We start from the raw sequence: 57,671 nt of genomic DNA, 5'->3' as shown, positions 1-57,671 counted from the left end.
GGCCAATCCGCTGCACCTGGATTTCACCCTGGCGACGATGAATGCCATCCGCGCCTGGTGCGCCCTGATGGTCGCCGGCCTGATCTGGATCGAAACCGGTTGGGACGGGGCGCGGGGCGGGATGGTGGTGACGGGGATCCTGTGCTCGCTAATGGCGACGTTTCCCCGGCCGTTGCTGGCTGTGCAGAGCTATGCCCGGGGGCTGGGCCTGGCGCTGGTGGTGTCGTCGGTGCTGCAGTTCGCGCTGGTGCCGATGATCAGCAGTTTCGAACTGCTGGCCCTGCTGCTGGTGCCGTTGCTCTATGCCGTCGCGGTGGGGTTGTCCAGCCCGCCGACCACGGGCACGGGGATTGGCCTGGGGTTGACGACTTTCCTGTTGCTGGGCCCGGCAAACACCGGTCTGGGGCAAAACACCGCGATCCAGTGGTTCGAGTTTGCCGGTGCCTACACCTGCGCCGCCGCGCTGGCATTGAGTGTGTATGCCTTGATCTTTCCGTTCCGGCCGGTCCTGCGCCTGCGCCGGTTGCATCAGGAGAATTGCGAGCAGGTCTACGCGTTGTTGAAATCCCCGCCCACCGATAAAAACCAGTTCGCCTTCGAAAGCCGCATCGTCGACCGCCTGACCACGATGCTCGGCCTGCTGCCGGCCATCCAGGACAAGCCAACGAAGGACCTGTTCGAAGTCAGTCTCGGTTGCATGGCGTTGGGCATCGCCTTGAACCAGCTCCGGCAGCAGGGGCAGGGCAACGCGCTGCTGAGTCCCGAGACGCAGAATCGACTGTCCGCCACCGTGCGCGAAACCGGTCGGCTGGTCGCCGGGCGGCCCGGCATCGAAGTCGATCGCGTGCTCGACAGCCTGCACGGCCTGGGCGATGAACTGGACGCGCTGCACTGCAGTGTCCATGAACAGCTGTGGTCAGTGTTTCGCATGCGCGTGGCGCTGTTGATCGTGGTGTCGTTCCTGGAACGCCACCGTGCTCACTTTGAGCCCGAACCCTCGCCAGGAGTACCTGAACTTGCCCATTGATGTGGAAATAGGCGGCGTCTACCTGCCGCCGATCGCCCAGGCGCTATTGCTGGGGCTGCCGATTTTCCTGGTGCTGGACTGGCTGCTGCGGCGCTTCGGTGTGTTGCAGTTCGTCTGGCATGAAGCCTTGTTCGAAGGCGCGTTGTACGCCTGCGTGTGCGCGACGCTGATCCTGGTGATGGGAGCCTGATGCCGTGAAGAAGATCCTTGCCCATCTCACCACGCTGGCGGTGGTACTGCTGGCCTTCGTGCTCGGCTGGTTTGCCTGGGAGCATTACACCCGCGCCCCCTGGACCCGCGACGCACGGGTGCGGGCTGATGTGGTGACCCTGTCCGCCGATGTCGCCGGACGCATCGTCAACCTTGCCGTGCACGATAACCAGCATGTGGAGAAGGGCCAGTTGCTGCTGGAAATCGATCCCTCGCGTTATGCCCTGGCGGTGGAACACGGCAAGCGCGCGGTGGAAGTGTCGAAGGCCTCGTTGGGGCAGTCGCAGGCGACCATCGTCGCCAGCCAGGCGTTGCTCAGGCAGCGGCAAAGCGAGGAGCGTCGCCGGCGGACGCTCAAGGAGCGTTCGGCGATTTCCGGCGAAGAGTGGGAAAAAGCCAGTACCGATGTGGCGGTGGCCGAGGCTGATCTGCTGCGCAACCAGGCCAACCTGGGGTTTGCCCAGGCCAATGTGCAACTGGCGAGCGCCGCATTGGCCGAAGCCGAACACGACCTGGAACGCACCCGGGTCGAATCGCCCATCAGCGGCTACGTCACCAACCTGCTGACCCGCCAGGGCGACTACGCCACCGCAGGCGGTCCCTTGGTGGCATTGGTGGACAGCGATTCGTTTTATGTCAGCGGCTACTTCGAGGAAACCAAACTGCCGCGCATCGAGGAGGGTGATCGGGTCGACATCGAGTTGATGAGTGGCGAACGTTTCGGTGGCACCGTGCAAAGCATCGCCTTCGCCATCGCCGACCGGGAAAACCTGCCGGGTGGACGCTTGCTGGCGAACATCAACCCCAGCTACACCTGGGTCAAGCTGGCGCAACGGGTGCCGGTAAGGATCAGGATCGACGATGACTATGCCGGTAAAGCGAAATTACGGGCGGGAACAACAGCGACCGTCACCGTCCAGGAAAAACACTAACCCTGTAGGAGCTGGCTTGCCAGCGAATGCGGTGGTTCAGTCACCTCAATGGTGAATGTGCCTCCGTCTTCGCTGGCAAGCCAGCTCCTACAGGGGGTGTTGTGGATTCAATACCGCGCAGGCAAAAAAAAGCCCCGCGACCGAATGAGACGCGGGGCCAAAAAATTGGTTGGTTGCGGCCAACCAAAGGAGCTCTGTAGAAAGTCGTGTTACTTGCTGGCGACCGTCTCCGGCTGCCAGCCACCGCCAAGGGCCTTGTAGATCGCGACAATGCCGCGGTACAGGTCGACTTCAGCCTGGGCCTGGGTGTCTTCCGCGGCCAGGCGCTCACGCTGGGCATCGAGCAGCACGAGGAAGTCGGCGGTGCCTTCGCGGTAGCGGATCTCGGCGAGGTCGGCAGCCGAGCGGCTCGATTCGCTTTGACGGATCAGCGAAATCAGCCGCTGCTGACGTTTACCGTAATCGCTGAAGGCGTTCTCCGATTCTTCCAGGGCCAGCAACACTTGCTGCTCGTAAGTCGCCAGGGCGCCTTCGGCATCGGCATCGGCGCCGCGCAAACGGGCGCGCACGCTGCCCAGGTCAAAGGCCGCCCAGGTGATGCTCGGGCCCAGTGCCCAGGCATTGGCCGCCGAAGAACCGATCTGCGAGCCACGCCCGGCGGTAAAACCAAGGAAACCACTGAGGCTGACGCGCGGGAACAGATCCGCCTTGGCCACACCGATCCGCGCCGTGGCCGATGCGAGTTGGCGTTCGGCACTGCGAATGTCCGGACGGCGTTGCAGCAGCTCGCCCGGATCTCCGATCGGCAGGGCCTTGGCAATGGCCGGCAAGTCCTTCGGACGCAAGTCGACCGTGAGCTTGTCCGGACGCTCACCCAGCAGGGTCGCGATGCGGTTTTTCTGCCGCACCTGCTCGGCCTGCAATTGCGGCACGCTGGCTTCGACCGAGGCCAGGCGCGCGTCGGCGCGTTCCACGTCGAGCTGATCGCCGACGCCGGCATCGCGCAGGCTGATGGTGATCTTGCGCGACTCCTGCTGGTTCTGCAGGTTGGCCAGGGCGATTTTCTCACGCAGCTGCGCACCTCGCAGTTGGCCATAGGCGTCGACCAGTTCGGCAATCATGGTCACTTGCAGTTGGTACAGGTCGGCTTCGAACGCCTGTTGCTCGGCGTTGGCCGATTCCAGGTTGCGCTGGATGCGGCCGAACAGGTCGATCTCCCAGGCCATGTCCAGGCCCAGGTCGTAGCGCTCCTGATTGACCCGGTCGGTGGTCTCGCCCGGAATCTGCCCTTTGCCAATGTCACTGCTGACGCGGCTGGTGATGGTCGGCATGGCGTCATTGCTGACGTCATCACGAATCGCCCGGGCCGCTTTCCAGCGGGCAAACGCGACGCGCAAGTCGCGGTTGCCTTTCAGGGATTCGGTCACCAACTGGTTGAGCGTCGGGTCTTCGAACTGCTGCCACCAGATGCCTTCGAATCGCGAGCGGTCGAAGTTCTTCTGGCCGGCAGCGCCGTCGGTGGCCGTGGTGATGTGGGCCGGTTCAATGGCTGGGGTCTGGTAGTCCGGGCCCACGGCACAGGCGCTCAGCGCCAATGCCAGCAGGCTCGGCAGGAAAGCTTTCAAACTCATCAGTGCGACTCCAGCTTCAAGTTGGCCTTGGCTGCTTTGCGCGCTTGGCCGCGTTCGACAAAGTTGCGAATCAGTACGTAGAACACCGGCGTCAGCAACAGACCGAAGAAGGTCACCCCGAGCATCCCGGAGAACACCGCCACACCCATGGCGTGACGCATCTCGGCACCGGCACCGCTGGAGAACACCAGTGGCACCACACCCATGATGAAGGCGAAGGAGGTCATCAGGATCGGCCGCAGACGCAGGCGGCAGGCTTCCAATACCGCGGCGAGCGGGTTCATGCCTTCGAGCTGTTTGTCCTTGGCGAACTCGACGATCAGGATCGCGTTCTTACACGCAAGCCCCACCAGTACGATCAAGCCGATCTGGGTGAAGATGTTGTTGTCGCCACCCGAAGCAATCACCCCGGTAATCGCCGACAGCAGGGTCATCGGCACGATCAGGATCACCGCCAGTGGCAGGCTCCAGCTTTCGTACTGCGCCGCGAGCACCAGGAACGCCAACAGTACGCAGAGCGGGAACACGAACAGCGCGGTGTTGCCGGACAGGATCTGCTGGTAGGTCAGGTCGGTCCACTCGTAGGTCATGCCGTTAGGCAGTTCTTCCTTGAGCAGTTTCTCGATGGCTTTTTCCGCCTGGCCGGAGCTGTAGCCGGGGGCTGCGGCACCGTTGATTTCCGCGGTGACGAAACCGTTGTAATGGGAGACGCGATCCGGGCCCGAGGTGTCGCTGACCTTGATGAAGGTCGCCAGCGGGATCATCTCGCCCTTGTTGTTGCGCACTTTCAACTGGCCGATCTGGTCGGACTCGAGACGGAACTGCTGCTCGGCCTGGACGTTGACCTGATAGGTGCGGCCGAAGCGGTTGAAGTCGTTGGCATACAGCGAACCCAGGTAGATCTGCAGGGTGTCGAAGATGTCGCTGACGGCCACGCCGTGGGTCTTGGCTTTTTCCCGGTCGATGGCGGCATCGACCTGCGGCACGTTCACCGTGTAGCTGGTGAACAGGCCCGCCAGTTCCGGAACACTGTGGCTCTTGGCGATGATGTTCATGGTTTCCTTGTACAGCTCTTCGTAGCCCAGGTTGCCCCGGTCTTCGATCTGCAGGCGGAAACCACCGATGGTGCCCAGGCCTTGTACCGGCGGCGGCGGGAAGATCGCCATGTAGGCTTCCTGGATGTCCGCGTACTGTCCGTTCAAGGCACCGGCAATCGCACCGGCGGACATGCTCGGGTCTTTACGCTCATCGAACGGTTTCAAGGTCACGAACACGATGCCGGCGTTCGGGCTGTTGGTGAAACCGTTGATCGACAGGCCAGGGAAGGCCACCGCGCTTTCCACGCCTGGCTGTTTCAGGGCCAGGTCGGACATGCGCTTGATCACGTCTTCGGTGCGGTCCAGGCTCGAGGCATCCGGCAGTTGCGCGAAGGCCACCAGGTATTGCTTGTCCTGGCCGGGTACGAAACCGGTCGGGGTGCTGGAGAAACCGAAGAAGGTCAGCACCATCAGGCCGGCGTACAGCAACAGGGCGATGCCGCTCGAGCGGATAACCCGGGCAACGGTGCCGACATAACCATGGCTGGCCTTTTCAAAGAAGCGGTTGAACGGACGGAACAACCAGCCGCCAAACAGCTTGTCCAGCACCTTGGAGAAACGGTCCTTGGGTGCGTCATGACCTTTGAGCAACACGGCAGCCAGGGCCGGCGACAGGGTCAGGGAGTTGAAGGCCGAGATCACCGTCGAAATGGCAATGGTCAGGGCGAACTGCTTGTAGAACTGCCCGGTGAGGCCGGAGATGAACGCGGCCGGTACAAATACCGCACAGAGCACCAGCGCCGTGGCAATGATCGGGCCGGTCACCTCACGCATGGCGCGCTTGGTGGCTTCCACCGGCGTGAGACCAAGCTCGATGTTGCGCTCGACGTTCTCCACCACCACGATCGCATCGTCCACCACGATACCGATCGCCAGTACCAGGCCGAACAGCGACAGGGCGTTCAACGAGAAGCCGAACAGATGCATCACGGCAAAGGTACCGATCAGCGAGACCGGCACCGCCACCAACGGAATGATCGAGGCGCGCCAGGTCTGCAGGAACAGGATCACGACCAGGACCACCAGGATCAGCGCTTCGAACAGGGTATGAACCACCGCCTCGATGGAGCCGAGCACGAAGATGGTCGGGTCGTAGACGATGCTGAAGTCCATGCCTTCGGGGAAGCCCTTCTTCAGTTCGGCCATTTTCGCCCGGACTTCATTGGAGATCTCGATGGCGTTGGAGCCAGGGCGCTGGAAGATCGGGATCGCCACCGCCGGCTGGTTGTTCAGCAGGGAACGCAAGGCGTACTGGCTGGAACCCAGCTCGACGCGGGCGATGTCCTTGAGGCGAGTGATTTCACCGTTTTCGCCAGAGCGAATGATGATGTTCTCGAACTCTTCTTCATTGACCAGACGGCCCTGGGTGTTGACCGACAACTGGAAGCTTTGCGCATTCGGGGCAGGGGGAGCGCCCAGTGCACCCGCGGCCACTTGACGGTTCTGCTCACGAATGGCTGTTACAACATCAGTTGCAGTTAGGTTGCGCGAAGCGGTCTTGTTCGGATCGAGCCAGACACGCAGCGAGTAATCGCCCATGCCGAACAGCTGCACATCACCGACACCGCCCAGGCGCGCCAACTCATCCTTGATGTTGAGGATCGCGTAGTTGGACAGGTACAGCATGTCGTAGCGTTTGTCCGGCGAGGTCAAGTGCACCACCATCGTCAGGTCGGGCGACGCCTTGTCCACGGTGATACCGATGCGCGTCACTTCCTCGGGAAGTTTCGGCTCGGTGCGGGTCACGCGGTTCTGCACCTGTACCTGAGCGTTGTCCAGGTCCGTGCCCAACGCGAAGGTGATGGTCAGGGTGATCTTGCCGTCGGCGGTCGACTGCGAGGACATGTACAGCATGTTCTCGACGCCGGTGATCGCCTGCTCCAGGGGAGCGGCTACGGTTTCACCAATGACTTTCGGGTTGGCACCCGGGAAGTTGGCGCGCACCACCACGGTCGGCGGTACCACTTCCGGGTATTCGCTGATCGGCAATTGGAACAGCGAGATCGCACCGGCGATCAGGATCAGCAGCGACAGCACCGCTGCGAAGATCGGCCGTGAAATGAAGAATTGGGAAAAATTCATCGGAGTCGTTATCCCTTAACCGCGTGGAGTCGCGGCAGCCACTTTCACAACCGTACCCGGCGCGACCTTGGCAGGCGCGACTTGGGGCAGGTTGCTGGCTTCCAGCGCTTGTCGTTGTTGGGCCAGGGCCGCGAGGGTTTGCTCGGTGGCCATCGGGATCACTTCAGGGGTGACCGGCGAGCCCGGGCGTACCCGCTGCAGGCCCTTGACGATGATGGTGTCGTCCTTGTTCAGGCCGTTGCGCACGATGCGCAGGCCTTCGATTTTCGGACCCAGCTCCACGGCGCGATAAGCCGTCTTGTTGTCGGCATCCATCACCAGCACGAATTTCTTGCCCAGGTCCGTACCCACCGCCTCATCGTTGATCAGCATGGCGTTGTAGGTGCCGCTGCCCACCAGTTTCAGGCGCGCGTAAAGGCCCGGGGTGTAGCTGCCGTCGCTGTTGTCGAACACGGCGCGACCGCGGATGGTGCCGGTTTTCGGGTTGACCTGGTTGTCGACGAAGTTCATCACACCCTGGTGCGGGTTGCCGTCTTCGTTGGACAGGCCCATGTACACCGGGGTGGTGGCGCCGCGTTTGCCCTGGCGGGCGAGCTGGGTGTACTTGAGGAACACACGCTCGTCGGCATCGAAGTAGGCGTAGACCTTGTCGGTGGAGACCACACTGGTCAGCGGGGTGGTATCGGCAGTCACCAGGTTGCCGGCGGTGATTTCCGCACGGCTGACGCGACCGCTGATGGGCGCGGTGACACGGGTGAAGCTCAGGTTCAGTTTGGCCAGGTCGAGCTGTGCTTGCAGGGCACCAACGGCGGCGCGGGCTTCCTGGGCAGCGCTGGTCCGCGAGTCGGCCAGTTCGGCGGAGATCGCATTGCTGGTGCGCAGGCGTTCGCCACGCTGGGCTTCGTTTTCGCTGCGGGTGGCGTTGGCGCGGGACTGGGCGACCAGGGCTTCGAGGCGACGGACCTCAGCCTGGAACGGACGCGGGTCGATCTGGAACAGCAGGTCGCCTTTCTTGACCAGGGCGCCTTCAGTGAAGGCCACTTCATCGATCTGGCCCGAGACCCGTGGACGAATCTCCACGGTTTCCGGCGCTTCGAGGCGTCCGGTGAATTCGTCCCACTCGTTGACCGGTTGCTCCAGCACCTTGGCCACGCTGACCTTGGCTGCGGGCAGGCTGGCGGCAGTCTCTGGCGCCTTGCCGCAGGCGCTCATCACCACGACGGCCAACAGGGCCAACGGCAAGCGCAAATGTTTGAATGACTGTTCCATGGATGCATCCGCCAATGTATTAAGATTGGCGAATGATGCTCGGCAGGGGTGGTATCGCACGAATCGAATGGGGCGAAGGTAACTATCATTCGGAATGATAGGAGAGGCCTGGGCAGCTCTCTAGCCTGCGCCTTGCGTCAGGAGGCAATCAACCCGGTTGATGGAAATTGTGTGTTTCCGGATTCGCAATGGTCCCTGTGGGCTGGCTTGCCGGCGATGGCGGCCTCAAGGTCGACTAATCTCCTGCGGCTGTACCCGATTAACTGTAGGAGCGAGCATGCTCGCGAAAAACCTGAGAGCACCGCGTGGTGTCAGGATCCCCGCGTCATCGTTGACCTCCATCGCGAGCAAGCTTGCTCCTACAAGGGCCCGACGCATCGGGAGTCTTCAGTGCCCTGTGGGTTTTCCAGCGACGGATTGCCCATTGGGTTACAGGTGGTTGGCGCGCGGTTTAACGATGATCAGGTGCTGCGGGTATGCCGGGCCTTTGAACAGGCGTTTCCAACCACGCATCCGCCGGCGCCAATAATCAGGAACTGACCTAAGCTGGCTGACACCCGCGGACCTTCATTGACGGAACGACAAGACCATGACTGCACCTGTATCTCTCGCCCGGCTGATTGATGTCGAAGCCCTGGAACACCAACAGCCACTGGCACAGCGCGACCTGCCTTCCAGCACCTATGAACTGTTGCAACGTTCGGCACGCCGCTTCGCCGAGCTGCCCGCCCTGAGCTTCCTGCCGACCGGCAGTATCGAGGACCAGCCCTGGACTATCAGTTACGCCGAGCTGTTCGCCAAGGTCACGCAAACCGCCAATGCCCTGCATCGCCTGGGTGTGCGTCCAGGCAAGGCGGTGTCCTTCCTGCTGCCCAACCTGCCACACACCCACTTTGTCATCTGGGGTGGCGAAGCGGCCGGGATCGTCAATGCCATCAATCCGCTGCTGGAGCCGCAACACATCGCCGAACTGATCCGCGCTTCCAATACCACGGTGCTGGTCACCCTGGCGCCGTTCCCCGGTACTGACCTGTGGCAGAAGGTCGCCACGTTGCGCGAGAGCCTGCCAGAGCTGGCGACTATCGTGACCGTCGATCTGGCGAACCTGCTGCCAGAGCCGCAACGCAGTGCCGTGAAGGCCCAGCGCCCGGCCATGCCGGAAGGTGTGCTGGACTTCGACGAAATGCTGGCTGCCTGCCCCGATGACCATCTGGAAAGCGCACGGGTGATCCGCCCGGACGACATCGCCTCCTACTTCCACACGGGCGGCACCACGGGCACGCCAAAGCTGGCACCCCACAGCCATGCAAACGAGGTGGCGATGGCCGAGATCATTGGCCTGCACGGTCGCTATGTGCCCGATGACGTGCTGCTATGCGGGCTGCCGTTGTTTCATGTCAACGGGGTGATGGTCTCCGGGCTCGCCGTCTTTGCCTATGGCGCCCAAGTCTTGCTCGCCGGTCCGCAGGGCTATCGCAATCCGACCCTCATCAAGGATTTCTGGAAGCTGGTGGAGCGATACCGGGTCAGCAGTTTCAGCGGCGTCCCTACCATCTATGCGGCACTGGCCCAGATCCCCAACGACGGCATCGATGTCTCGAGCTTGCGCTTTGCCCTGTGCGGGGCGGCCCCCATGCCCGTGGAACTGATCCGTCAGTTCGAATCCCGCACGGGACTGAAAATCATCGAAGGCTACGGCTTGACCGAAGGCACCTGCGCCACAGCGTGCAACCCCAGCGACGGAGAGCGCCGGCCCGGCTCCATTGGCCTGCGCCTGCCGTATTGCCAGGTCAAGATCGTCGTGCTCGATGGTGACGGCCATTACCTGCGTGACGCCGCGACGGATGAGGCCGGCACCTTGTGCCTGCGCGGCCCCACGGTATTCAAGGGCTACCTGCAAGCGGACAAGAACCAGGGTCTGTGGCTCGACGGCGACTGGTTCAACACGGGCGACCTGGGGCGCATCGACCGCGATGGCTACATCTGGCTGACCGGTCGCAGCAAGGACTTGATCATCCGCGGCGGCCACAACATCGACCCGCAGGTGATCGAGGAAGCCCTGCATCACCACCCTTCGGTCGCGCTGGCCGCTGCGGTGGGCAAGCCTGACATCAAGGCCGGCGAACTGCCGGTGGTCTACGTCCAGCTCAAGGCCGGTGAGCAGGTGGGCGAAGCCGAGTTGATGGAGCACGCCATACAACACATTCACGAGCGTGCCGCGCTCCCCAAGAATATCTGGCTGATCGACCAGATCCCGTTGACGGCCGTGGGCAAGACCTTCAAGCCCGCCTTGCGCCTGGATGCGATCCGCCGGGTGTTCGAGGAGGAGGTCTGGCAGGTGGCAGCCGATGGCCAGGTGGAAGTGCTCAGTGACGATCGACATGGGCAGCGGGTGGATATTCGAGTGGCTGGTCTGGATGCTGGGCAGCGCAAACAGCTGGAGCAACGGCTTGGAGGCTACTCCGTGCACTATGTGCTGCATTCGGCGTGAGCCATTCGGCAGGGTGAACCCCAAAGTAATATTAATTCCTGAATTGTGTGGTTTATCCGGTTCATTAGAAGATAAGCCACAATTAAAGGGAATTATGTTTCTTGAATTCGATGGATGATAATTCTATAATTTTGGGTATTAAGTGGCGTAAATCGACGGAAGACCCGTTATGTTGGATTTAAGCTTCAGTAAGCCGAATGAGATCGTCAAGCGGCTCTGCGAGCGCCTGCGCACGGAGCGGCTGGCTCAGCAGATGACACAAGCCGATGTGGCCGGTCGCGCCGGTATCGGCACCAATACCGTGTCGAACCTCGAAGCCGGGCGCAATGTCGGGTTGGAGAACGTGATTCGTGTGGCCATGGTCCTTGGACGAACCAAGGAGCTCGAAGCACTGTTCTTGCCAAAGCTGGACAGCATTGAAGACATTCGCCGCTACGAGAACACCGTCAATCGTCATCGGATCAAAAGGAAGACCGACCATGCTTGAGCAGGTTGACGTCTACTACGATGGTTGGGGTGAGCGTTGGTTGTGGGGCACGCTCGTGTCTACGACTGCCATCACCGGTCGCCCACAGATTGTGTTTGAGTACAGCAATGAAGCGAAGACTAGAGGCCTGGAGCTTTCGTCCTACACGCTTCCATTGGCGGGACCCCAGTTGCGTCGAGGCTTTGCGTCCCACCAGCTGGCACTGCCAGGGCCAGTTTATGACTCACTGCCTGACGGCTGGGGCATGTTGCTGATGGACCGGTTGATCCGGCGCCGCGGCCTCAATACGGCACGCATAGGACCTCTGGAGCGGCTGGCTTTTATTGGCAACAACGCCATGGGGGCAATGTCGTTCGAGCCCGTAGCGCCCGAGGGGCAGCAGCCGCAAGCGCATATCCCCCTTGAGTTGCTGGCGGCTGAAGTTCAGGAAGTTCTCAAGGGTGAAGGCGGGGAATTCCTGCAGACATTGCTTCTGGTGGGGGGCTCGCCACAAGGCGCAAGGCCAAAGGCGTTGGTCTATCGCAATCCTCAAACGGGGGCTTTTACCACCGCCGCCAAGCCGGACCTCGAAGCCTGGCTGATCAAGTTCCCGGCAAAGGAAGAGCATCCTGAAGTCTGTGCTATCGAAATGGTCTATGCCGAGTGCTTGCGCAGGTGCGGCATCCAGACCCCGGACACGCAGCACTTCAATCTGCCCAATGGGCTGGCAGCCTTCGCGAGTAAACGCTTTGATCGCATGGACGGCCAGCGCGTGCCCATGCAAAGCCTTGCAGCCTTTACCGGGGCTGACTACAGGTCGCCGGGAGCCCTGGACTATGTCAACTTCTTGCGGGCGACACAGATGTGCACCAACGACGTACGAGAGAAAGCCATCGCCTTCAAGCGTGCCGTCTTCAATGTCGCGTTCAACAACCGGGACGACCACCTCAAAAATTTTGCCTATGTCATGTCGCGGTCCGGTGCTTGGCAGCTGGCGCCAGCCTACGACGTGACGTTCTGCGAGGGACCGGGCGGTTATCACCAGATGGACGTGATGGGCGAGGCCCTGGAGATTGATCGAGGCGCGATGCTCAGGCTAGCAGATGAGGCAGAGGTCTCAGTGGAGATTGCTGGCGGCATCATTGACAGCATTTGCCGCGTTGCGAGCGAGTTTAAGGTCATCGCCGAGAACATGTACCCGCGCGAGATTACCCAAGACACCCTGGATACAATTCAAGGCCGGATCGACGAGAACGTCGAGTTGCTGCACTAACGCCGTTGTTATTCGGCCAGCGTCATGGGTGACGCTCAGGCGCCTCCGACAGAATACCCGGGGCCCAAAGAACATTTTGACTTGGCCCTAGTACGGTGGTTTCAGGGCGGAACATTGAGGTTATGCCCCCAATTTTACCCCCAGTCGAGGAGGGGGCGTGGGCGATTGCGATTGATGTCGTCAACACCCAATAAGTGAGTACCGCAAAAAGCTGATTACCGACATCGAAATCCCGTTCTTCATAAAAAGCTGACCACTGAGCTAACGACTGTGAACTCCCTCGCGCAGCCACTCGATAAAGGCCTGAAGCCATTCATCTGCATCGGCGGTTTTTTTGGGGTTTGGAGGTTCAGGGCTGGAAGATGCAGATTCCGCCGCTCAGGCTCTTCTATAACCCTGTAAAAAATGGATCGGTGGAGAGCCACTGATTCGACCTTGGCTCATCAACTGATGTCTCAAGCAGCTGTCCTGCTGGCTCGGCATCCAAATCTAACGCAACATCGAATTAGACTTAGTCTCAGAAGCAGCGCTGCTGAGCAGCCAAATCAGCGCAGGAGATTGCTTGACGTGTTCTGCCATGGTTTTCATTACAACCTTGAGAGGCGGAATAGTTGAGACCACGACATCGTAACTCTCGGCAGACTGTAAACGAACGCCAATGAGGACACTTTTGTCTTCTTGTTCACGGGCGTAAGCAATAAAGCCATTTTCCAACGGATGTACATATTCTCCAGTCCGCGCATTGGGATAGTTTGGAGCCTTGTGGAAATCACTTCGTAGTGCAATGACTTTCGTCACGGCCTTGAAGGCCGGGCTGAAGTTGTCGGTAAGGTAGTCGTAGCTCATGGCAAATAGCACGCTAATGATAAATGCTCCTGCACCATGGAACATGATCAAACTGCGCGATTGCTTGAATTTAGCCTGAAAGCCGAGGTGCGCGGCCAGGCGGGTTATATGTTGCCAGGCTGCTTCGAATGGTAGGCTGATCATCGCGATGACCATGATCAGCACTGCTGTCAGACCAAGGAGTATTGCCACCACAAGCAGCCACGATGGAATGTAGAACAGCAACGCGAGAAAGCCGACTGTGAGATCAAAGCTTTGAGGGGGCAGCCCTAACGTCTCGGCAACCGCGAAACGCGCGCATGCTGTCGATATCAGCAGTGCAAGCAGATGCATAATGATGATGGGCGTTTTGGCGAATGGCTTATCCCATGCTGTATGGAGCCAGCGGGCGAAAGGGATGCACCAGGCAATGAATCCGCAGATTATCAATGCAGCCGCGACCGTCGTCCCGATGGTAAGCGCGGATATGCCCGTGTATAGGGAAGCTGCAATCGTGATTAGATACGTAACTACCGAGGCGAGATAGAACCGTTGGGATACGGAATATTGCTGGAATTTGGCGAGCAGTTTTGCTTTCAGAGCTATCATTTTCATCCTTGAACTTCTTTTCAGTGCTTCTAAAATCCAAGCGGATAGCAATGCTTGGCCGCCTTGATGGATGACCCCGTGGCGGCCCATCAAACCACCACGAGTTCAGCTTTTTATGTGGGTACGACTGGCGAATCAGTCGGCTTGGCAGACAATTCGCCACATCCCGCGTACGCCGTCTTCCCACCCACACCTGACAACGTGACTATCGATTCGGGAATTCCCGTCCGGTCTGGTCTGATCGGAGCTGTACCATTGATAGGTTGGTGGATGAGAGGACAAGGGCGCTTCCAGTGCCTTACTATGCCCCAATTCAAATAGCGTTTTCTTCCATCCATGGCCCAATTCTTTCCAGCACTCGATCATGCGGAATTTCGCAGCAAAGGCGAATTCACGCTTTTTCAGGAACTAGCGGCACTCGACGATGGGTTTATCGTCATCCACTCGCTACCTTGGCTACGCGGCCGGACAAAGCGGGTGTACTCGCAGGAACTGCAGGACTACCTGCGAGTTTCCTTGGAGAGGAGGCACCTGTCTGGCGAGGTGGACCTCGTGATCTTACATGCGGAGCTGGGTATGCTTTGCATAGAGACGAAGTCAGGTTTGTATCAGCCGTCGGGAGTTCGATTCATTCACGAACGTGACGGTTATGAAATCGATCCTATGAATCAAGTCAAGGACAACGCTTTTGTCCTCGTCGATATGTTGCAATCGTGGCAGATGAAGTGCCCAGTCGGTTATGCAGTGCATTTTCCAGACTTCGATCTGGAGAGCTCGCAAATCGCCAGTGCATACGTGCCACTCGACCGGCAGTTGCCCGACGGTATTCTAATCCTCCAAAAGCACCGTCAGGACATGCCTTCGCGCATCGTGCAATTGATGGCGCACTGGAAGTCCGCACTGAACTACGGAATCAAGGATAATTTCAGCCATGAAATCAAACACTTTCTCGACTCTGTCTGGCCGCATGAAGTGCGGGAAGGGACTCTTGGCCGGAAAATCGTTGCGGATGGCGAGTTGTGGCTTCAATTAGACAAAAAGCAGGCGAATCAGGTGGCATTGTGCGTCGCCTCTGATCGAAGGATGGTCGCGGGGTTTTCGGGCAGCGGCAAGACTTTGATAGCGCGTTCTCTTGCCGAGCAGTTTGTCGCTCGGGACCTCAAGGTACTCTTCCTTCTGAAGAACCGCCAGATAACGCATAAGGTGGCCGCTCAATTGAGCCAGTTTGGCCGGTCGGTGACTGTTCAAACCTTTCATTCCTACTGTGAGTCCCAGGGCAATCGGAACAGGGATAACAGCACCGGCGAACCCAACTATGACGAGCATCACCTGGCCCTGCATGGGGCCGTAGATCATCAGTACGCGGCGTTGATCGTCGATGAGGCCCAGGCGCTCAACGAGGCCGATCACTTGGCGCTGCGCGACCATTTTGCCAACGCACGCAAGTTCGTTTTTGCTGACGAGCTCCAGGTACTTCCCGGGATCGAAAAAGGCAGTTCCTATCGATTTCTGGAGGATACCTATGGCGAGCGATTCTTCTATCTGGCAACGGTTTACCGCAATCCCGGAGGTATCACTCAGACGATGATGGAGATGCTACCGCCACGACATGAGGTGAATTGCCCTCGGCCGATTTCCGTGGAGGACTTGTCCCGAAGCATTAGCTGGGATGTCTCCAAGACAATCCAGACCATGACGGCGAGCCTTGCAAAATCCGGTGTCATGAACGAGGACTTGATCGTGCTCAGTCAATTCTCCTCGTCGCTTGAGGAGATCGATGTTCCACGCTCCACGATCTCAGCGTATCGCGGTATGGAGGCACCAGTCGTCATCGTCGTAGCAGGCTTCGAAATGGATGACATCACATTGGCTTGCGCTCTCGGGCGAGCGACCACTCGTGCCTATATCATCGTGCCTATCGAACTGCTTGTGGGTCAGAGCAGCGTAAAATCAGATTTCCTGCGCAAAGGCTTGGAGAGTATTGATCGTAAACCAGTGCTCGATCAGGATGCCTGTGCTTCGGCCCCCCGATTTATCGTTAACAGAATGCGCAAATATGCCGATTTGTGCGCAAGACACGAAATCTTTGGCGAAGGATTTGTTTACGCAAGACGATGGAGGAGATGGGTATATGAAGGCGGCGCCAGGTGGAGCAATCGCGGAGTTCAGCTTTGGGGCTGGTGGATATCACTATCGACAGGCCTTTCCATAGCTGGAATCGACTTTGTGCGTAATGAACTGACAGAGGGCTATCTCAAGCCCTGCACCGAATGCAATACGATGACACCGCATAACATGTACGGTGCGTGCCTGACTTGCCTCACAGCGCCATTGGACGAGGCCAATGTTTTTGAAGTCGCCCAGCAGGCGGTGGAGTTGGGTGCTGGGCGATCAATGAAGCAGGGGCAATCTTTAATCAAGGTGGCGGCACTGGTCGGCAATTTTCAGTTTCCGCGCTCTAAGGACCCTGTGTATGGAATTACTGAAGTCCCTGTCCTATTCCTCGCCACTACGATCGTCGAGTTTAGGATGCGAAAAGAGGCGACCGTTGCCACCAAATCCCAGGTAGTACAATGGTTGCGGGAAGGGTTGGTACCCAGTGATTTAGATGACTCCATCGAGAGCCTTGCGGGCCGAACGATAGGCAGTCTCTGCGGGCAGAAGCTCATGGTGAAGATTGAGGCCGGCAAGTACCGACTAACCGATCCTCAATAGCCTCGTATAGGTGGGGGAAAGGCAAAAATGATCAGCTAAACACCCTGCCCGACAACGTCTAAAGACTATCCGGATCCCCAAAAAACATCTGAATCCGCGACCGCAACCAACGCTCCCCCGGATCATTATCCTGGGACCCACGCCACGCCATGTGCAATTCAAAGCTGCGCACCGGCAACGGCGGATCTTCCGCCCGCACCCCGCCAGCCGCCGTCAGCGCATCGGCCGTATAGTCCGGCACGGTGGCGACGATATCGGTACCGCTCAACAGGGTACTCAAGCCGTTGAACTGCGGCACCGCCAGCACCACGTGACGTTTGCGCCCGAGCTTTTCCAGCTCTTCGTCAATAAAGCCACTGAGGTCGCCGGCGAACGACACCAGCGCATGGGGGCGGGCGCAGAAGTCATCCAGGCTCAATGGGCCAGGCACGGTGTCGGCTCGCAACAGTTTTGGCATGCTGCGGCGCAATACCTTGCGCTTGGCATTGGCGGGCAGGTCGGTGGTGTAGCTGACGCCGATGGAAATTTCGCCGGAGGCCAGCAAGCCGGGCATCAGGATGTAGTTGACCCGTCGCACCACCAGCACGATGCCCGGCGATTCGGCGCGCAGGCGCTTGAGCAGCATGGGCAGCAGGGCGAATTCGACGTCGTCCGACAGGCCGATGCGAAACACCGCGGTGCTGGTGGCCGGGTCGAACTCGGCGGCACGGCTGACGGCGGTGGAAATCGAATCCAGCGCCGGAGAGAGCAGGGCGAAGATCTCGACCGCCCGCGCGGACGGTTCCATGCTGCGACCGGTGCGCACGAACAACGGGTCGTCGAACAGTCCGCGCAGGCGCGAGAGCGCCGCACTGATGGCCGGCTGGCCGAGGAACAGCTTCTCCGCGGCGCGGGTCACGCTGCGTTCGTGCATCAGGGTTTCGAATACGATCAACAGGTTCAGGTCGACACGACGCAGGTCATTACGATTCATCTTGAGTCCTGGCAGAGTCAGCAAACTTGACGTGAGCGGCCATATGGGAACAATGGCCAGCAGGAATATTACGGGCAAAGGCTGGTACTCTGCACCGGGTAATTCAGTTTTCCCAAAAAGGCTGCTTCGGTTTCTTGCGACATTTGACGATGTCGCCGCAGCTGCGGAATCAATGACAGGCATGTCGACTATTAATAGCCACTGATAGTGTTGGGTTGAAAGCCCAGCTAGAGTTCAAGGCATTAGAGGTTCAATTGGCGAGGTTTGCGATGTCCCGCACGATCCGTTTTCACAAGTTTGGTTCAGCCGAGGTGCTCAAATGCGAAGAGCATGCGGCGGCCCTGCCTGCACCGGGCGAAGTGCAGGTGCGCGTCGAAGCCATTGGCATCAGCTGGTACGACACACTCTGGCGGCAGAACCTGGCGTCGTCACACGCTCGCTTGCCAGCCGGTATTGGCCAGGAAATGGCCGGTATCGTCACCGCTGTCGGTGAGGGTGTCGATGACCTTGCGGTCGGTGACAAGGTCGCCAGTTTCCCGGCCCAGAGCCCGAACGATTATCCGGTCTACGGCGAGCTGATCGTGCTGCCGCGCTCGTCGCTGTCGCGTTACCCGGACGTGCTCAGCCCGATCGAAGCCAGCGTGCATTACACGCCGCTGTTGATTGCCTATTTTGGCTACGTTGATCTGGCGCGGGTCAAACCCGGGCAATTTGCCCTGGTCACCGACGCCAGTCACTGCGCCGGCCCTTCGTTCGTACAATTGGGCAAGGCCCTGGGTGTTCGAGTGATCGCCGCGACCAAAACCGCGGACGAGCGTGAATACCTGCTGTCGCTGGGTGCCGAGAAAGTCATCGTCACCGAGGAAGAAGACCTGCTGATGCGGATCAACAAGATCACCGACAACCGCGGCGTCGACGTGGTGTTTGATGGTTTGGGTGGCCCTCAGATGTCCCTGCTCGGCGACGTACTGGCGCCTCGCGGCAGCCTGGTGCTGTACGGCCTGCAAGGCGGCAACCAGACGCCATTCCCGGCGTGTGCGGCGTTCCAGAAGAACATTCAGTTCTTCGTGCACTGCATCGGTAACTTCACCGGCAAGCCGGAATTGGGCATCATCCAGGACCAGGTCGCACTGCAACGTGCCTTGCGCGACATCAACCAGATGACTGCCGATCGCGTATTGCTGCCGCTCAAGACCCGGGTCTTCCCGTTTGCCGAGTTTGTCGAGGCGCACCGCTACATGGACGAATGCCCATGCCGCGAAAGGGTTGCCCTGCAAGTCGAACCTGCCTGATCCCCCCTCAAAGAGTCCGTGCCTGCACGGACTCTTGCGTTTGAGCGCCTTTCCCCCCGACATGAGACGTCCCACCAGCCTGAAGGTGGGTCGGTTCAGCAACTGAACCGGTTTTTGCTCTCGATCTGTAGCTTCTAATCAACATCCAAGTACTGATAATTGCATGATTACTTTCATCTCAAGGAATGAGTCATGGCCAGGTATCTAGCCGAAACTTTTCAATGCGCGTCGTTGACCCATGTTCGACAACTAGTGATTCGTTGTGCAGTCGCCACATTATTTCGAGAAGCTTCTTTCCTCATTATTTGTATTAAATGTCTGTGGGACGCTGTCAGACATTTCCTAGGATGCCGAAGGCAATCGTCACAAGCTGCGGCCAAGAGCCTGCGCGCAAGCCCTTGCGTGGCTGTCTCGCTTCTGGCGATCAATTATTTCAAATGTTGACCAAAAACTTTAGCGTTAGCATTTGGTAATAAAGTCCAGTAATTAATCCCCATTCAGGCATCCCTTTGCGCTGTGCGTGCAGTTGTTTGCGCTGTGTCGAACTTACGAATATCAGGTAAATAGAAAATGACCCATATCCATGATCAGGCGATGAACTATGTCTATCAACAAGTGCTGCAACGACTGCTGAGTTTTTTTTCCCGTGCCGAGCGCACGGCATTGCAGTTATTGATACAGCGCCTGGCTGTCGCCGCCGGAGGAATGGATCGGATAGGTGGCTTCAAGGTATTGGCCATCCAGTGTGGCTCGCGTGACAGTTGCTACACCTTGGCACTGCTGCGTGCCGCGCAGCTGACGATCGCCAGTCGGGCGCCCGCGACATTCCAGTTGCGGGTCGCGACCCTGCGGCTCAATGGCATGAACCAATTGGCGCTGGATAACATCCATCGCAGCTACAGCGCTTTGTTCCTCTACGACGATCCCCGAGTCGAAGTGTTGATGGTGGATAACCGTGAGGTACTGCCGTTCGATCACCAGGCACCGGTGACCAGCGCCGGGCGTGAAGCCAATCGGACGAACCTGCTGATGATCGGCCATCGTCGTGCCGTGGACGGACCTCTTGATCTGTTGGACGACGGGTATCTGGCCACGGGCGAGTTCCATGGACAGATCGCCCGCTGGAACCATGGCGTCGATGCCTTGGTCAGTGGCGACTCGCCGCGCCAGCAGAAGCGCTTTATCGAAGGGCTCAAGCGCGCGGCCGCCAAGGCAGGTCTCGAGACGTCGAACCGTCACGAGGCGGATTACGGCGGGTTGTTCATGCTGCTCGATGAATTGGGCAGTGACTGCTACCAGGCGTTTTATGCCGACTACGGCCAGGAGACCTGGCGTCCGGCTGAACAGTTTGAAGCCTGTCGTCGTACTACCTACATCGATATTCACGACGTACTGGTCAGCCACCTTGAAGATCGTTGGCCGTTGCTGACCGAGTTTCTCGGCTTCCAGGCCGATGAACTGGCGGTTCATCTTGGCGAAAACCAGTTCGTCAGCGTGGCTGTCTCGGCGCACCTGCGCGGATTGCAAGCCGGCTTCGTCCAGGGCGGCACCTATGAGGCAGGTGTTGCCCACTACCTGCAGCGCGCCCTGGTGATGATGCGTCGAAACCAACTGGAGGAATACTTGTACGAACGGGCAGAGGAGGCGTACGGCAACCCGGCGACCCTGGCCGGCCAGCGCGCACGCATCGCCGAGGAGGCGCAGCAGAACTTCGGCCTGAACGAGGCGCAATGGGTGTGCCTGCTGTTTGCCCCTTTTGTCGAGCAGGGCGCGGCCCTGGAGCGCTTCCTGCGTCTATGTCACCCGGGCATGCTCGTGGCCTTGCCCGAGTTGCACCGGGCCATGCAGGGGCATCCGGTCGCGGAGCAGATCCTGCAGTGGATGGTCGATGTCAGCGGCTTGCCTGTGAGCCTGATCGGCAGGTTGTATCGCATGGGGCCGGTGGCAGAGCAGGGCAGGTCGATGAACCCACCCGCGAGCGAGGCCTCGGTGCCAGTGCAGGCAAGCGACGAGGCGTCGATGACCGCTCAATGGTCGGCAGGACGTTGATCGTGCGCATGTTGCCGGCCCTTTCGAATGTGCGTGGCGGCCACCGCCACGGATGGGGCCCCCTGTCATGAAAGGACAGCGTGAAACCGATTTCGCCTACCAGGCGGTCTACCGTTACCTGACCTGCCTGATCAGCGAACCCGTGAGCGACAGTCGCGTACGCCTGCCATCCTTGCGTGAGCTGTCCGAGCGCCTGGGCGTGTCGATCTCGACCATCCAGTACGCTTATTCGCTTCTGGAAAAGGAGGGGCGGGTCTATTCGGTGGCCAAGTCCGGTTATTACGCGCTACCGGTCGCGCCCAGCAGTACGCTGTACGATGGCAATGACTTGCTCGAGAGCGTCTATGTCAACGCCCGTCTTCCCGCCATGCTGGTCCTCAGCGCGGATGAACCGGCCTTGCTGCAACCGCTCGACAGCCCGCTGTTGCTGCTGGAAAGGGAGCTGCTGCGCCAATACCCGCGCCAGCCGCAGCCGTCTGCGCAGCCCTGCGGCGAACTGGAGCTGCGTACCGCGTTGGCGGCGCGCTATACCACCTCGCCGGTGCGCTGCTGGCATGCCGATGATGTCTACATCGGCGCCGATCTACGCGGTGTGCTGGAAATACTGATCGTCGTATTGGCTCTCAAGGACGCGACGGTGGTGGTCGAGTCGCCGTGTGACTGGGCGATCCTGCGCCTGTTCCAGGCAGCCGGCGTGAAGGTGATCGAATGGCCGCTGCTGGGCGACGGTGGCCTGGACTGCAAGCGCCTCAGGGACTTGCTGGAAGAGCAGCCGGTGCGATTGGTGATGGTGTCGTCCGGGCTGAACATGCCCCGGGGCAGCAAGGCACCCGATGATAACCGGCAAGCGATCGCGCAATTGCTGGGACGACATGACACTTGGGTGCTGGAAAACGATAGTTATGGCGAACTCGGGTTTGAGCCCGATCTACTGCGATTTCGCGAGCTGTTGGCCCCGGAGCGCCTGATGGTGTTTTCCGCATTCGAAAAGATCATCGGCCCGGAAGCGCCTTACGGTTATCTGCTGTCTCGCCATATGAGCGGCGAGCTGCAGCGGCAATTTCTATTACGAGCCTTTCGCCTGTCGCCGATTCGCCAGAAAGCCATCGCTCGCCTGTACAGCAACGGACGCATCGATCAACACCTGCAGGTATTGCGTCGGCGCCTCAAGGACGGCAAGGACCAGATGACCCGGCTGCTCCAGGAACGACTGGGCGACGCCTTGCAGTACGTCGAGCCCCAGGGCGGCGCGACGATCTGGTTGCGTTCGCTGCGCCGGGTCGATATGAGCCGGGTGTTCCAGCGTTTGCTCAGGCAACAGGTGGTGGTTGCGCCCGGCGAGCTGTTCAGTCTGCAAGGCTTGCATGGGCAACACTTGCGTTTGAGCCATGGCGTTGGCAGCGATCAGGACCTGGCCGCCGCGCTGGGCTTGCTGGGGGACGCCTTGCGCCTGGAAGCCATTGATTGAGCCCAGGTAAAATCATGCCGATGGATCGATTCCATCGCGCTTAGGTCAAACTGCCAGTAAACTCCGTTCCAATTCCTGAACTCTATCTCAGAGGTTGCGCATGACACTCAGTCCTTTTGCGGGCAAGCCGGCACCGGCAGAATTGTTGGTAGACATCCCGCGACTGGTCACGGCCTATTACACCGGCCAGCCCGATGCCGCCATCTCGACCCAGCGAGTGGCCTTCGGCACCTCCGGGCACCGGGGCAGCTCGTTCGATTTGAGTTTCAACGAATGGCACGTCCTGGCGATCAGCCAGGCCATCTGCCTGTATCGCGAGGCCCAGGGCATCAATGGCCCCTTGTTCGTCGGCATCGACACCCACGCCTTGTCCACGCCGGCCGGCGCCAGCGCCCTGGAAGTACTGGCTGCCAATGGCGTGACAGTGATGATCGCCGAAGGTGACGAATACACGCCGACCCCAGCCGTTTCCCATGCGATCCTGTGCTACAACCACGGGCGTACCTCGGGCCTGGCGGATGGCATCGTCATCACCCCGTCCCACAACCCGCCGCAAAGCGGGGGCTACAAATACAACCCGACCAATGGCGGCCCTGCCGATACCCACATCACCAAGTGGATCGAAGCCAAGGCCAATGAGCTGTTGGCGAACAAACTCGCCGGGGTCAAGCGCATCAGCTACGAGCAGGCGCTGAAGGCCAGTACCACCCATCGTCACGACTACCTCAACACCTATGTCGCCGACCTGATCAATGTGATCGATTTCGACGCCATCCGTGATGCCAAGCTGCGCCTGGGCGTCGATCCGCTGGGAGGCGCAGGCGTGCGCTACTGGTCGGCGATCGCCGAGCACTACCGTCTGGACCTGGACGTGGTGAACAAGCAGGTCGACCCTACCTTCCGCTTCATGACCGTCGACTGGGACGGTCAGATCCGAATGGACCCATCGTCCAGCCACGCAATGCAGGGGCTGATCGGCCTCAAGGAACGCTTCGACGTGGCCTTCGCCTGTGACCCGGATCACGACCGTCATGGCATCGTGACCCCCTCTGGCGGTCTGCTGGCGCCGAACAACTACCTGGCCGTGTCTATCGATTACCTGTTCCAGAACCGCCCGCACTGGCGAGCAGATGCCGCAGTGGGCAAGACCGTGGTCAGCAGCGGCTTGATCGACCGCGTGGCCAAGCGCCTGGGACGCCGCCTGTACGAAGTGCCGGTGGGCTTCAAGTGGTTTGCCGATGGCCTGTTCGACGGCTCCCTGGGCTTTGGTGGTGAAGAAAGCGCGGGGGCTTCGTTCCTGCGCAAGGACGGTAGCGTCTGGTGCACCGACAAGGACGGGCTGATCCCGGCCTTGCTGGCGGCTGAAATGACCGCCCGTACCGGTCGCGACCCAAGCCAGGCTTATCGTGCCCTGACCGATGAACTGGGCGAGCCGTTCTCGGTGCGGGTAGACGCCAAGGCCAACCCGGAACAGAAAGCCCTGCTGAGCAAGCTGTCGCCGGATCAGGTCACCTCGACCGAGCTGGCGGGGGAAAAGATCCAGAGCATCCTCAGCAAAGCACCGGGTAACGACCAAGCCATTGGCGGCCTGAAGGTCATGACCGAAAACGGCTGGTTCGCGGCGCGTCCGTCGGGCACCGAAGACATCTACAAGATCTATGCAGAGAGCTTTGTGAGCGACGACCACCTCAAGCAGTTGGTGGCTGAGGCCCAGACCCTGGTGGATGGCGCCATTTCTTCGAAATAAATGATGGCCCCTTCGCTGGCAAGCCAGCTCCTACAGGATTGAGGCAACCTTGTAGGAGCTGGCTTGCCAGCGAAGACGGTAGTCCAGGCACCAACGGTGCTTAGGATTTACCGAATCAAGCCAGATCCACCAACACAATCTCACTGTCCTCAATCGCCGTCACCCGCAACAGCTGCTCTTGAGCAATCGCAACACCGTCTCGAGCTTGTGCTCGCAAGCCATTGACTTCAATGACCCCCGTGGCCGGAACAAGGTAAGCGCGACGGCCGTTGTCCAAGTGATATTCCGCCGTTTCCCCCGCCTTCAAATTCGCCGCCACCAGCCGCGCATCTGCGCGGATTCGCAGGCTTTGATCGTCCCCGGCCTTTCCGCTGGCCAAGGTCACAAACCCTTCGCGCTGGCCCTTCGGAAACGGCTTGGCGCCCCAGGAGGGTGCCAGGCCGGATTCGTTCGGGATGATCCAGATCTGGAAAATCCGCGTCGGTGTCGCTTCCAGGTTGTATTCGCTATGGGCGATCCCGGTGCCAGCACTCATGACCTGAACGTCACCGGCTTCAGTGCGACCCTTGTTGCCCAGGTTGTCCTGGTGGGTAATCGCCCCTTCACGGACATAGGTGATGATTTCCATGTCCCGGTGCGGGTGCTGCGGGAAACCGGTGCCCGGGGCGATCACGTCATCGTTCCATACCCGCAGGTTGCCCCAGTTCATGCGCTTGGGGTCATGGTATTCGGCGAACGAAAAGTGGTGATGGGCATCCAACCAGCCATGGTGAGCGCCGCCGAGCGAGTTGAAAGGTCTGAGTTCAAGCATGATCGTCTCCTGTAAGGTTCGTCATGGGGCGCAAGGGCCTGGCCACGAATCGAGACCGGTGGTTGATGACGGGCATCATCCATCAGGCAATAATCGATAAAAAGCGTAAAAAGTGCCTCATAATCATCGAATAGTTTGATAGGAGGTTACCTCAAATGGATCTTATACAACCTTCAATATCGCGCATAAGTCGATGAGTCCTAAGCATTTCACTAGAACTGAACGGCAAATAAAGACACCATAGCCCTCAACAGCCTCACACCCTGGAGTCCGTCCGCGTGCCGCAACACACCCCCGATCTTCCGCCTGAACTTCGCCCCCTGGCTGAAATGCCACTGCTCAAACGCCTGGCCGCGCGCTTTTTTGGTCATGGCCTGACACGCCTGCGCGCGCAGCACCGCGCGTCCTGGTTGCATGGCCAGGCAGACGGTTTTCGCAGTGGGCATATCGCCGGGGTGGATTACGGATATAAGGAAGGCAAGCTCGAAGGACTCGAAGAGGGCCGGCAGGTCCTGCTGATTCGCGACTCGCGCAGCACCGAGCACCGGCCACCGAACATCGATGAGCATCTGTTCGACGATTGGCGCCTGCCATTGAGCGCCGAATTGAAGAAGCGCGTGAAGGCCGACGTCGCCCGGCTGCTGCCGGCATATGCCCAGCCCAGCGCCGCGCAGTGGAAGATGATCTTCAGTGACACGCCTTCGACCTCGGTGATTGCCGGAGCGGGCGCGGGCAAGTCGACGACGTTGGTCCTGCGCATTTTGCTGCTCTACCATTACCTGGGGTTCGAGCTGGGCTCGATGACCGTGGTGACCTTTACCCGCGAGTCGCGCAAGGATTTCATCAATAAGCTGATCGAACTGTTCGCGCTCTGGGGGCGGGTAATCAGCTTCAGGGACGCGCGTGACCTGGTGCGCACCTTCCACTCGCGGATCCTGCCGATGGTTCGCAGCCTGCCGGGCTTCGAACGGCTGCAAGCCTTCGAAAACCTCAGTCACCGCGCCCAAGGCGCGGATGACGAAGTGGACAGCAACCCGTTCGACCTGCGTATCAATGACGCCCAGCGTCAGCAACTCAACGCCTGTTATCACGCCTTGCACAGCCGCGATCAGCGTTTTCGCGAGCTGATCCAGCCGTTGTCGCGCCACGCCTTGCAACTCAAGGAGCTGGAGCGCGACCACCCCGATGTGCAGAAACGCGTGGCCGTCACCGAGTTGGCGGCCAAACGCGATGAAGAACTCTGCGACCTGGTGGAAGACCTGTGGTTCCGCGCCGGCGCCTGGCCGATCAAGGGTATCGAACCCAACCGCCAGGCTTTTGATATCAATGGCAGCGCCTTTCATTGCCACGGTTACATTCCGTCGCTTGATGCTTGGGTGGTGCTGGGTTTCGACCCTGGGGAAAATCCACAACTGACCCGGCCCAACGCCAAGCTGACACTGCGTGCGGAATCGGCGGTGAAGCGAACCCTGTTTCAAGCTTTCTGTCGTAAGCCATTGATATGGTTGGATAGTTACGAATCGTCGAGGCGTGTCCTGGCCTCCCTTGGCGGCGACGCCAGCGCCGGGCCTGGCTTCGATTACAAGGTCAAGGGAGAGCTTGCGTCTGCGCCGTTGCTGGACTGTTTTGTCGCCGCCGCCGGGTTCATCGAAAACCTCGGCCTGGATGTGCCGACGGCGGTGGGCCAGATGAGCTTTGCCAAGGATGACCCGGACCGGTTTTTCTTCGAGGCCCTGAGCCTGTACTGGCGAGCCCTGGAAGATCACTTGCTCGACCAGAAACCGCCGGTCATGACCTACAACCGCATGTTCGCGTTGTTCAGCGAACATTCACCGGAGAACCTCAAACTGCTCAGCGACGAGCTGTTGCGGCCGCTGTCGCACTTGATGATCGACGAGTTTCAGGATGTCTCGCCGCAAATCGTCTCGTGGATCCGCGCCAGCCTGGTCGAGATCCGCAGCCGCGGCCCGGCCATGCACACAGGACGCGGCGCCCAGCACTCGTCATTGCTGTGCGTGGGGGATGACTGGCAGTCGATCTACGGTTGGCGCGGCAGTTCGCCCACCTATTTCATGGAATTCAACAAGACGTTCTCGTCGCCCAGCACCACCAAGGTCATGCTCAGCGACAACTATCGCAGCCACCAGCACATCATCGACGCCGCCGAACACATCGTGCGGGCCGCGCCGGCGATTGCCGGCAAGAAGGCCAAGGCCAGCGGCGAGCCGAAGACTTTGCTGCCGGTCAATGTGCTGGACCGGGACGACCAAGGCATGGCCCAGCGCCTGATGGAGCACTACCGCAAGGGTGATTCAATCTTGATGCTTTATCGAAAAAGCAGTGATAAGTCATTGATTGAGCAGCATATTCAATCCGTAGTTAATGTGGATTCTAGCTTGCCGTATGAAGCCCGGCGCCTTAAGCAACTGACCTATCACAGCGCCAAGGGGCTTCAGGCGGACGCGGTGTTCCTGCTTGGCGATTGCCAGCACCTGACCCGTTCACCGTACAAGAACCAGGTATACCGCATGGCGGGCCTGGGCAAGGCTGGCGATAGCGAGCCTTACGACAATGCGCAGAAAGACGAGATCCTGCGCCTGGCCTACGTGGGCATTACCCGGGCCGTGAGCCATTGTTATTGGTATGTAGACGCGCAGGACACCCAGGCGGTGAACATGCCCAAGGCGTCGGATCGGATCAGCCAGGGCAAGGCGTTCTTTGCCGATCATCGACAGGCCAAGACCCCGGCGTAATCCATTCAATCTCCCGCGGCCGTACCCGATCTCCTGTAGGAGCTGGCTTGTCGGGTCGCCGCATCGCAGCGATGGTCGACAACGATGACGCGTGCCGTCTGAATGAATGCGTTGTACAGATGATTTTCGCGAGCAAGCCCGCTCCCACAGTTGATCGGGTACATCCGCGAGTGATGGTTCGGCTGTGAGGCCGCCTTCGCTGGCAAGCCAGCTCCTACAGTTGATCCTCGGGAGACGGTCTGCACCCCGATCCATAATTCTGTAAAAAACAAAAAAGCCCACCATATCGTGTAATGCTGTTCACTTAAGCATGGTGTTGTTAAGAACTGGATTGGGGGGATATCCATTGCTGCGGTAACGGCCACTTATGGTTTCGCTCTTACAGCGAGTCACTTTTGGAAGAGCCCAAAAGTAACCAAAAGGCTCTTGCCCCACCACTCGGTGCCTCGCTGTGGCTCGGCATGCCCTCTCTCCGGCATTGCTCCGTGGGTCGCCGCGATGGGCCGTCCCTGGCCCAGCGCGGCTAAACCGGCGTCCTGCCGGTTTACCCACTACGCAATGCCTGCGTTCGGCCATCGTGGTTTAACGGGGCGCCACGATCAAAAGCAAAGCGAGGCGGCCTGACAGCCGACCTGATTTTAAATGAGCACGTTCCCCTGTAGGAGCGCCGCCCGGAGCCGGCTCGCTCCCACAATTGGATCGTAGACAGGTCCCTTAATCAGGTCGGCTGTCAGGCCGCCTCGCTTTTGCTTTGGCTTTTGATTTTCTTGCCCCATCGAGAGGCCGAGTGGAGGTTCTGCGCAGTGGGTAAACCGGCATGGATGCCGGTTTAGTCGCCCTCGGCCATGGATGGCCGATGGCGACGGGCCCACGGAGCAGGACCGGAGCGAGGGCATGCCGAGCCACAGCGAGGCACCGAACGTCAGGGGCAAGAGCCCTTGGTTACTTGGGGCTTTTCCAAGTGACTCGCTGTAAGAGCGAAACCATAGGTGGCCGTTACCGCAGGAATGGATATACACCTAATCCAAATACCACCTGGGGCCCTCCAACCTAAAGTGAACAGCATTACCCGATAGATCGGGGCTTTTGTCTGCTGTAGCGGCCGGCTTACTTCGAAGCTTCGACCACGCCACTCTGGCGCTGCTTGAGGTTCTTGTCCGATTTGTACTGTAATGCGGCGGAAGCCACGGCAGCGCTCTTGCCGGTTTCAACCCAATTGCGGATGCGCGCGGCATCGGCAAAGTGCGTGTATTTGCCATAAGCGTCGAGCAGCACCAGGGCAACTGGACGGTTGCTCATCCGGGTCACCAGCACCAGGCAGTGGCCTGCTGCGTTGGTGAAGCCGGTCTTGGTCAGCTGGATGTCCCAGTCCGGCTTGCGCACCAGATGGTCGGTATTGCGGAAACCCAGGCTATAGACGGGTTTACGAAAGGTGACGGTTTTTTCCTTGGTGGTGCTCAGCTCGGTCAGCAACGGGTATTTGTGCGCGGCGATCAACAGTTTGCTCAGGTCGCGCGCGGTCGATACGTTGCGCGCGGAAAGACCGGTCGGCTCGACGAAATGGGTGTTGGTCATGCCCAGGGCCCGGGCCTTGGCGTTCATCGCGGCAATGAACGCCGCATAGCCGCCTGGATAGTGGTGGGCCAGGCTGGCGGCGGCCCGGTTTTCCGAGGACATCAGGGCAATCAGCAGCATTTCCCGACGCGGCAGTTCGCTCCTGAGTTTTACCCGGGAGTACACGCCTTTCATTTCCGGCGTGTCGCTGATGTCGATGTTGATGTATTCGTCCATGTTCTGCCGGGCTTCAACCACGACCAGGCCGGTCATCAGTTTGCTGACCGAAGCGATGGGGACGACGACGTCCGGGTTGCTGGCATAGATGACTTTGTTGGTCTGCAGGTCCAGCAGCAAGGAGCTGCCGGAAGCGAGCTTGAGTGACTTGGTATCCCGCGGCGCTGCGGTGGTCTCGTCGGCACTGGCGATTGGCGTGAGGAAAGTCCCTGTAACTGCAAAAAATAGGCTCAGGATGGAAAGACGGATTTTCACGCTGGCAGACTCAATAAAGTGTTGATAAGCCGTTTTTGTAACGGGCTATTTCCCGAAAAGCGCGACATTCTGGAGTATGGCTGAATAACTGTCGATGGTTGTTCGAGGGCAGAGTGAAAGACCCTCGAAACGTGAAAAAAACGTCATTTTCCGGCGGATGGTCATCCCGTTCCGCGGGCAAAAAAGAACCCCGCCATGGGCGGGGTTCCTTGTGTCGCTGGTTGCCTCTACCTGCGCCTCAGCTGTGCAGGGCTTCAGCGGCGTACAGGGTGTTTTCCAGCAGGCAGGCGCGGGTCATCGGGCCGACGCCGCCCGGCACCGGCGTGATCCAGCCGGCACGGGGCAGGGCGGTTTCGTAGATCACGTCACCCACCAGCTTGCCGTCTTCCTGGCGGTTGATGCCAACGTCGATCACGATCGCGCCTTCCTTGATCCACTCACCTTTTACCAGGCCCGGCTTGCCGGCGGCGACGACCACCAGGTCGGCACGGCCGACGTGACCGGCCAGGTCCTTGGTGAAGCGGTGGGTGACGGTCACGGTGCAACCGGCCAGCAACAGTTCCATCGCCATCGGGCGTCCGACGATATTGGAAGCGCCGACCACCACCGCGTTCATCCCGTAGAGATCGGCGCCGGTGCTTTCCAGCAGCGTCATGATCCCTTTCGGGGTGCAGGGACGCAGCAGCGGGATGCGCTGGGCCAGGCGGCCGACGTTATAAGGGTGGAAACCATCGACGTCTTTATCCGGGCGAATGCGTTCCAGCAATTTGGAGGCATCCAGGTGTTCCGGCAGGGGAAGCTGAAGCAGGACGCCGTCAATCGCCGGATCGTCATTGAGGCGATCGATCAGGTCGGCCAGCGCTTGCTGGGTGGTGTCGGAAGGCAGGTCATAGGCCTGGGACAGGAAGCCGACCTCTTCACAGTCTTTACGCTTGTGCGAGACATAAACCTGAGAGGCAGGATCGCTGCCGACCAGGATCACCGCGAGGCCCGGCGTGCGCAGACCTTGCTGGCGACGCTCGTTGACGCGTTGGGCGATCTGCTGGCGCAGGCTGGCGGCGATCGATTTGCCGTCGATAAGTTGTGCAGTCATTGCGCGTGATTAACCATCGAGAGGGGAAAAAAAGAGAGCGCATTCTCGCATGTCATGCGGTGAGGGCAAAGGCGCTTGGTCTGCAAATTCCGCTAACCCCTTTAATTAAATGAATTTTTTTCAAAAAGGATTTGACGACCTGCGGGGGGCTCTATACTATTCGTCGCACTTGTCGGGCACAGCCTAGCACTGGTTGAGAAGGTTGAGCGGGATTACGGTTCTGCAAGACTGAAAAGCACTTAGTTTGTAGTCCTCCAAGAGTACAGATTAACAAGGCGCCCGTAGCTCAGCTGGATAGAGCATCCGCCTTCTAAGCGGATGGTCGCAGGTTCGAGTCCTGCCGGGTGCGCCATTAGGCAGCTTTGGCACAAGTAACGCGATATGGTGGGCGTAGCTCAGTTGGTAGAGCACGGGATTGTGACTCCCGTTGTCGTGGGTTCGATCCCCATCGTCCACCCCATATTTCGAAGGGCGCCAGATTAACAGTCTGGCGCCTTTGCTTTAAAGGCTTCATCCCGCGGATGTGGTGGAATTGGTAGACACACTGGATTTAGGTTCCAGCGCCGCGAGGCGTAAGAGTTCGAGTCTCTTCATCCGCACCAAACAAGGCTTCATCCATGCCGCCTGGCCTGGTTGAGGTTCAACAAAGAAGTGATTTGGCTTCTTTGTTACGCAATATGGTGGGCGTAGCTCAGTTGGTAGAGCACGGGATTGTGACTCCCGTTGTCGTGGGTTCGATCCCCATCGTCCACCCCATATTTCGAAAAGGCGCCAGATTAATAGTCTGGCGCCTTTTTTGTTTCAGCAGATTCAGCGACCGCAGGTACCGGGTCGCAAGGGCAGGGCGTTTCGTCGTTTTTATGTTTCGCGATGATGCCGTGTTGCCCGCCGGCCTTGCTTGCGAGATCGGCTGCCAGGGAGATGATTGGCGACCTCCTCTATATATAGAAAGGTTGGCGCAGAGCCCTGGCGTGATTGATTGTATTTGCCATCGGGGCGAGGTGCATTCGTGCATTCGCACCTATAAATTGCCTGCTGCGTTTTTACCCGTTTTCAGTAGGGTGACTTCTTGAGTTTGACCCACTAGAATGCATGCCCTTGATTCTGGGGTCGGAAACGGCCGGCTAACGTCTGTGCAACGAGGAATATCCATGCAAGTTTCTGTTGAAAATACTACTGCTCTTGAGCGCCGCATGAGCGTCACCGTGCCGGCTGAGCGCATCGAGAGCCAGGTCAACAAGCGTCTGCAGCAGACCGCCCAAAAGGCCAAGATTGCTGGCTTCCGTCCAGGCAAAGTGCCAATGAGCGAAATCAAGCGCCGTTTCGGTGCTGACGCTCGCCAGGAAGCTGTAGGCGACGTGATCCAGTCTTCCTTCTACGAAGCTGTGGTTGAGCAGAAGCTGAACCCGGCGGGTTCGCCTTCGATCGAACCAAAATCCCTGGAAGCGGGCAAGGACCTGGAATACGTAGCCGTATTCGAAGTGTTCCCTGAGTTCACCGTTGCCGGTTTCGAAGGTATCGCCGTAGAGCGCCTGAGCGCTGACGTGGCTGACGCCGATCTGGACAAGATGCTGGACATCCTGCGCAAGCAGAACACCCGTTTCGAAGTGGCTGATCGCGCCGCTCAAAACGAAGACCAGCTGAACATCGATTTCGTTGGCAAGGTCGACGGTGAAGTGTTCGCTGGCGGTTCCGCCAAGGGCACCCAGCTGGTCCTGGGTTCCGGCCGCATGATCCCTGGCTTCGAAGACGGCCTGGTTGGCGCTAAAGCCGGCGAAGAGCGCGTTCTGAACCTGACCTTCCCTGAGGACTATCAGAACCTGGACCTGGCTGGCAAAACCGCCGAGTTCACCGTGACCGTCAACACCGTTTCCGAGCCAAAACTGCCAGAGCTGAACGAAGAGTTCTTCGCTCAATTCGGCATCAAGGAAACCGGTCTGGAAGGCTTCCGCACCGAAGTTCGCAAGAACATGGAGCGCGAACTGCGCCAGGCGATCAAATCCAAGGTCAAGAATCAGGTCATGGACGGTCTGCTGGCCACCAACCCGATCGAAGTGCCAAAGGCCCTGCTGTCCAACGAAGTCGACCGTCTGCGCGTGCAGGCTGTTCAACAGTTCGGCGGCAACATCAAGCCTGACCAACTGCCGGCCGAGCTGTTCGAAGAGCAAGCCAAGCGCCGTGTTGTCCTGGGCCTGATCGTGGCTGAAGTGGTCAAGCAATTCGACCTGAAGCCTGACGAAGCCCGCGTTCGCGAGATGATCCAGGAAATGGCTTCGGCTTATCAGGAGCCTGAGCAAGTTGTGTCCTGGTACTACAAGAACGACCAGCAACTGAACGAAGTTCGTTCGGTTGTGCTGGAAGAGCAAGTTGTGGATACTGTTCTGCAGAAAGCTAGCGTGACCGACAAATCGGTCTCTTACGAAGAAGCGGTCAAGCCGGTAGAAGCTCCACAAGCCGACTGATCATTTTTGCGCTAAGAAGCACACACATAAGCCAGCTCTCGAGCTGGCTTATGCGTATTCAAGACATAACTATTTGGGAGTGACTGCAGAGCATGTTCCGTAATTCGTATATTCAGCAGAACTCTGATATCCAGGCCGCAGGCGGCCTGGTCCCGATGGTTGTCGAGCAGTCCGCTCGTGGCGAGCGCGCCTACGACATCTACTCGCGTCTTCTCAAGGAGCGAGTGATCTTCCTGGTGGGTCCGGTAGAGGACTACATGGCCAACCTGATCTGTGCGCAACTGCTGTTCCTTGAAGCGGAAAACCCGGACAAGGACATCCATCTCTATATCAATTCCCCGGGCGGTTCGGTGACGGCGGGTATGTCGATCTACGACACCATGCAGTTCATCAAACCCAACGTGTCGACCACCTGTATCGGTCAGGCGTGCAGCATGGGCGCGTTCCTGCTGACGGCCGGTGCCAAAGGCAAGCGTTACTGCCTGCCGAACTCGCGTGTGATGATTCACCAGCCACTGGGCGGTTTCCAGGGCCAGGCATCGGATATCGAAATCCATGCCAAGGAAATCCTCTTCATCCGCGAGCGTCTGAACACGCTGATGGCCAAGCACAGCGGGCGTACTCTGGAAGAAATCGAGCGCGACACCAACCGCGACAACTTCATGAGTGCAGAAGCTGCGAAGGAATACGGTTTGATCGATGAAGTGATCAACCAGCGCCCCGCGTAAAATAAGCAGCTCAAAATAGGGGTGGTCGGCGGGTCCGATCACCAGCGGGCTTGAAAAAGCCCGCAATAGCCTTCATCTTGTGTTGCAAGCCTATCGGATTTGGATCGAACGAATGACTGACACCCGCAACGGCGAGGACAACGGCAAGCTGCTCTATTGCTCCTTCTGTGGCAAAAGCCAGCATGAAGTGCGCAAATTGATTGCCGGCCCCTCGGTCTTTATCTGCGACGAGTGCGTCGACCTGTGCAATGACATCATCCGTGAGGAGGTGCAGGAAGCCCAGGCCGAGAGCAGCGCGCATAAATTGCCTTCGCCTAAAGAAATCAGCGGCATCCTTGATCAGTATGTGATTGGTCAGGAGCGTGCGAAAAAGGTTCTGGCCGTAGCGGTGTACAACCACTACAAGCGTCTTAACCAGCGTGACAAGAAGAGCGACGACGTCGAGCTCGGCAAGAGCAACATTTTGCTGATCGGCCCGACAGGCTCGGGTAAAACCCTGCTTGCCGAAACACTGGCCCGCTTGCTGAACGTTCCGTTCACCATTGCCGACGCAACCACCCTCACCGAGGCGGGTTACGTGGGTGAAGATGTCGAGAACATCATTCAGAAGCTGTTGCAGAAGTGCGATTACGACGTGGAAAAAGCCCAGATGGGCATTGTCTACATCGATGAGATCGACAAGATCTCGCGCAAATCCGACAACCCGTCGATCACCCGGGACGTTTCCGGTGAAGGCGTGCAGCAGGCCCTGCTCAAGTTGATCGAAGGCACGGTCGCTTCCGTTCCACCTCAAGGTGGTCGCAAGCATCCGCAGCAGGAATTCCTTCAGGTCGACACCCGTAACATTCTGTTCATCTGCGGTGGTGCGTTCTCTGGTCTGGAAAAGGTTATTCAAAACCGTTCCACCAAAGGCGGCATCGGTTTCGGTGCAGAAGTGCGCAGCAAGGAAGAAGGCAAGAAAGTCGGTGAGTCCCTGCGTGAAGTCGAGCCTGACGATCTGGTCAAGTTCGGTCTGATCCCGGAATTCGTCGGTCGTCTGCCGGTCCTGGCCACGCTGGACGAGCTTGATGAGGCTGCGTTGATGCAGATCCTCACCGAGCCGAAAAACGCACTGACCAAGCAATACGCCAAGTTGTTCGAGATGGAAGGCGTAGACCTGGAATTCCGTGCCGATGCACTGAAATCGGTCGCAAAACGTGCCCTGGAACGCAAGACCGGTGCCCGTGGCCTGCGTTCGATTCTCGAAGGTGTACTGCTCGACACCATGTATGAAATCCCCTCGCAGTCCGAGGTGAGTAAAGTGGTGATCGACGAAAGCGTTATAGAAGGCAAGTCCAAGCCGCTGTATATCTATGAAAACAGTGAGCCTGCTGCCAAGGCCGCGCCAGACGCCTAAGCGTCACGCAGCCGGTACAAAGAAGGGGCCTTCGGGCCCCTTTGCTTTTTGCACTTTTTAACACTGTCTTTGTGCTTGTTTTTTTTCAAGGCAGCCCCCATCTTGGTTTCAAGCTTACATCCATCTGTTTCCGGCCTTATGGCCGCCGTAGAGGCGAAATCATGAAGACAACCATCGAATTGCCTCTCCTGCCATTGCGTGATGTCGTGGTTTATCCGCACATGGTTATCCCGCTGTTCGTGGGGCGCGAGAAATCCATCGAAGCCCTCGAGGCAGCGATGACGGGCGACAAGCAGATCCTTCTGCTGGCCCAGAGAAACCCTGCTGACGACGATCCCGGCGAAGACGCACTTTATCGCGTAGGTACGATTGCGACCGTTCTGCAGCTGCTCAAGCTGCCTGACGGCACGGTCAAGGTTCTGGTCGAAGGCGAGCAGCGTGGCGCCGTGGAGCGCTTCAGCGAAGTGGACGGCCACTGCCGCGCCGAAGTGTCGTTGATCGACGAGGTCGATGCGCCTGAGCGCGAGTCGGAAGTGTTCGTGCGCAGCCTGCTGTCGCAGTTCGAACAATATGTGCAGTTGGGCAAGAAAGTCCCGGCTGAAGTCCTGTCGTCGCTCAACAGCATCGATGAGCCAGGCCGCCTGGTCGACACCATGGCCGCGCACATGGCGCTGAAGATCGAGCAGAAGCAGGAAATTCTCGAAATCATCGATTTGTCGGCCCGTGTGGAGCACGTGCTGGCCTTGCTGGATGCCGAGATCGACCTGCTGCAGGTCGAAAAACGCATCCGCGGTCGTGTCAAAAAGCAAATGGAGCGCAGTCAGCGCGAGTACTACCTGAATGAGCAGATGAAGGCCATTCAGAAAGAGCTCGGTGACAGCGACGAAGGGCACAACGAAGTCGAAGAGCTGAAAAAGCGCATCGATGCCGCCGGCCTGCCGAAAGACGCGCTGGCCAAGGCGACGGCCGAGCTGAACAAGCTCAAGCAGATGTCGCCGATGTCCGCCGAAGCGACTGTGGTGCGTTCCTACATCGACTGGCTGGTCCAGGTGCCGTGGAAGGCCCAGAGTAAAGTGCGCCTTGACCTGGCTCGCGCAGAAGACATTCTCGACGCCGATCACTACGGCCTCGAAGAGGTCAAGGAACGCATTCTCGAATACCTCGCCGTGCAGAAGCGCGTGAAGAAGATTCGTGGTCCGGTGTTGTGCCTGGTAGGTCCTCCCGGGGTGGGTAAAACCTCGCTGGCGGAGTCCATTGCCCACGCCACCAACCGTAAATTCGTGCGCATGGCCCTCGGCGGCGTGCGCGATGAAGCGGAAATTCGTGGTCATCGCCGTACTTACATCGGTTCGATGCCTGGAAGATTGATTCAAAAGATGACAAAGGTGGGTGTGCGCAACCCGCTGTTCCTGCTCGATGAAATCGACAAGATGGGCAGCGACATGCGTGGCGATCCGGCGTCGGCGTTGCTGGAAGTGCTCGATCCGGAGCAGAACCACAACTTCAACGATCACTATCTGGAAGTCGATTACGACCTGTCCGATGTGATGTTCCTGTGCACCTCCAACTCCATGAACATTCCACCGGCGCTGCTGGACCGGATGGAAGTGATTCGTCTGCCGGGTTACACCGAAGACGAGAAGATCAACATCGCCGTCAAGTACCTCTCGCCCAAGCAGATCACGGCCAACGGCCTGAAGAAAGGCGAGCTGGAATTCGACGCCGAAGCGATCCGCGACATCATCCGCTACTACACCCGCGAAGCCGGTGTACGGGGCCTGGAGCGCCAGATTGCCAAGGTCTGCCGCAAGGCGGTCAAAGAGCATGCGCTGGAAAAACGCTTCTCTGTGAAGGTCACTGCGGATGATCTGGAACACTTCCTGGGCGTGCGTAAATTCCGCTACGGCCTGGCAGAGCAACAGGACCAGATCGGTCAGGTGACCGGCCTGGCGTGGACTCAGGTGGGGGGTGAGTTGCTGACCATCGAAGCCGCTGTCGTCCCGGGTAAAGGCCAGCTGATCAAGACCGGTTCCCTGGGTGACGTGATGGTCGAATCGATCACCGCAGCCCTGACCGTTGTGCGCAGCCGGGCCAAGAGCCTGGGCATTCCCCTGGACTTCCACGAGAAGCGCGACACGCACATCCACATGCCGGAAGGCGCGACCCCGAAAGACGGCCCTAGCGCCGGCGTGGGCATGTGCACGGCATTGGTCTCGGCACTGACCGGCATCCCCGTTCGTGCAGATGTTGCCATGACGGGTGAAATTACCCTGCGTGGCCAGGTATTGGCGATTGGCGGCTTGAAGGAAAAACTGCTGGCCGCGCATCGTGGCGGAATCAAGACCGTGATCATTCCTGAAGAGAATGTTCGCGATTTGAAGGAAATTCCGGACAATATCAAGCAAGATCTTCAGATTAAACCAGTTAAATGGATTGACGAGGTCCTGCAAATTGCGCTGCAATACGCCCCGGAGCCCTTACCGGATGTGGCTCCGGAGATAGTCGCGAAGGATGAGAAACGTGACGCAGATTCTAAGGAAAGAATTAGCACGCATTAGTACGTATTTGCCTGGGGGGCTTCCTTGACAGCTTTTTAGAGCCCTTGTTATAAAGCGGCTCTTAAGTGTCTGTAGGCCATTCAGCACTCGTTTTTGCTTTCACCAAAAAAACTTAGAATCATACTCAAATAGATATAAGGGGACTTAGAGTGAACAAGTCGGAACTGATTGATGCTATCGCTGCATCCGCTGATATCCCGAAAGCTGCTGCTGGCCGTGCGCTGGACGCTGTAATCGAATCCGTCACTGGCGCTCTCAAGGCTGGCGACTCCGTGGTTCTGGTTGGTTTCGGTACCTTCTCCGTAACTGATCGTCCAGCTCGCATCGGTCGTAACCCACAGACCGGTAAGACGCTGGAAATCGCAGCTGCCAAAAAACCAGGTTTCAAAGCCGGTAAAGCACTGAAAGAAGCTGTCAACTAAGTTCCATTCAGGTTTTTGCCTATCCGGGTCGGGGTCAAGCCTGACCTGGCAGCGGAGCGGTAGTCCAGTCGGCAGTTCGCCGGTCCGAGACGCCGAGGCTTGTCAAGACGAGTCATCGGTCCGCTCCGCCAGTTACGAGAAGGCGCATCCTCGGATGCGCCTTTCTTCTATCCGGATTCTACCCACGCTCCACGGTTGCCTAATTTTGAAGTTCAACCGTTTATGGGGGACGCATGCTGCAAAATATCAGGGACAATTCACAAGGCTGGATTGCCAAGACCATTATCGGGGTCATCGTTGCACTGATGGCCTTGACCGGTTTCGACGCCATTTTCCAGGCCACGACGAGCAAGAACGAAGCGGCGAAGGTCAATGGTGAAGAAATCAGCCAGAACGAGCTGAGCCAGGCGGTCGATATGCAACGCCGTCAACTCATGCAACAGCTGGGCAAGGATTTCGACGCCTCTTTGCTCGACGAAAAAATGCTGCGCGAATCGGCCCTCAAAGGCCTGATCGACCGCAAACTGCTGCTGCAAGGCGCAGAAAACTCCAAATTCGCTTTCTCCGAAGCGGCGCTGGACCAGGTCATCCTGCAAACACCTGAATTCCAGGTGGATGGCAAGTTCAGCGCTGAGCGTTTCGACCAGGTGATTCGTCAGCTCGGCTACAGCCGCATGCAGTTCCGCCAGATGCTGGCTCAGGAAATGCTGATCGGGCAACTGCGCGCCGGTGTGGCGGGTAGCGGTTTCGTCACCGATGCCCAGGTCCTGGCCTTCGCCCGTCTGGAAAAACAGACCCGCGATTTCGCTTCCCTGAACATCAAGGTCGACCCGTCGACCGTGAAGCTGACCGACGAAGAGGTCAAGGCCTACTACGACGAGCACGCCAAGGAATTCATGACGCCGGATCAGGTGGTCATCGATTACCTGGAGTTGAAGAAGGCTTCCTTCTTTGATCAGGTCAGCGTCAAGGACGAAGACCTGCAAGCGGCGTATCAGAAAGAAACCGCGAACCTGTCCGAGCAACGCCGGGCTGCGCACATTCTGGTCGAAGTGAACGACAAGACCACCGAAGCGCAGGCCAAGGCCAAGATCGAAGAGATCAAGGCCCGCCTGGACAAGGGTGAGCAGTTCGACGCCCTGGCCAAGGAATTCTCCCAGGACCCGGGTTCGGCGAACAACGGCGGCGACCTGGGCTACGCAGGTCCTGGCGTCTATGACCCGGCGTTCGAGAAAGCCCTGTATGCGTTGGCCCAGGACCAGGTTTCCGAGCCGGTTCGCACCGACTTCGGTTTCCACCTGATCAAGCTGTTGGGCGTGGAAGCGCCTGAAGTGCCGACGTTGGCCAGCCTGAAAGACAAGCTGACCCGCGAATTGAAGGCCCAGCAGGTCGAGCAGCGTTTCGTCGAAGCGACCAAGCAACTGGAAGACGCCGCGTTCGAAGCCTCCGATCTGGTCCAGCCTGCGCAGGACTTGAAGCTGACCGTTCATACTTCCGCGCCATTCGGCCGTGAAGGTGGCGAAGGCATTGCGGCCAACCGTGCCGTGATCACCGCAGCGTTCAGCCCGGAAGTACTGGATGAGAGTGCCAACAGCACCGCCATCGAGCTCGACCCCGACACCGTGATCGTGTTGCGTGCCAAGGAACACCTCAAGCCTGAACAACTGCCACTGGAAAAGGTGGAAGGTCCGATCCGCATGCAATTGGCCAAGGAGCATGCCATTGCTGCCGCCAAGACCCGTGCTGACGAGCTGATTGCCAGCCTGCGTGATGGCAAGACCCCTCTGGACAAGCCGATCGACGGTCAGAGCTGGAAGGTTACCGAAGCTGCGACCCGCGCTCAGGAAGGCGTTGACCCGGCTGTGCTGCAGGCGCTGTTCCGCATGCCCAAGCCTGCCGCCAAGGACAAGCCGACTTTCAGCAGCGTCACCTTGCCTGATGGCAGCCTGATGATCGTGCGTCTGAACGGTGTGAACGAGGCCGCAACGCCGACCGAAGAAGAGAAGGCTCAATACCGTCGCTTCCTCGCTTCGCGCGTTGGCCAGCAAGACTTCGCGGCTTACCGCAAGCAGCTGGAAAGCCAGGCCGAGATCAAGCGTTTCTGATCTCAGTCCGCGTGATATGAAGACCCCGGCCGTTAGGCCGGGGTTTTTTTTCGCCTGTATTGCACGAGGCGGGGTAATTTTCTCCCGACCATCGGGTCAACACCCCTGTAACTGTTTTAAGACACAATCGGTACGCCGCTAAGCATCGATCTGTTGCACAATACGCCCCGAACCGTTTCTCTCAGGATGTTCAATGTTTAAATCAATTCCCATGCGGGTTGTCGGGCTGGCCTTGGTGCTGGCTGCTGCTGCCGGTTGTTCGTCGAAGAAAGCCGCCATCTACGAGCATGAGAACTTCGATGATTCCGGAACCTTTTCCCGCAACTATCCGGTGACCGATTCGGCCTCCTGTGAAGCGGCTCGTCGAGCCTTGCTGAGCCAGGGCTATATCATCACCAGCAGTGATCCGAAGCTGGTCAGTGGACACAAGAGCTTCCAGCAGACCGGCGAAAACCACATGGAAATCAGTTTCAGCGTGGTCTGCACCGAAGACGGCACGACGGAGCACCATGCCACCGTGTTCGCCAACGCCCTGCAGGACAAGTACGCGCTGAAGAAAACCAACAACTCGGCCAGCCTCGGTGTCGGCGTGCTGGGCTCGGTGTCGATGCCGATCGGCTCGTCGGACGATTCGATGGTCAAGGTCGCGAGCGAAACCGTCACCTCGGCCAAGTTCTACGAGCGTTTCTTCGCCCTGGTCGAGCTGTTCCTGCCCAAGGAAGTGAAAGCCGCGGCGCACATCCCCGACAAGCCGAAAACCGACCTGGGCGTGCCCGAGCCGAAGCCGGCACCGGCACCGGCGCCAGCGCCGTTGGCACCGGAATCTGCGCCAGAGCCTGCCCCGGCGCCAGAAGCCGCCAAGGCCCCTGAAGTCGCTCCAGCCGCTTCCGAGCCGGTTGCGCCGCCGCCTGAGGCCGCACCGATTTCCTCGTCCCCAAACGCTGAGCCAACGCCTTCCACGGAAAGCATCACGCCACCCGCCAACCCGAGCGACATGGCACCACCTGCGGAGCCGATCCAGGCCATGCCCGTCACTGGCCAGTGATTGCGCCACGGGGCCAGGCGACTTCGCGCCGGCCCCGTTACCGCTACAAAGATTGACCCGCGTCAAACAGACCGTCGTCCTGCGGCCTGCAGCAAAAAAATCCTGTGATAAATTCCCTCCCGCCTGCTACGTTTTATCTGTAAGCGACGAACTGTCGTGTCCGCGTCATTTTTCTTTCACGCGGGCACTTTAGGCTCAAGGCGCTGGTCATTTATTCAGACGTTTTTTCATGAGCTGTGGGGGATTCGAAAATGGACGATTATCAAGAAGAACTGCTCGAGTATCAGGCGTTTGAACTGGACCCACTGGAACCCGCCGAAGACGCGACCGAGCTTTAACGTTCAGCTTAAAGCTTGCTGCTGATGGCTGTCTCTCTGCGACTACGGCGAAACTCGCCGGGCGTCTGGGCGGTCCAGCGCTTGAAGGCGCGTTGAAAGGCTTCGGCTGAGGCAAAGCCCAGCAGATAGGCGATTTCGCCGAACGCCAGTTCGGTATCGCGGATGTAGGTCATGGCCAGGTCGCGACGGGTGTCGTTGAGGATCGCACGAAACTGCGTGCCTTCTTCGGCGAGCTTGCGGCGCAAGGTCCAGACCGGCAGCTTCAGGCGTGCCGCCACTTCTTCCAGGTCGGGTTCCCGGCCACCATTGAGCAACGGCCCCAGCAATTGAGTGATGCGTTCACCCAGGCTGCGGGTGCGTGTCAGCTGCTCCAGCTCTCGCTCACACAACTTCAACAAGTGGCGCCAGGTGCTCGGGCAATGCTCGGGGTTGCGCTGGGCAAGGCTGGCCAGGCTCAGGCGCAGTTGATTGTGCTCGGCGCCAAACTGGATCGGGCAGTCGCCCAGCACCTCGTAGGCCGCGCGGTAACCGGGATCCTCGAACTCGATGTCGATGCGTTCGGCGCGCAGCGGGGCAGGGCTGACGCTGGACAATTGCTGCAACCAGCCACAGATGATCGAATCCACCACGAAGCGGTTGTAGCTGTTGTAGGGGCTGATGGAATAGAAGCGCAACCAGGCACCCTGGGCATCTTCGTGAAAGCTCGATTGACCGCGATAGTTGGAGCCATACAAGGCTTCGAATCGAATCAGGCAGCGCGCCGCCTCGCGCACCGTCGGCGCCTGGGCGGCAGTCACGCCGGCAAGGCCGGCCTGGCTCAGGCGACTGAGCAGGCCCATCTGCAAGCCGAGCGCCGGGTTGCCGGTCAACTGGATGGCCGCGTGGCCCAGGCGCATGTAGCGCGGGATCGAGAGACGGGCACCGGCTTCACTCAACCGGGCCGCATCCAGGCCGTATTGCTCGAGCAGTGGTTGCGGGTCTGTGCCGTGGCTGCGCACGGCGTCGGCCAGGCTGTGAACAAAACCCACCGACAGATCACCCAGGCGCATGGGGGTGGGTTTCATGGCCTACAGCCAAAGATTCAGCAGACGCGCACCGCGGGCCTTGCCGTCGGCGAAATGCCGGCCGTTGCTGCTGAGAAAACTCTGCCCGGCGCTGCCCTGATCCCAGAACTGTCCACGCAGGAATACATTGATGCCGGCGATGGCCTGGCTGGCGGGTGCTTGAGTGCTCAGGTTCAGGCGCTGCCAGGCCTGGCCTTCACTGACTTCCCCGGCCTTGAGGCTGACGGAGGCGGGTGTCGATGAGTCCTTGTAGCCACGCCACGGCTGGTCCCAGGTACCGCGACCGGAGACAAACGCCGGGACAGCAACCAGCTGTACCTGTTGAGTATCGAGTTTGCGGTAGTTGTCCGGGTACCAGCTGTCGCTGCCGATCAGCACGCCCAGGCGCCCGGCCGGGGTGTCGACGACATTGAGCCTGTGTTCGCCGTTGGCCTTGATCGCCTCCTGCTGTTCGAACACCGGATACATCTGGCGCTGGGGTTGGCCGATGGGCAGGCCATCGCGGCCGAACACCACGCTGCTGTTGAACAACGCGCCACGGCCGATTTTCAACGTGCCGTCGACGACACTGGGTTCGGGCAGCACGATGGAGCCGGCCACCAGGGTGACGTCAAACTCCTTGGCCAGTCCGCCGAACAACGCCTGGTAATCCTTGGCCATGCCTTTGGCTTTCATGCGCAGGTGCGCGTCGTCGATACGGCTCTCGCCCTCGGCGCCAATCAGCGCGCGGACGAACTTCAGCGGGTTGCTCACGGCCAGCCAGTTCATGGCTTCCTTGAACGTGCCGGCCTGGTACAACTCGTCCTTTTCGCCGCTGACCATCAGCCAGGTGCCGACATGTTCGGGCAATACGACGATGGTTTTTTCATTCAACAGCCCCTGGTCCCGGGCCTTCTGCAAGTAGGCGGCGAGTTTGCGGTGCAAGCGTTCGGGGCTTTGGTAGTCGGTGGGAAACAGTTCGGGCTGGATGCCCAGCAAATTGCCGCGGTCAGCGGGCGTGCCCTGGTCGACGGCGACATCGATCCGCAGATCCGAGAGGTACAGCCCCGTCGGGCGATCCGCGGCCCACATTGCGTAGGTCGTAAGGGCGGCGACAAGCGCCATGGAGAACGTCAGGTACAAAAGTTTGCGCATGGGGGAACAGTCAATAGCCCTCTACAGGCTTGTCATCGATTTGCGTCAAGGATAAAGCGAATCAGGCGGTGGGTGGGGAAAATTGACAGCGCCTCGCGTTATTGGCCGCGTCGCAGGTGTTTTGGTCTTCTGGTTGTTGGCGATAATGCACGCCACTACCTCTGTCAGTGTTTCTGTCAGCTGTGCTTCGCTGGTCTCGAGGGTATACCACTGCGACTGGCCAAACAGCATGGCAATGACAGCACTGGTGGTCGGGCAGATGTCTGCACAGGCCGCGCCTTTCTCGCCGTAGCTGTCAGTGTTGATGGCGTTCAAGAGAGCGGCGTAGCGGTTTTTCAGCTGGATCACCTGCTTCTTCTGTTCTTCGTTCAGGTTGGTGAACTCACGGGTGACCAGCGTCAGTCTGTATTTTTCATTACAGTTGAAAGCGACGAAAGCCTGGATGAATAGCCACAGACGTGCACGAGCGTTGCGTGCGCCTTTCATTCGCCGCAGCGTGTCCAGCAGCAGGTCCGACAAGGCCGACTCGATGAGTTCGAACAACAAGGCCTGCTTGTTTTCGATGTGGTGGTAGAGCGACCCGGCATGCAACCCCAGGTAGCTCGCCAGGTCGCGCAAGCCGATGGCCTGATAGCCGTGGGTGGCGAAGAGTTCGAGTGCCGCGTCCAGCAGTCGATCGCGGGCGCTGTGTATTGGATTGGCTGATGCGCTGGTGGTTGGCATGGATGTCCCGTCAACTGGAAAAATTATCCCGCGTGGCGATAGCCTGTTGCGCGAGCATGGTGCGCCGTGCGCATCAGCAGCAGCACCGCACAAATTACCGGAAGGTTCACCAGCAGCAATGCATAGCGCAATGACTCCTGGCCAAACAGCGGTAGCAACATGTCGCTGCACAAGCCGGTCAACAAGGGGCCGACGCCAATACCGAGCAGCGTGCTGACGATGGTTTGCAGCGCCATGGCGGTACCGCGCCTACCCGCTGGCACCAGTTGCGTGACGAGGTTGTAGGAGGGCGCGACCCACCACACCGCAAAGAAGGAATACAGCGCACACCAGAGCATGGCGTCTGGGATCGGCACGTCGCCCAGATGCACCAGCACGGAGTCGGACCACAGTAGATAGGGGACCAGGGCGCAGGTGGCCGCGAGGTGGCCCACTACGGGAATGGACACCTGCCAATGGGGATCGCGACGGCACAGGCGGTCGCTCAACCAGCCACTGAACAGACCACCGATCCCGGCCGAGGTCCCGCAGATCACCCCCGCCAGCAAGCCGGCGTGTTGCAGTGACAAGCCGTGGGAGCGCACCAGGAAACTGGTGTTCCACATGGCAATGGCATAGGAGCTGAGCGTGGTCAGGCCGCCCGCGAGAATCAGGCAGCGGTAGGCCGGCAATGCCCAGAGCTTGCGGGCTTCGGCGCCCATGCCAAGCAGCGCGGGCGCTGTGTGGGTGTGTGGCGTGAGGTCCCAGCGGCCACGCTGCGGCTCGCGCACGAAAAACGCCAGGAGGGTGCAAAACACCAGGGCCGGCATGCCCAGGGCAATGAACGCCGTGCGCCAGCCATAGTGCTCGACCACCCAGGCACCGATACTCAAACCGATGATCGAGGAAAAGGTCGGCGCCGCGGTAAAACAACTGATGGCGAAGGAGCGACGATGGGCCGGATACAGGTCGGCGATCAACGAAAGCGAGGCCGAAGTGGTCGGCGATTCGCTGATGGCCACCAGCATTCGCGCAACGGCCAGCGCCAGGAAGCTGCCCGCCAGCCCGCACGCCATGGTAGCCACGGCCCAGAGCAGGCAGGACATGGCCAGCAGGCGGATACGCGGCATGCGGTCCACCAGCCGCCCGGCCGGCAGGCCCATGAGTGCATAGACGGCCGCGAACGCCAAGCCAGAGATCAAGCCGATGGCCGTGTCGCTGACGCCGAATTCGGCCTTGATCGGTTCGACCATGACCGCGAGTATCTGGCGCCCGACAAAGTTGTCGGCAAACACCATGGCCAGCAGCAACAGCAGGCCATGGCTGCCCCAGCCGACCGTGGCGGCCGGCAGCGTACTTGCGCGAGCGGTCATCGCGGCGCCCACAGGTCAGGCAGGCCCGGGTCGCTCACGTGAATCAGGCGCTTGAGCAACACCTTCAAGGCTTGGGCATCGGCGGCGCCGAGCTTGGCCGACAGGTCTTCTTCCACGGCCTTGGCCAGCGCCAGCTGATGCAACGAAACTTCGCGGCCCTGGGCGGTGAGGACAAAACGCGGCGCTTGTGCCGGCCCTTCGAAGGCCACCAGGCGCTGGCGCTCGAGAAAACGCATGCTGGCCAGCGTCACTTCGCGGCCGGTGTAGGTGACGAAGGTGTTGATCTCCTCCAGCGTCATGTTGTCGCGGATACACAGGATCGACAGGACGAAGAACGTCTGTTCGTCCAGCTGCTGGCTGTTCAGCAGTTGGCGCAGGGCATTGAGCGCCTGGTAATGGCCGCGCCCCAGCAGGTAGCCGAGCAAGTCCTCTGTGTAGCTGCACTCGGGCGGTGGCGGCGTGGTCGCCAGGCGCAGTTCGCTGCGGGGCTTGCGCGTGGCCAGGGCATATTGGCCGCTCTGGAACGCCAGCGGCGCGCGGTCGCTGTGATCGAAGGCGAGTACTTCGCCGACGAAAATCACATGGTCGCCACCTTCGTACTGGAACGCGGTGCGGCACTGGAAGCGCGCCGTACAATCCTGCAGCAACGGTGCCTCGCTGATGCCATTGTCAAGTTGGATCTCGGCGAACTTGTCCTCGCCCTGGGTGGCGAATCGTCCCGACAGGGTCTCCTGCTCCGTGGACAGCACGTGCACGTTCCAGTGCTTGCCGCTGCTGAAGATCGGCAGGCTGCGCGCTTGCTTGGACAGGCTCCAGAGCACCAGCGGCGGGTTGAGCGACACCGAGTTGAAACTGTTGGCGGTGATGCCCACGGGCGAGCCGTCTTCGGTCTGGGTGGTGATGATCGTGACCCCGGTGGTGAACGTGCCGAGCGCGGCGCGAAATGCCTGGGGATCGAAGCTGATATTTTGCATTGCCATGACTGGCCTCATGGGGTGGAGGTTTTCGTATGGCCAGTATTGGACGTTTGCAGGCCTTGAACATCGTCTCAACGGACTAACGCTAATGCACCGCCTCGTCCGATTGGACGAGGCGGCGCAGGCGTGTGCGAGGCTAGGGTGGCGCCAGGCGCATCGGGCGCTCACCGGCCATCGAGCCAACCTGCAAGGGGATAACAATGAGTTCAGCCACGTCTTCGGACGACCTTTCCAGCCTGCTTGCGCGCCAGAAAGAAGCCTTTGCCGGCGCCGGCAGTGTCAGCGTCGACACCCGCCGCCAGCGCCTGCAGCAAGTGATCGACCTGCTGGTCGACAACCACGGGGCATTGACCACGGCGATCGACCAGGACTTTGGCGGACGGCCCGCCGGCTTTTCCCTGATGAATGACGTGCTGGGTTCACTGGCTTCGCTCAAATATGCCCGCGATCATCTGCAAGGGTGGATGCAGGACGAGCCGCGGGAAATGTTTGCCCCCTATGACCAGCTCGGCGCCAGGGCCTGGGTCATGCACCAACCCAAAGGCACGGTGGGCATCCTCGGCACCTGGAACGCCCCGCTGTACACCTTGTTCAGTCCTCTGGCCTCGGCGCTGGCAGCGGGCAACCGGGCCATCCTCAAACCGTCGGAAGTGGTGCCGCGCACCGCTGAACTGGTGGCGCGCCTGTGCGCCGAACACCTCGACCCGCTGGTGGTGACCGTGGTCAATGGCGGCCCGGAGTTGGGCGAGGCGTTCAGCAGCCAGCCTTTTGATCATCTGGTGTTTACCGGCAGCACGGCGATTGGCCGGCGGGTAATGGGCAATGCCGCGAAAAACCTGGTGCCGGTGACCCTGGAGCTGGGTGGCAAGTCGCCGGTGATCGTCTCGTCCAGCGCCGACCTGAACAAGGCCGCCTTCAGCATCGCCGCAGGCAAGGCCGGTAATGGCGGACAGATCTGTATCACCCCGGACCTGGTGTTTGTGCCCAAGGCCCGCCTCGAGTCTTTCCTCGATGCATTGCGCGGCGCTTATCGCGATCTCATCCCGACGGTAGCCGGCAACCCGGATGTGGTGGCAGTGGTCAACCAGCGCCATCTGGAGCGGGTCGAGGGCCTGGTCGAGGATGCGCAATCGCGCGGTGCGCGCATCGAGTGCCTGCCCGAACCCCTCGCGGTGGATCCCCAGGATCGGCGTCGTCCGCTGCGGGTGGTGGTGGATCCGGCCCAGGACAGCCTGATCATGCACGAGGAAATCTTTGGCCCGGCCATGGTCGTGCTGGGTTATGACGAGCTCGATCAGGTCATCGCACAAATCAACGCAGGGCCACGTCCGTTGGCGCTGTACTACTTCGGCGAGGATGCACAGGAGCAACGTCATGTGCTCGAGCACACCCTGTCCGGCGGGGTCACGATCAACGATGTGATGATGCATGCCGCCCTGCACGATGCGCCGTTCGGTGGTATCGGTGCCTCGGGCATGGGCCATTACCATGGCCGCGAAGGCTTTCTCGAATTCAGTCACCTGCGCACGGTGTTCAAGGCCTCGGCCCACGACCCGCGCCGGGAATGGGGCCTGTTGCCGCCCTATGGCGAGCACTTTCTGGCGGCGATGCTGGCCGGGGTCACTCGCGACTAATTCCAGGCTGGGGTACCTTGCGCCCCATCCGCTCCAGGGGACAGGCCATTGATCATGTTCAAGGCAATTACGATCGCCCAGCGCCTGTGGCTCTGGGCGCTGTTGGCCACCTTGTTGTTTGCCCTGGCGGTACTATTCGGCGCCTACGGTTTGCAGCAGGCGCGCGACAGCCTGCGGGCCATCAACGAGGACAACCTGGCGACCTTGTTGCTGTTTGGTGACATCGAACATCGCCTCGGTGAAAGTCGTCGCCAGGTTCTGCTGGCGATCCAGCAAGACCCGGAAGGCTCGCTGGTGGCGGCGTTTGACCGTCCGGTGGAAGCCACCCTGAGTGCCATCGAGAGTAACAATGTGGCACTGGCGAAGATTTGGGCGAGCTATCGCCAACGCTCATTGAGTGGCGAAGAGCAGCAGGCGGCTGATGCGTTCGACCAGCATTACCGGGCATGGCAGGACGAGTTGGGCATCCTTCTGGAATCCTTTCGCGTCGGCGATTTTCGCCTGCCGGACATTCTGTCCTTTCTGCGCATGGCCGAGCCCCGGGGCAATGCCGCCGTGGCTGAGCTGAGCAAGCTGCAGGCCTTGCAGAAGCTGCGCGCTGCGCAGGCCTACGAGGCGGCGCAGTACCGCTATCGTTCGACGTTGCTGGCTTACCTGGCACTGGCGGTGGTAGGCGGCCTGGTGGGCAGCCTCACCGCGTTTTCCACGCTGCGTCGGCTCAAGCGTGCCTTTGCCCAGGCCGGTGCCTGCGTGCGGGCCATCGCCAGTGGCGATCTGGTGCAACCAATCGAGATCAAGGGCGGCGACGAGTTCGCGCTGATGCTGCGCGACATTGCGCTGATGCGTGACGGCCTGCACGGGCTCATTTCACAGATGCGCGAGCTGGTGCAGCGGGTCAGTCACGAAGCGGCGCACATGGCTGAGTCGGCGGAGTCGGCTTCTACGGCCACCCAGCAACAGGCGGACGCGGTGCACGGGATTTCCCGGGCGGTGGAGGACCTCTCGGGGTCGATCAGCGAAGTGGAAAACCATGTCGGCGTGTCTCGCGACATCACCCAGCATTCGGCGCGGCGCTCGGGCAAGAGCGAGGAATTTATTCGCGACATGGCCCAGGAGATGAACCGCATCAGCGACGTGATCAGTGACACTGCCGTGCACATTCGCCAGCTGGAAGGGTTCTCCGGGGAGATCAGCCACGTGCTCAAGGTTATTCGCAGCATTGCCGAGCAAACCAACCTGCTGGCGTTGAACGCCGCCATCGAGGCCGCGCGGGCAGGGGAGGCGGGGCGCGGGTTTGCCGTGGTCGCCGACGAAGTTCGCCTGTTGGCCCAACGCACCGCCAGCTCGATTGGCGAAATCGATCTCACCGTGCAGCGCATCCAGGAAGGCACGCTGGCGGTGGTCGACGGCATGGGGCGGGTGGTCAGCCGGGTGCGTGACGGCGTCAACCTGGCCCATGAGGCCGGCGATTCGGTGGCGCAGATTCGCAGCGGCACCGATGATGTGATCCGCAGCGTGGACACCATCGCCACGGTGATCACCGAACAGGTGCGGGTCACTCGGGAAATGGTCGCCAGGGTCGAGAGCGTTTCCAGCGGCACCGGTGCGCTGTCGGCCAATGCCGGGCGCAGCGCGGTGGCCGCCGCGGACCTGGAGCAACTGGCGCGGGCACTGGATCAGTTGTCGGCACGATTCAATGTTGCATGAGCAGACACTGCATTCACTGTGGGAGCGAGCCTGCTCGCGAAGAGGCCAGCATAATCAACATCAATGTTGACTGATCCATCGCTTTCGCGAGCAGGCTCGATCCCACAGGGCGTAAGACCTGAACACTCTAATAACCCACAAACAGGGCGCGATCACTACAATGGATAACCACGAAAACGCACCACTCAACTCCGCCACTGGCTGGCCGCGCCGCAGCGTGCTCAAGGCCGGTGCCGTGGCGGTCGGCGTCGGCCTTCTTGGGCGGTTTGCCGACGCCCGCGCGGCGGGGCTTTCGGCCAGCGACTACCAGGCCATGGACGCCTGGGCGATGAGCCAGGCGATCCGCAGTGGCGAGCTGAGTGCCGAGGACCTGCTGGCGGCGACACTGGCCCGTTACAACGAGGTCAACCCCCGGGTCAATGCGGTGAACATGCTGCATGAAGCCTACGCACGCGCCATGCTTGCCCAGCGCCGCGCGGCCGGCACCTTAAACCAGGGCGCCCTGGCCGGCGTGCCACTGCTGATCAAGGACCTCAATACCTCGCTGCAAGGGACCGTCACCAGCAACGGAAGCCGGATGTTCAAGGACTCACCGCCCGCCACCCGCACCAGTACCCTGATCAGCCGGTATGAACAGGCCGGCGCGGTGCCGTTCGGCAAGACCACATGCCCCGAGTTCGGCCTGACCACCACCACCGAATCCCTGGCCTGGGGCCAGACCCATAACCCCTGGAACCTGGCCATGAGTGCGGGCGGCTCCTCCGGTGGCGCGGCGGCGGCGGTGGCAGCGGGGATCGTGCCCGTGGCCCACGCCACCGATGGCGGCGGCTCGATCCGCATTCCGGCTTCGTATTGCGGCCTGGTCGGGCTTAAGCCCAGTCGCTATCGCACCCCCAGCGGACCGCTGCATTTCGAAGGCTGGTTTGGCGCCAGCGTGGGTAACGTGGTCTCGCGCACGGTCCGCGATACCGCGCTGTTCCTCGATGTCGGGCAAGGCCATGAAGCGGGAAGTGCCTATTGGAGCCCACCCTTGGTACGACCTTATGTGCAAGAGCTGCAGCGCGAACCGGGCAAGTTGCGGGTAGCCGTGGTGCGCCAATCGCTGACCGGTGCGCCGCTGGAACCGGCGATTGCCGCCACCCTGGAACAGACCATCAAGCAACTGCTCGCCCTTGGGCACGAGATCGACGAGTTGACCCTCGGGGTCGATCCTCGCCAGTTGTTCGGCGCCCACGGCACGGTGATCGGGACGGCGGTGCGAACCCTGATCCACGACCGTGAACAGGTGCTCGGCCGCGCAGCCACGGCGCAGGATCTGGAGAAGATCACCCTGGTCAACCTGGAGCGTTCCAAGGGCACCAGCGGCGAGGACCTGTACCGCGCCCGCCAATCGTTCGAGAACATCGGCGCGACCATGGAGCAGCACTTCGAACGCTACGACGTGATCCTGTCGCCGGTCACCGGCAGCCTCACGCCCAAGCTCGGCCTGCTGTCCCTCGACCAGCCCTGGGACAGCTACGCCCACAATGCCATGGGCAGCGCCGGCTTCACCGTGCTGGCCAACGTCAGCGGCCAGCCGGCCATCTCGCTACCTTTGGGCCAGAGCGACAACGGCCTGCCGGTGGGCATGATGTTCACCGCGCGTTTAGGCGGCGAAGACGTACTGCTGCGCCTGGCCAGCCAGCTGGAGCAGGCGCATCCGTGGGCCGCCAGACGCGCCGCTCTTTAATCCCATACCTGTGGGGGCCTGCTCATGATGGCGGCGTGTCAGGCGATGGAGATGTTAGCTGTGCCGGCCTCATCGCTGGCAAGCCAGCTCCTACAGTGTGATTGGGTGTTGCCGGGATTGGGTTCCCTTGTAGGAGCCGGCTTGCCGGCGAAGGCGATATGTCAGCCGATTGAGATGCTGGATTTGCCGACCTCTTCGCTGGCAAGGCAGCTACAGGGTGAGCACATGGAATGACAGGGGGTGTGTACGACCAGGCCCCTAGTCCACTTTGACGATGAGCCCATCCCCCCGCAGCCCCGATCATGGGGCTGCACTCCGCCAGCGCACCCTGCGTGGTCGGCGGTTTCTTCCTGACCTCAGCTAATGGCATAACAACAATGACGGCTCAAGTTCAGTCTCAGACCCACTACGACGTGATCGTCGTTGGTTCGGGCGCAGGTGCGATGACTTCGGCGGTGTTCCTCGCCGACCAGGGAATGCGCGTGCTGGTGCTGGAGAAAAGCGACCAGTACGGCGGCACTTCGGCGATCTCCGGGGGCGGTATCTGGATCCCCAACAACCACTACTTCGCTCGCCAGCGCGGCAACGACAGCTACGCCACGGCGCTGACTTATCTCAAGGCCGCGGCAGGCGAACATGTCGATGAAACGCGCCTGCGTGCCTACCTCGACAATGCGCCGAAGATGATCGAACAGCTCACCCGTATCAGCCGGGTGCGCTACGCGGTGGCAGCGAAATACCCAGATTATTATCCGCACCTGCCGGGGGCGCTGCCCGGCGGGCGGACCCTCGACCCGGAGATGTTCGACACCAGCCTGTTGGGTGATGAACTGGCGAACCTGCGCAAGCCGTCACCTTCAACCCTGCTGATGGGGCGCATCGCCTGGACCGCGCGCGATGCGCACAAGGCCATGGCCCGCAGTTTTGGCTGGCGCCTTTTGATCATGAAACTGATGCTGCGCTACAAGCTGGACTTCAAATGGCGGCGCAAGAGCAAGATGGATCGCCGGGCATCCCTGGGCAGTTCGCTGGTGGCTTCGTTGCGCCGCTCGCTGATGGACCGCGACGTACCGCTGTGGCTTAACACCGATTTCTGCGGCCTGGTCACCGATAACGGTCGGGTCAGCGGCGTCACCGTGCGGCGTGACGGCGCCGAGTTGCAACTGCAGGCGCGCCTGGGGGTGATCCTGGCCTCCGGTGGCTTTGAGCAAAACCAGGGCCTGCGTGACCAGTACCTGCCCAAGCCGACCCGCAGGGCCTGGAGCGCGACGCCGCCGGGCAATAACACAGGCGCGGCCCTGGAAGCCGGCATCGCCCAGGGCGCGGCCACCGCGTTGATGGATTGGGCCTGGTGGGCACCGACCATTGCCGTGCCGGGAGAAGACAAACCCCGGGGGATCTTCGCCGAACGTGCGTTCCCCGGCGCCATCGTGGTCAACGGCCTGGGCCAACGCTTTGTCAACGAAGCGGCGCCGTACCTCGAATTCGTCGACGCCATGCACCAGGACAACCAGAAAACCGGCGGCAAGTCGGTGCCGGCCTGGGTGATCTTCGACGCGCATTTCCGCTTCAACTACGCCATGGGTCCGTTGATGCCGGGCCAGATCATGCCCGACAGCCGCCTGCGCAAAGAGTGGCTCAACAATCTGTACTGGAAGGCTGACACCCTGGTCGGCCTGGCCCGGCAGATCGGCATCGACAGCGCTGGCCTGGAGGCCACCGTCAACAAGGTCAACGGCTATGCCGAGAGCGGCGTGGACCTCGACTTCGCCCGTGGCGGCAACGTCTTCGACCGCTATTACGGCGACTGCAACATCAAGCCCAATCCTTGCCTGGCACCCTTGAAAAAAGGCCCGTACTACGCCATGCGCCTGGACGCCGGGGACATCGGCACCAAGGGCGGCCTGTTGACCAACGAACATGCCCAGGTGGTACGCGATGACGGTTCGACCATCGCTGGCCTGTACGCCATCGGCAACTGCTCGGCGTCGGTGATGGGCACCAGCTATCCGGGCGCCGGCGGCACCCTGGGACCGGCGATGACCTTCGGTTATGTCGCCGCCAACCACCTGGCCAGCCAGCGTTAGGAGGGGTTATGCCAATGTCCGATAACCTCCCCAGCACCGACGTGCTGCCACCCTTGCAAGTGGCCGATGGCAACAGTGTGACGTGGGACCAACAATGCGACGTGGTGATCGTCGGCTGGGGCGCGGCCGGTGCCTGCGCCGCGCTGGAAGCCCGGGCCCAGGGCGCCGACGTGTTGATCGCCGACCGCTTCACCGGCGGCGGCGCCAGCGCCAAGAGCGGCGGGGTGGTGTACGCCGGTGGTGGCACACGCCATCAACAGGCAGCGGGTTTCAACGATAGCCCCGAAGCCATGTTCGATTACCTCAAGCACGAAACCCGGGGCGTGGTCGGCGATGACACCCTCTGGCGCTTCTGCACAGACAGCGTGAGCAACCTGCAATGGCTGGAAAGCCACGGCGCACCCTACGCCCACCAGATGCCACCGGGCGGGGGCAAGACCTCATACCCGCCCGACGGCTACTTCCTCTATTACTCGGGTAACGAATTGGTGCCTGATCACGGCGGTCCCTTGCCGCCTGCACCACGAGGGCATCGCACCGTGGGCAAAGGGCAGGGCGGCGCAGTGCTGTTTGCCCACCTCAAGGCCGCGTGCCTGAAGGCCGGAGCGAAGACGCTGTTGCAGGCGGCGGCGCGACGACTGGTGACCGATCGCCAGGGGCGGGTACTGGGCGCCGAGTTCTGGTGCATGCCCGAAGGCAGCAAGGAAGCACAGCTGCATGCACGACTGGCGGCCCGCGCCGAACGCTTGCAGAACTTCGCCCCTGGCTATTGCAACAAACTGCGCAAGAAGGTTTGCCAGCTGGAACGGGACTTCGCCCAGCCACGCCGGGTACGGGCGCGCGATGGTGTGATCCTCAGCACCGGCGGTTTCATCTTCAATCGCCAGCTACTCGAACAGCACGCGCCGAAGTTCCGGCGCAACTTCAAGGTCGGCGCCACCGGCTGCGATGGCAGTGGCTTGCGCCTGGGCACCAGTGTCGGTGGCCAGGGTGCGGGGCTTGAGCGGGTATCCGCGTGGCGCTTTATCAACCCGCCGTACAGTTGGCACAAAGGCATCGTGGTCAATCGCGAGGGTCGGCGCTTCTGCAACGAAGAAGTCTACGGCGCCACCCTCGGCCAACCCTTGATGGAAGAACAGGGCGGCAAGGCGTGGCTGGTGCTGGATGCGCCGCTGCGCAAGAAAGCCATCCGCGAAGCGCTGTTCGGCGGCTACTGGTGGTTCCAGAGCTTTCCGGCCCTGGCGCTGATGCTGTTCAAGGTGCGCAAGGGCAAGAGCCTGACCGAGCTGGCCAGTGCAACGTCCATGGCCCCCGCCGTGCTGCGCGACTCGGTGCTGGCGGCCAACGCCGCCGCCCGTGGCGAGGCGCCGGAGCCGTTCGGCAAGTCCGAAGGCGGGCGCCAGGTGCTTGAACAAGGACCGTTCTATGCCTGTGATATCTCGGTGACCAATCCAGTATTCCCCCTGGGCGCCCTGACCTTGGGCGGCTTACGCGTGGATGAGCGCAGCGGCGCGGTGCTCGACCAGCAAGGCCAGGCCATCACTGGATTATACGCCGCCGGACGCAGTGCCCTGGGCATCCCTTCGCACCTGTACATCAGTGGCCTGTCCCTGGCCGACTGCGTGTTCTCCGGCCGTCGAGCCGGTGCCGCCGTCGCCCGTGCCCGCAGCCAGCAATCGCAAACAACCCTCGCACAGGAGACCCCATGATGACCCTCGAGCAAACCAGGAAGAACGGGCGTGTTCACAGCAAGGTTGCGCTGGTCACCGGCGGCGCCAGGGGCATCGGCGCTGCCAGCGCGCGCCTGCTGGCGGCCGAAGGTGCCCAGGTGCTGATCAGCGACCTGGACGTCGAGGCCGGCCAGGCCCTGGCCGCTGAAATCGGGCCAACCGCCGCTTTCATCCGCCACGACGTCAGCAGCGAAGACCAGTGGCGTCAGGTCATCGACCATGTGCGCGAGCACTACGGTCGCCTGGATATCCTGGTCAACAACGCCGGCATCCTGATCGCCGGCTCGATCGAGGAAACCAGCCTGGCTGATTGGCACAAAGTAATGCGCGTGAACGCCGACAGCGTGTTCCTGGGCTGCCGCGAAGGCATCGCGTTGATGAAGGACAGCGGTGGCTCGATCATCAACCTGTCGTCCATCGCAGCCCTGGCCGGGCGCGACGATTACCTCGCCTACAGCGCCTCCAAGGGCGCAGTGGCGGCGTTGTCGCGTTCGGTGGCGGTGATGTGCCGGCGGCGCAAATACCGCATCCGCTGCAACACCCTGCACCCCGACGGCGTACTCACCAACATGACCCGCGGCGGCTTCCCCGAAGGCGTCGACCCCAACCGCCTGACCATCGACAGCGATCCGATGAACCGCATGTGCCGCCCCGAGGATGTGGCGGCCAGCGTGCTGTTCCTGGCCAGCGACGAGGCGCGGGCGATCAATGGTGTTGAGTTGCGTGTTGATAGTGGGCAGATGGTGATGAGTATCTAGTTGTTTGGACCGGGGTTCGCGGGCAAGTTTCGCTCCTACAGAGTGAACATCAAAAAGTGTAAGGAATCGCCTTCTGATATTCACTCTGTAGGAGCTGCCGCAGGCTGCGATCTTTTGATCTTTTGCTAGCCTGTTCGGCATCTATCGAGGCTTCTCTTGATTCAATGCGTCTGCCCAGTGGCCGAATCACCTTGGCTAACGATAATCTCATTGTCCTTGGAAAGTGAATGTATGAGGTTTTGGCCGGTGACTTCCATAACCTGGCCGTCTTGTGCATAGGTGACTTCGACATGGCCTCCGCCAAAAAAATCTACGCGATAAATACGTGTCTGATCCTGTGTTCGCACAGCGAATGATTCAATCTCGGACAAGTTCCTGATCCCTATTGATTTGGGGACAATATTTTCGATGGTCACATTTCCCTGCCGCATGACCATCGTTGCCCCGTCCGGACGAGTGACTTTCATGCCGCCCTCAATTTTTTCGATGACGTGACCATAAACCTGACCGCCAAGGACGTTATTTTCGTCGTCCAGGTGAAGTACGCTTTTACCCGCTGGCACTTCTGTTTCCGGCGTATGTATCTCGAACGTTATTTTATCGTCTGCTTCATGCTTGCTCATTATGCTGCTCCTTTTTAGTTGCCGGAATTGGCGGTGTTGTTTCTAAGGTGTGAGTCGTGCGTGTTACCAGTTGCACCCTGCCCATCAGGAAATACTCAGGCTTCTCCGAACAATATCCATTTGATATTTTCCTCTTCGACGATCACTCGGTCGGCGAGCAAGAAGCGGCTGTGGTGCCTTTGGATTTTTACTGTTGGCAGGATTTCGCCCTTCTCGAAACGGCGAATTTGTGCACCTTCG

Annotated in this window: 39 protein-coding genes, 4 tRNA genes and 2 pseudogenes (1 of these 45 running past the window's edge); 30 read left to right on the top strand and 15 right to left on the bottom strand. The window is 60.2% G+C overall.

Features of this window, described 5'->3' with window-relative positions; all coding sequences use genetic code 11:
* The 3 genes in view from SOP85_RS22310 to SOP85_RS22300 are tightly spaced (at most 4 nt apart) and all read left to right on the top strand, a layout consistent with a single transcriptional unit that may run on beyond the window.
* A protein-coding gene (locus SOP85_RS22310; protein WP_323628265.1) for an FUSC family protein crosses the window boundary here: on the top strand, window positions 1–1,027 show its final stretch. The gene continues 1,109 nt to the left of window position 1, outside the view; the window shows 1,027 of its 2,136 coding nt (coding positions 1,110–2,136); the start codon falls outside the window, past its left edge; it ends in the stop codon at window positions 1,025–1,027.
* Window positions 1,017–1,217 carry a DUF1656 domain-containing protein gene (locus SOP85_RS22305; RefSeq protein ID WP_323628264.1) on the top strand — a complete coding sequence of 67 codons (201 nt, stop codon included), beginning with the start codon at window positions 1,017–1,019 and terminating at the stop codon, window positions 1,215–1,217. The genes SOP85_RS22310 and SOP85_RS22305 overlap by 11 nt, the downstream gene beginning before the upstream one ends.
* A 4-nt stretch (window positions 1,218–1,221) precedes the next feature.
* On the top strand, window positions 1,222–2,169 hold the full coding sequence (locus SOP85_RS22300; RefSeq protein ID WP_323628263.1) for an HlyD family secretion protein: 948 nt from the start codon (window positions 1,222–1,224) through the stop codon (window positions 2,167–2,169).
* 209 nt (window positions 2,170–2,378) lie between these two features.
* Here SOP85_RS22300 and SOP85_RS22295 read toward each other — a convergent pair whose 3' ends face one another.
* The 4 genes and pseudogenes from SOP85_RS22295 to SOP85_RS22280 all read right to left on the bottom strand — a co-directional run.
* Window positions 2,379–3,800 carry a TolC family protein gene (locus tag SOP85_RS22295; protein ID WP_323628261.1) on the bottom strand — a complete coding sequence of 474 codons (1,422 nt, stop codon included), beginning with the start codon at window positions 3,798–3,800 and terminating at the stop codon, window positions 2,379–2,381.
* Window positions 3,800–6,979, bottom strand: coding sequence for an efflux RND transporter permease subunit (locus SOP85_RS22290; protein ID WP_323628260.1), 3,180 nt, complete (start codon window positions 6,977–6,979; stop codon window positions 3,800–3,802). Before SOP85_RS22290 ends, SOP85_RS22295 begins: the two co-directional genes overlap by 1 nt.
* A 15-nt stretch (window positions 6,980–6,994) precedes the next feature.
* Window positions 6,995–8,248, bottom strand: coding sequence for a multidrug efflux RND transporter periplasmic adaptor subunit MexE (mexE, locus tag SOP85_RS22285; protein ID WP_274075804.1), 1,254 nt, complete (start codon window positions 8,246–8,248; stop codon window positions 6,995–6,997).
* 261 nt (window positions 8,249–8,509) lie between these two features.
* Window positions 8,510–8,626: pseudogene (locus SOP85_RS22280) on the bottom strand (outer membrane lipoprotein carrier protein LolA); the annotation flags it as partial.
* Between the two features lie 6 nt (window positions 8,627–8,632).
* Here SOP85_RS22280 and SOP85_RS22275 point away from each other — a divergent pair.
* The 4 genes and pseudogenes from SOP85_RS22275 to SOP85_RS22260 form a co-directional block, all read left to right on the top strand.
* Window positions 8,633–8,788 (top strand): annotated as a pseudogene (locus SOP85_RS22275) (amidase); the annotation flags it as partial.
* Window positions 8,789–8,837: 49 nt separating this feature from the next.
* Window positions 8,838–10,739, top strand: a complete 1,902-nt coding sequence (locus SOP85_RS22270) for an acyl-CoA synthetase (RefSeq protein ID WP_323628259.1) — start codon at window positions 8,838–8,840, stop codon at window positions 10,737–10,739.
* Window positions 10,740–10,908: 169 nt separating this feature from the next.
* Window positions 10,909–11,226, top strand: a complete 318-nt coding sequence (locus SOP85_RS22265) for a helix-turn-helix domain-containing protein (protein ID WP_274075802.1) — start codon at window positions 10,909–10,911, stop codon at window positions 11,224–11,226.
* Entirely contained in the window at window positions 11,219–12,478 is a 1,260-nt protein-coding gene (locus tag SOP85_RS22260; RefSeq protein ID WP_323628258.1) for a type II toxin-antitoxin system HipA family toxin, read from the top strand. The genes SOP85_RS22265 and SOP85_RS22260 overlap by 8 nt, the downstream gene beginning before the upstream one ends.
* Before the next feature lie 489 nt (window positions 12,479–12,967).
* Here SOP85_RS22260 and SOP85_RS22255 read toward each other — a convergent pair whose 3' ends face one another.
* On the bottom strand, window positions 12,968–14,002 hold the full coding sequence (locus SOP85_RS22255) for a hypothetical protein (protein ID WP_323628257.1): 1,035 nt from the start codon (window positions 14,000–14,002) through the stop codon (window positions 12,968–12,970).
* Between the two features lie 246 nt (window positions 14,003–14,248).
* On the opposite strand from SOP85_RS22255, the gene SOP85_RS22250 reads away from it, so the two are divergent.
* Window positions 14,249–16,627, top strand: coding sequence for an AAA family ATPase (locus SOP85_RS22250; RefSeq protein WP_323628256.1), 2,379 nt, complete (start codon window positions 14,249–14,251; stop codon window positions 16,625–16,627).
* Between the two features lie 58 nt (window positions 16,628–16,685).
* Here the strand turns inward: SOP85_RS22250 and SOP85_RS22245 are convergent, their stop codons facing one another.
* Window positions 16,686–17,600 carry a LysR family transcriptional regulator gene (locus SOP85_RS22245; protein ID WP_323628255.1) on the bottom strand — a complete coding sequence of 305 codons (915 nt, stop codon included), beginning with the start codon at window positions 17,598–17,600 and terminating at the stop codon, window positions 16,686–16,688.
* 269 nt (window positions 17,601–17,869) lie between these two features.
* Between SOP85_RS22245 and SOP85_RS22240 the strand changes: the two genes are divergently transcribed.
* The 4 genes from SOP85_RS22240 to pgm all read left to right on the top strand — a co-directional run bounded on the left by SOP85_RS22240 (window position 17,870) and on the right by pgm (window position 24,156).
* Window positions 17,870–18,892 (top strand): zinc-dependent alcohol dehydrogenase family protein, encoded by a 1,023-nt coding sequence (locus SOP85_RS22240; RefSeq protein ID WP_274075799.1) that lies wholly within the window; start codon window positions 17,870–17,872, stop codon window positions 18,890–18,892.
* Window positions 18,893–19,462: 570 nt separating this feature from the next.
* Window positions 19,463–20,941: a hypothetical protein gene (locus SOP85_RS22235; protein ID WP_323628254.1), complete on the top strand. Its 1,479-nt coding sequence runs from the start codon at window positions 19,463–19,465 to the stop codon at window positions 20,939–20,941.
* A 67-nt stretch (window positions 20,942–21,008) separates the two neighbouring features.
* Window positions 21,009–22,409 carry an aminotransferase-like domain-containing protein gene (locus SOP85_RS22230; protein WP_274075797.1) on the top strand — a complete coding sequence of 467 codons (1,401 nt, stop codon included), beginning with the start codon at window positions 21,009–21,011 and terminating at the stop codon, window positions 22,407–22,409.
* A gap of 100 nt (window positions 22,410–22,509) precedes the next feature.
* Window positions 22,510–24,156 (top strand): phosphoglucomutase (alpha-D-glucose-1,6-bisphosphate-dependent), encoded by a 1,647-nt coding sequence (gene pgm, locus SOP85_RS22225; RefSeq protein ID WP_323628253.1) that lies wholly within the window; start codon window positions 22,510–22,512, stop codon window positions 24,154–24,156.
* Between the two features lie 115 nt (window positions 24,157–24,271).
* Here the strand turns inward: pgm and SOP85_RS22220 are convergent, their stop codons facing one another.
* Window positions 24,272–24,967, bottom strand: a complete 696-nt coding sequence (locus SOP85_RS22220; protein ID WP_323628252.1) for a pirin family protein — start codon at window positions 24,965–24,967, stop codon at window positions 24,272–24,274.
* A 278-nt stretch (window positions 24,968–25,245) separates the two neighbouring features.
* Here SOP85_RS22220 and SOP85_RS22215 point away from each other — a divergent pair, with 278 nt between their 5' ends.
* Entirely contained in the window at window positions 25,246–27,720 is a 2,475-nt protein-coding gene (locus SOP85_RS22215) for a UvrD-helicase domain-containing protein (protein ID WP_323628250.1), read from the top strand.
* A 1,107-nt stretch (window positions 27,721–28,827) separates the two neighbouring features.
* Here the strand turns inward: SOP85_RS22215 and pbpG are convergent.
* Together pbpG and folD are read right to left on the bottom strand one after the other, a co-directional pair.
* Window positions 28,828–29,766 (bottom strand): D-alanyl-D-alanine endopeptidase, encoded by a 939-nt coding sequence (gene pbpG, locus SOP85_RS22210; protein WP_274074628.1) that lies wholly within the window; start codon window positions 29,764–29,766, stop codon window positions 28,828–28,830.
* Window positions 29,767–30,004: 238 nt separating this feature from the next.
* A complete protein-coding gene (gene folD, locus SOP85_RS22205) occupies window positions 30,005–30,859 on the bottom strand; it encodes a bifunctional methylenetetrahydrofolate dehydrogenase/methenyltetrahydrofolate cyclohydrolase FolD (RefSeq protein ID WP_274074629.1) in 855 nt (284 codons plus the stop codon).
* Between the two features lie 275 nt (window positions 30,860–31,134).
* Between folD and SOP85_RS22200 the strand changes: the two genes are divergently transcribed.
* The 11 genes from SOP85_RS22200 to SOP85_RS22150 all read left to right on the top strand — a co-directional run bounded on the left by SOP85_RS22200 (window position 31,135) and on the right by SOP85_RS22150 (window position 41,575).
* Window positions 31,135–31,211, top strand: a tRNA-Arg gene (locus SOP85_RS22200).
* Between the two features lie 32 nt (window positions 31,212–31,243).
* Window positions 31,244–31,319 (top strand) — tRNA-His (locus SOP85_RS22195).
* A gap of 57 nt (window positions 31,320–31,376) precedes the next feature.
* Window positions 31,377–31,461: transfer RNA gene (locus tag SOP85_RS22190), tRNA-Leu, on the top strand.
* A gap of 78 nt (window positions 31,462–31,539) precedes the next feature.
* Window positions 31,540–31,615, top strand: a tRNA-His gene (locus SOP85_RS22185).
* A 395-nt stretch (window positions 31,616–32,010) separates the two neighbouring features.
* Window positions 32,011–33,321, top strand: a complete 1,311-nt coding sequence (gene tig, locus SOP85_RS22180) for a trigger factor (protein ID WP_274074630.1) — start codon at window positions 32,011–32,013, stop codon at window positions 33,319–33,321.
* A 92-nt stretch (window positions 33,322–33,413) separates the two neighbouring features.
* Complete coding sequence (gene clpP / locus SOP85_RS22175) at window positions 33,414–34,049, top strand: ATP-dependent Clp endopeptidase proteolytic subunit ClpP (RefSeq protein WP_274074631.1); 636 nt, start codon at window positions 33,414–33,416, stop codon at window positions 34,047–34,049.
* 112 nt (window positions 34,050–34,161) lie between these two features.
* Window positions 34,162–35,445: an ATP-dependent Clp protease ATP-binding subunit ClpX gene (gene clpX, locus SOP85_RS22170; protein ID WP_046817996.1), complete on the top strand. Its 1,284-nt coding sequence runs from the start codon at window positions 34,162–34,164 to the stop codon at window positions 35,443–35,445.
* A 161-nt stretch (window positions 35,446–35,606) separates the two neighbouring features.
* Window positions 35,607–38,003 carry an endopeptidase La gene (lon, locus tag SOP85_RS22165; RefSeq protein WP_046817997.1) on the top strand — a complete coding sequence of 799 codons (2,397 nt, stop codon included), beginning with the start codon at window positions 35,607–35,609 and terminating at the stop codon, window positions 38,001–38,003.
* A 149-nt stretch (window positions 38,004–38,152) separates the two neighbouring features.
* Window positions 38,153–38,425 (top strand): HU family DNA-binding protein, encoded by a 273-nt coding sequence (locus SOP85_RS22160; protein ID WP_002552737.1) that lies wholly within the window; start codon window positions 38,153–38,155, stop codon window positions 38,423–38,425.
* Window positions 38,426–38,658: 233 nt separating this feature from the next.
* The gene (locus SOP85_RS22155) at window positions 38,659–40,530 is read left to right on the top strand and encodes a SurA N-terminal domain-containing protein (RefSeq protein WP_274074632.1); all 1,872 of its coding nucleotides are present in this window, start codon (window positions 38,659–38,661) and stop codon (window positions 40,528–40,530) included.
* Between the two features lie 193 nt (window positions 40,531–40,723).
* Window positions 40,724–41,575, top strand: coding sequence for a DUF2242 domain-containing protein (locus SOP85_RS22150; RefSeq protein WP_323628249.1), 852 nt, complete (start codon window positions 40,724–40,726; stop codon window positions 41,573–41,575).
* Between the two features lie 346 nt (window positions 41,576–41,921).
* On the opposite strand, the gene SOP85_RS22145 is transcribed toward SOP85_RS22150, so the two are convergent.
* The 5 genes from SOP85_RS22145 to SOP85_RS22125 are packed head-to-tail and all read right to left on the bottom strand — an operon-like array spanning window position 41,922 to window position 47,166.
* Window positions 41,922–42,977, bottom strand: coding sequence for an AraC family transcriptional regulator (locus tag SOP85_RS22145; protein ID WP_274074634.1), 1,056 nt, complete (start codon window positions 42,975–42,977; stop codon window positions 41,922–41,924).
* A 3-nt stretch (window positions 42,978–42,980) separates the two neighbouring features.
* Window positions 42,981–44,111 (bottom strand): carbon-nitrogen hydrolase family protein, encoded by a 1,131-nt coding sequence (locus tag SOP85_RS22140; protein ID WP_274074635.1) that lies wholly within the window; start codon window positions 44,109–44,111, stop codon window positions 42,981–42,983.
* 45 nt (window positions 44,112–44,156) lie between these two features.
* Window positions 44,157–44,834, bottom strand: a complete 678-nt coding sequence (locus SOP85_RS22135; protein ID WP_323628247.1) for a TetR/AcrR family transcriptional regulator — start codon at window positions 44,832–44,834, stop codon at window positions 44,157–44,159.
* A 23-nt stretch (window positions 44,835–44,857) separates the two neighbouring features.
* Window positions 44,858–46,186 (bottom strand): spinster family MFS transporter, encoded by a 1,329-nt coding sequence (locus SOP85_RS22130; protein WP_274074637.1) that lies wholly within the window; start codon window positions 46,184–46,186, stop codon window positions 44,858–44,860.
* Window positions 46,183–47,166, bottom strand: coding sequence for a flavin reductase family protein (locus tag SOP85_RS22125; protein WP_274074638.1), 984 nt, complete (start codon window positions 47,164–47,166; stop codon window positions 46,183–46,185). Before SOP85_RS22125 ends, SOP85_RS22130 begins: the two co-directional genes overlap by 4 nt.
* A gap of 197 nt (window positions 47,167–47,363) precedes the next feature.
* On the opposite strand from SOP85_RS22125, the gene SOP85_RS22120 reads away from it, so the two are divergent.
* From SOP85_RS22120 to SOP85_RS22095, 6 genes are all read left to right on the top strand, one after another.
* On the top strand, window positions 47,364–48,797 hold the full coding sequence (locus SOP85_RS22120; protein WP_323628245.1) for a coniferyl aldehyde dehydrogenase: 1,434 nt from the start codon (window positions 47,364–47,366) through the stop codon (window positions 48,795–48,797).
* A 54-nt stretch (window positions 48,798–48,851) separates the two neighbouring features.
* A complete protein-coding gene (locus SOP85_RS22115) occupies window positions 48,852–50,504 on the top strand; it encodes a methyl-accepting chemotaxis protein (RefSeq protein WP_323628243.1) in 1,653 nt (550 codons plus the stop codon).
* A gap of 160 nt (window positions 50,505–50,664) precedes the next feature.
* Window positions 50,665–52,233 carry an amidase gene (locus SOP85_RS22110; protein ID WP_274074641.1) on the top strand — a complete coding sequence of 523 codons (1,569 nt, stop codon included), beginning with the start codon at window positions 50,665–50,667 and terminating at the stop codon, window positions 52,231–52,233.
* Window positions 52,234–52,610: 377 nt separating this feature from the next.
* Window positions 52,611–54,320: an FAD-binding protein gene (locus tag SOP85_RS22105; protein WP_323628242.1), complete on the top strand. Its 1,710-nt coding sequence runs from the start codon at window positions 52,611–52,613 to the stop codon at window positions 54,318–54,320.
* Between the two features lie 8 nt (window positions 54,321–54,328).
* Entirely contained in the window at window positions 54,329–56,029 is a 1,701-nt protein-coding gene (locus SOP85_RS22100; RefSeq protein ID WP_274074643.1) for an FAD-binding protein, read from the top strand.
* Entirely contained in the window at window positions 56,026–56,808 is a 783-nt protein-coding gene (locus SOP85_RS22095) for an SDR family oxidoreductase (RefSeq protein WP_274074644.1), read from the top strand. The genes SOP85_RS22100 and SOP85_RS22095 overlap by 4 nt, the downstream gene beginning before the upstream one ends.
* A gap of 161 nt (window positions 56,809–56,969) precedes the next feature.
* Here SOP85_RS22095 and SOP85_RS22090 read toward each other — a convergent pair whose 3' ends face one another.
* The gene (locus SOP85_RS22090) at window positions 56,970–57,431 is read right to left on the bottom strand and encodes a hypothetical protein (protein WP_323628241.1); all 462 of its coding nucleotides are present in this window, start codon (window positions 57,429–57,431) and stop codon (window positions 56,970–56,972) included.
* Window positions 57,432–57,671 lie beyond the last annotated feature (240 nt).

Origin of the sequence: Pseudomonas sp. YuFO20, from assembly GCF_035064975.1 — a bacterium.
Lineage (GTDB): Bacteria > Pseudomonadota > Gammaproteobacteria > Pseudomonadales > Pseudomonadaceae > Aquipseudomonas > Aquipseudomonas putida_AE.
This window is presented reverse-complemented; position numbering and strand designations above follow the sequence as displayed.

Excerpts from the sequence above, each read along its gene's own strand:
- clpP (WP_274074631.1), top strand. The coding sequence starts at position 33,414 with ATGTTCCGTAATTCGTATATTCAGCAGAACTCTGATATCCAGGCCGCA.
- pgm (WP_323628253.1), top strand. The coding sequence starts at position 22,510 with ATGACACTCAGTCCTTTTGCGGGCAAGCCGGCACCGGCAGAATTGTTG.
- lon (WP_046817997.1), top strand. The coding sequence starts at position 35,607 with ATGAAGACAACCATCGAATTGCCTCTCCTGCCATTGCGTGATGTCGTG.
- SOP85_RS22140 (WP_274074635.1), bottom strand. The coding sequence starts at position 44,111 with ATGCGCAAACTTTTGTACCTGACGTTCTCCATGGCGCTTGTCGCCGCC.
- SOP85_RS22220 (WP_323628252.1), bottom strand. The coding sequence starts at position 24,967 with ATGCTTGAACTCAGACCTTTCAACTCGCTCGGCGGCGCTCACCATGGC.
- SOP85_RS22255 (WP_323628257.1), bottom strand. The coding sequence starts at position 14,002 with ATGGGCCGCCACGGGGTCATCCATCAAGGCGGCCAAGCATTGCTATCC.
- SOP85_RS22235 (WP_323628254.1), top strand. The coding sequence starts at position 19,463 with ATGACCCATATCCATGATCAGGCGATGAACTATGTCTATCAACAAGTG.
- SOP85_RS22130 (WP_274074637.1), bottom strand. The coding sequence starts at position 46,186 with ATGACCGCTCGCGCAAGTACGCTGCCGGCCGCCACGGTCGGCTGGGGC.
- tig (WP_274074630.1), top strand. The coding sequence starts at position 32,011 with ATGCAAGTTTCTGTTGAAAATACTACTGCTCTTGAGCGCCGCATGAGC.
- SOP85_RS22250 (WP_323628256.1), top strand. The coding sequence starts at position 14,249 with ATGGCCCAATTCTTTCCAGCACTCGATCATGCGGAATTTCGCAGCAAA.
- SOP85_RS22150 (WP_323628249.1), top strand. The coding sequence starts at position 40,724 with ATGTTTAAATCAATTCCCATGCGGGTTGTCGGGCTGGCCTTGGTGCTG.
- SOP85_RS22290 (WP_323628260.1), bottom strand. The coding sequence starts at position 6,979 with ATGAATTTTTCCCAATTCTTCATTTCACGGCCGATCTTCGCAGCGGTG.
- SOP85_RS22105 (WP_323628242.1), top strand. The coding sequence starts at position 52,611 with ATGACGGCTCAAGTTCAGTCTCAGACCCACTACGACGTGATCGTCGTT.
- SOP85_RS22135 (WP_323628247.1), bottom strand. The coding sequence starts at position 44,834 with ATGCCAACCACCAGCGCATCAGCCAATCCAATACACAGCGCCCGCGAT.
- SOP85_RS22090 (WP_323628241.1), bottom strand. The coding sequence starts at position 57,431 with ATGAGCAAGCATGAAGCAGACGATAAAATAACGTTCGAGATACATACG.
- folD (WP_274074629.1), bottom strand. The coding sequence starts at position 30,859 with ATGACTGCACAACTTATCGACGGCAAATCGATCGCCGCCAGCCTGCGC.
- SOP85_RS22265 (WP_274075802.1), top strand. The coding sequence starts at position 10,909 with ATGTTGGATTTAAGCTTCAGTAAGCCGAATGAGATCGTCAAGCGGCTC.
- SOP85_RS22110 (WP_274074641.1), top strand. The coding sequence starts at position 50,665 with ATGGATAACCACGAAAACGCACCACTCAACTCCGCCACTGGCTGGCCG.
- SOP85_RS22270 (WP_323628259.1), top strand. The coding sequence starts at position 8,838 with ATGACTGCACCTGTATCTCTCGCCCGGCTGATTGATGTCGAAGCCCTG.
- SOP85_RS22100 (WP_274074643.1), top strand. The coding sequence starts at position 54,329 with ATGCCAATGTCCGATAACCTCCCCAGCACCGACGTGCTGCCACCCTTG.
- SOP85_RS22245 (WP_323628255.1), bottom strand. The coding sequence starts at position 17,600 with ATGAATCGTAATGACCTGCGTCGTGTCGACCTGAACCTGTTGATCGTA.
- SOP85_RS22115 (WP_323628243.1), top strand. The coding sequence starts at position 48,852 with ATGTTCAAGGCAATTACGATCGCCCAGCGCCTGTGGCTCTGGGCGCTG.
- SOP85_RS22145 (WP_274074634.1), bottom strand. The coding sequence starts at position 42,977 with ATGAAACCCACCCCCATGCGCCTGGGTGATCTGTCGGTGGGTTTTGTT.
- SOP85_RS22095 (WP_274074644.1), top strand. The coding sequence starts at position 56,026 with ATGATGACCCTCGAGCAAACCAGGAAGAACGGGCGTGTTCACAGCAAG.
- clpX (WP_046817996.1), top strand. The coding sequence starts at position 34,162 with ATGACTGACACCCGCAACGGCGAGGACAACGGCAAGCTGCTCTATTGC.
- SOP85_RS22295 (WP_323628261.1), bottom strand. The coding sequence starts at position 3,800 with ATGAGTTTGAAAGCTTTCCTGCCGAGCCTGCTGGCATTGGCGCTGAGC.
- mexE (WP_274075804.1), bottom strand. The coding sequence starts at position 8,248 with ATGGAACAGTCATTCAAACATTTGCGCTTGCCGTTGGCCCTGTTGGCC.
- SOP85_RS22240 (WP_274075799.1), top strand. The coding sequence starts at position 17,870 with ATGTCCCGCACGATCCGTTTTCACAAGTTTGGTTCAGCCGAGGTGCTC.
- SOP85_RS22120 (WP_323628245.1), top strand. The coding sequence starts at position 47,364 with ATGAGTTCAGCCACGTCTTCGGACGACCTTTCCAGCCTGCTTGCGCGC.
- SOP85_RS22230 (WP_274075797.1), top strand. The coding sequence starts at position 21,009 with ATGAAAGGACAGCGTGAAACCGATTTCGCCTACCAGGCGGTCTACCGT.
- SOP85_RS22155 (WP_274074632.1), top strand. The coding sequence starts at position 38,659 with ATGCTGCAAAATATCAGGGACAATTCACAAGGCTGGATTGCCAAGACC.
- SOP85_RS22125 (WP_274074638.1), bottom strand. The coding sequence starts at position 47,166 with ATGGCAATGCAAAATATCAGCTTCGATCCCCAGGCATTTCGCGCCGCG.
- SOP85_RS22260 (WP_323628258.1), top strand. The coding sequence starts at position 11,219 with ATGCTTGAGCAGGTTGACGTCTACTACGATGGTTGGGGTGAGCGTTGG.